Raw genomic sequence first — 56,044 nt, 5'->3', positions numbered from 1 at the left:
CATTCGTTCATGACAATCAAGTGAAAATCGTCGATAATCTCGTGATTCACGGGCTCTTGCATTGGATTGCCCATCGCAACGGACAATAAAAAGGAAAACGCATCATGAAATGGCTGTTTGCGGTCTTGGTCGCACTCAACATCATTGTTTTTGGCAGCATGGTTGCCTATCGGACACAACATAAAACCGCCAAACCCGAATCTTCCTTGGAAGGCGGTACGCACGAATTATTGCGCCCGTCTTCTTTGGACGCGCCTAAAGCCGAGCCTCGGCAGGCATCGCAACCCGATTGGGTGGTGGTTGAATCAGACGGCCTGATTATGGCCGAACCTGAATCCGAAGAAGCAGAAGCCTTGCGTAAAAAGCAAGAAGCGCAGCAGTTAAAAGAGAAAAAAGAAAAAATGCGCCGCGAGAAAGAAGCGCAAGAACGCCGCGCCGCTGAAGAAGAGATGGGCGCGGCCGGCGTGGAACGCTTGTGTACCAGCAGCGCCACCGTAGTGATGGATGAAGACGATTACCACCGCATCAAAGGCCTATTGGGCAAATGGCCTCATGCAGCCAGCCGCAGTATCGAAAAACGCAACGGCGCATCCGGTGGCGAGACTGCTTCCAAAACCTTCCGCGTGGTCTTACCTGCCGACGGCGACACTTCCGCCCAGCTGGATGCCTTGGGCAGCCGCGGCTTTAGCGGCAGCATTCACAACGGCGAAATCAGCATTGACGTAACACGCAGCCGTTCTTCCGCCCAAGTATTGATTTCACGCTTGTCCAGCGCAGGTTTCGGCGGCGCGCGCATTGTCGAACAGGAAGACAGAAGCGCACCCGATACCGGTTTGAGCGTGGCGCGCATGACCGTGGTCTTTATGGCGGTCGACGAGCGCGATGCCCAAGACATCAGAAACATTGTCGGCCGTTATGGCAAATTGAACATGAAAACCTGCCGATAATCAGATTTATTCGGTTTCAGACGGCCTGAACAGCAGTGCCAAACCTGATAAACCGAACGCCACAAAACACGAAACCCACTGTATCGGCAGTGGGTTTCATGTTTTTCGGTTTTGAGTATCTGATATAAAGGGGAACAGGTATGTTTCGTATATGCGCACTCCGAGTATCAAGAGATAATGGGGAAGAGGGGGATAAAATCTGTTGTTTAATGGCTCGGATTAGGACGTCTTCCGAGTGGTTTTGATTATACGCTAATAATAACTATTATCAATAGCAAAATTGAAAAAATAAGGGGTTTTGCTGTAATATTTTGTTTTTTATGGAAATTAAATTGCGGTATCGGCTTTGCCATGATTGAAAAGGCCGTCTAAACGTCAAACGAACAGGCCGATTGAAATAGGGTAAGGCAAACATTTCAACCCTATATTTCAGACGGCCTTTTGATTTGTTTCAATCACTCATAAACCCAAGCAATCAACATATCCAAAGCCATATAAAATACCGTATAATCAAGACCAAATTAACTTTGCCTGCTTGTCGGGCCGTCTGAAAAATCATGCAACAAACCTACGCCGCCGTACAGCGAGATTTGCTCGAAGCCAACCATCTTTCCCCCGATTTGCTCGCCCAAAGCCTGAGCATTATCGGCGCCAACCATGTCGATTATGCCGACATCTATTGTCAGCGCACTGCCTATGAAAGTTGGCATTTGGAAGAAGGCATCGTCAAATCGGGCAGCTTCCAAATTGATCAGGGCGTGGGCGTGCGTGCCGTTTCGGGCGATAAAACCGCTTTTGCCTACGCCGACAGCCTGTGTATCGATTCGATCAACCGCTCTGCCAAAGCCGTGCGCGTGATTGGTGCGGCCGGCAACGAGGCCAGCGTCAAAGTGCCGACACCTGCCTACGGCAAGCCTGTCCACATGGCGATTGACCCTATTGCCAGCCTTGATTCCGCTGCCAAAGTCGCGCTGTTGAACAAAGTTGAAACGCTGGCCAAAGCCGCCGATCCGCGTATCGTGCAAGTGATGGCCGGTTTGACCTGCGAATACGACATGGTGTACATCGCCCGTCTGGACGGCAAACACGCTGCCGACATCCGCCCGATGGTACGCATGAACGTAACCGTCATTGCCAAGCAAGGCGAGCGTCGCGAGCAGGGCAGCGCGGGTGGTGGCGGACGTTATGATTTGGCGTATTTCGATGAAAACTTGGTGCATCGGTTTGTCGATTCCGCCGTCAAACAAGCCCTGACCAATCTCGAATCCCGTCCTGCGCCTGCCGGCGAGATGACCGTCGTTTTGGGCAACGGCTGGCCGGGCGTGTTGCTGCACGAAGCGGTCGGACATGGTTTGGAAGGCGATTTCAACCGCAAAGAAACCAGCGTTTTCTCCGGCAGAATCGGCGAGCGCGTGGCCGCCAAAGGCGTGACCGTTGTGGATCAAGGCGATATTGCCGACAGACGCGGTTCGCTCAATATCGACGACGAAGGCAACGAAACCCGCCGCACCGTATTGATTGAAGACGGTATTTTGGTCGGCTATATGCAGGACGAAACCAACGCCCGCTTGATGGGTACGCAATCGACCGGCAACGGTCGCCGCGAAAGTTACGCTTCTGCGCCTATGCCGCGCATGACCAATACCTTTATGGAAAACGGCGGCTATGAGCCGGAAGAAATCATCGCGTCCATCGACAAGGGCATTTATGCCGTCAATTTCGGCGGCGGACAAGTGGACATTACCAGCGGCAAGTTCGTGTTCAGCGCATCCGAAGCGTGGTGGGTGGAAGGCGGCAAGCTGCAATATCCTGTCAAAGGCGCGACCATCATCGGCAACGGCCCCGAAGTGCTGAAACATGTTTCCATGATAGGCAACGACACTGCGCTCGACAGCGGTATCGGCGTCTGCGGCAAAGAAGGGCAGAGTGTTCCTGTCGGCGTCGGACAACCGACCCTGAGGATTGATGCCGGACTGACCGTCGGCGGTAGCGAAATTTAAACGGCAGGCCGTCTGAAAGGTTTCAGACGGCCTTTTACATTAGGATAAAACCATGCAGGAACAGAATCGGAAATCAAGTTTTCTCATAGTGATGTTGCTGGTGTCGGTTGCCCTGTGGATCGCGTCTTTGTCCAATGTTGCATTTTATTTGGGCAATCATGAAAGCATGAAGGGTTTGACCGTTTTGATTTTGGGGTCGATATTTGCTTCTTTGGACATCAGATATTGTGCGGCCTATGCTAATTATGTTTGGTTGGCGGCCATTGTTTTGTTGGCGTTGCGGAAGAAGGTCGTGCCTGTCCATGCGGCACTTTGGGGCTTGGCGCTGGTGGCTTTCAGTGTGAAAGCCGTACACGTTGATGAAGCAGGGAATACATCGGATATTGTGCGCTACGGTGCAGGATTTTATTTGTGGTATGCCGCATTTGCGGTTGCCACCATCGGCACGTTTGCCGGAAAGAATAAGGAAAGAAAAGCAACAATGCTGGCAGATGGGACGAAAAATGACGCTTGATGAATGGCTGCGCCAATCGGCGCTGCCCAAAAATGAAGCGCGGATGTTGTTGCAATATGCACTGGGTTACACGCGCGCGCAACTGGTTACACGCGGTACGGACGATTTGGCAGACTCTGCCCTGCAAACCTTGGAGGCTTTGGCTCAACGCCGTCTGAAAGGCGAGCCGATGGCCTATCTGTTGGGCGAACGCGAGTTTTACGGGAGACGTTTTGCCGTCAATCCCCATGTGCTGATTCCACGCCCTGAAACCGAGCATTTGGTGGAAGCCGTGCTCAAACGCTTGCCGCCGCAAGGCCGTGTGTGGGACTTGGGGACGGGCAGCGGCGCCATTGCCGTGACCGTCGCGCTTGAACGCGTTGATGCTGATGTTCGCGCATCCGACATCAGCGTTGGTGCTTTGGATACTGCCCGTCAAAATGCGGCCGAATTGGGCGCAAAAGTCGAGTTTGCGCAGGGTTCGTGGTTTGATACCGACAGGCCGTCTGAAGGCCGATACGATGTGATTGTTTCCAATCCGCCGTACATCGAGGACGGCGATGAACATTTGTCGCAAGGCGATTTGAGGTTTGAACCGCAAAATGCGTTGACCGACTTTTCAGACGGCCTCAGCCATATCCGCCACATTACCCAAGAAGCCCCCAAATACTTGAAAGCCAACGGCTGGCTGCTGTTTGAACACGGCTACGACCAAGGCGAAGCAGTGCGGAACATTATGCTTGAGAACGGTTTTGCCGAAGTGGCAACCGAACAGGATTTGGCTGGATTGGATAGGGTAACGCTGGGGCGTTTGCCTGCTTAATGGGCATGATTTGTCGAAATATAAAAAAGGGCGTGTCGATCACGCCCTTTTGGTTTTCTGGTTTGTCTGTTCAGACGGCCTGGTTTAACGCCAAGCAGCGACGAACTCCGCCCAATGTTGTTTTTCTTCGGCTTGTGCGGCCAGATAATGTTTGATGCGTTTAATTTCGACTTCGTATTCGTCGGCATCGAGCGCGCCGCTCATCATGCGAAAGCGCATGTACATCAGGTAGGTATTGGCGGCATCGGTTTCACAATAATCGCGGATGTCTTTCAGACGGCCTGCATGATAAGCGTCCCAAACTTTGCTGCCGTCCATACCCAGTTTGCCGGGGAAGCCGCAGAGTTTGGCCATATCGTCCAAAGGCACGCTGGCACGCGGTTGGTAGAGGGCGAGCAAATCCATCAGGTCGCAATGGCGGGTGTGGTAGCGGCTGATGTAGTTGTTCCACTTAAAGTCGCGGCTGTCGCCAAAATCGCCGTCGCCCATGTCCCAATAGCGGGCGGCGCTGATGCCGTGTATCAGGGCGCGGTAGTGGAGGACGGGCAGATCGAAACCGCCGCCGTTCCAGCTGACAAGTTGCGGCGTATAGTTTTCGATGACCTCGAAGAACTTGGCAATCATGACTTCTTCGCTGTCTTCGGGATCGCCGATGGTACTGACGCGGATTTTGTCTTGCCCCCAGCGCATACAGCAGGAGATGGCGACGACTTGGTGCAGATGGTGTTGCATAAAGTCGCTGCCGGTTTTGGCACGGCGTTGCTGCTGGGCAAACAGGACGACTTCGTTGTCGGGCAAATCGGCTGGCAAATCGTAAAGCTGGCGGATGCCGTGTACGTCGGGAATGGTTTCAATGTCGAAGGCGAGTATCGGAGTCATGGCGTGATCGGGTTGGATAAGGGATGATGTCATTGTGGCATGACGGCGCAGATAAAAAAAGAGGCAATCCCCCACAGGATTGCCCCAATACCTCAAATCAGAGATTTACGCTTCACAAACAATACAGGCTTTCACCTGCGGCTTTACAGATGCAGCTCAACTCTGCATCAGTAAACTTTCATTTCGGGCATTGCACCGAAATCCTCTAAAATACCGCAATTTCTTGCAATATCAGAAAACTGTTTACAAAAGTATCTAAAACCGGCGAGGCCGTTTGAACATTTTGTAATTTAATGTAGTGAAATTTACGCGAATTTTTACAGTTTGCCAAGTATTTTTTTCTGAAGACTTGTTTCGGTATAAATTTCAGATTTTGTCATATTTTTGCAATTATATTTCATAATTATTCAAAAGTTAGATATTTATTTTATTTTTTTAAATTATAATTTAATTTTATTTCATATTTTGGATGATTAAAATGTATTTTTTCAGATGAACTATTTTGTAACATATTGTTTTTAAAATAAATTAAATTTAATATATAAATGAAAAAGTGTATTAAACTGGACGTTTTTCGTTTGAGAAAAAATATAGGGTTGTTTGAAAGTTTCAATTGCACTGAAAAAATCTGTTTTTAAAGCGGAATATTATTTGATTGTTTGGATTCGAACATGAATTTTGGTTTGATTCAATTAAAATGAGAAAGCGGAGAAAGAAGGATTTTGCCGCTTTTGCATATTTAAATTGTAATTCGATGTAGTCAATAAAAGCTGCTTTCGCCTTCGGGACGGGTTTTGAAGCGTTTGTGCAGCCAGAAATATTGTTCGGGATGCTCGCGTACCCGCTCTTCGATGAAGTCGTTCATGCGCTGGGTGTCGGCTTCGACATCTTCGGTCGGGAAATTGTCCCAAGCCGGATAGAAGCGCAGGGTTACGGTATTGTCGGCTTCGCGCGTGGGGATGGCGGGAATGATTTTGGCTTTGGTCATGCCGGCGATACGGCTGAGGCCGGTAATCGTGGCCGTCTGAATGCCGAAGAAATTGACGAAAATGGAATCGTTGCGGCCGAAGTCTTGGTCGGGCAGATAAAGAAAGGGCGCATCGCTTTTGCGCAGGTGTTTGATGATGGCGCGCAGGCCTTCTGTGCGGCCGATCAGGAACACATTGTTGTAGCGATGGCGGCCTTTCAGGATTTGCTCGTCCAGGGCTTTGTTTTTTTGGTGCGAATACATGCTGGTCAGCGGCACATCCTGATTGAGCGTGTAAACCGCCATTTCAAATGCGGTAAAGTGCGGATAGAGGATGATGACTTTTTCGCCGGCGGCGAGGGCTTCATCGAGATGGTGTTTGTCTTGATAGCGTACCAACGAGCGCAGCTTGTCCGCAGGCGCGTACCAGTAGAGGCCGTATTCGAGCATCAGCTTGGCCATGTGTTGGAAATGGCGTTTGAGCAGGGCAGTGCGCTGGCTGTCGCTCAGCTCGGGAAAGCATTTTTTGAGGTTGACCTCGCCGACTTTGCGGCGCGGTTTGACCGCGTAATAAGCGAGAATGCCGATCGCGTCGGCAATCTTGTGCAACACGCAAAAAGGCAGCAGGCGGATGAGGTAGAGAAAAAGGAAGGCGGCTTTCATGAAGGCTCGCTGTATGTGGGCAAAGGGTTATTATAACCGAAAGGCCGTCTGAAAACGGGCTGGAACACTATTTCAGACGGCCTGAATGTCGGCTTACCATTGGAAACGGCCGCGCTTGACCTGTAGGCCGTCAGGGTTGAGTTGCGAAGCCAATCCGTGATTGCGCAGGGCGTGGGTAAGGGCGACGGCGAGTCCGTCGGCGGCATCGGCTTGAGGCGTGCCTGAAAGTGCAAGCATTTGGACCACCATATGCTGCACCTGCTCTTTGGCGGCCTTGCCCTTGCCGACCACAGCCTGCTTGACCTGAAGCGCGGTGTATTCAAATACGGGCAAATCGTGCATGACTAAAGCGGCAATCGCCGCACCGCGTGCCTGACCGAGCATCAAAGTCGCGGCCGGGTTGACGTTGACGAACACTTGCTCGATGGCCGCCTGATGAGGCTGATAGTGGCGGATGATTTCGTCGATATGGCGGACAATCACGGCGATGCGTTCGGAAAGCGACGCGCCGGTCGGCGTTTTGATACAGCCGGAAGCAACATAATGATGCTCGCGGCCGTGGACATCAATCACGCCGAAGCCGGTCACGCGACTGCCGGGATCAATGCCGAGAATGCGTGTGGGTTGGAGCTGGGACATAGTGCGTGTTTAAAGTAATCGGTGTTTCAGGGCTGGCAGGCGCGTGCGCACGCTTTGCAGGCGCGCGGTATCCAAATCGGCACAAATCACGCCTTCGCCTTCCGGCAACGTCGCCAACACATCGCCCCAAGGGTCGATAATCATACTGTGGCCGAATGTGCGGCGGCCGCTTTCATGCAGTCCGCCTTGTGCCGACGCAATGACGTAGCATTGGTTTTCCACCGCACGGGCGCGCAGCAGCAATTCCCAATGCGCCTTGCCGGTCGTGTAGGTAAATGCAGCCGGCAACAGCAAAACATCAAACGGCTGCTGGGCGCGGAAAAACTCAGGAAAGCGCAAATCGTAGCAGACACCGGCCGCCAGCGGAACATCGTCCACGCTCAGTTTCGGCACATCGCTTCCCGCCAGTATCGTATCGGCTTCGGCGTAGCGTTCGCCCAAACCGGAAAAGCCGAAAAGGTGCATTTTGTGGTAAAGCCCGACTCGGTTGCCGTCGCGGTCATACACCAGCATCGTGTTCATCACTTTGCCAGCGTCTGGGCCTTGCAGCGGAACCGTACCGCCAAACAACACCACGCCGCATTCCCTTGCCGTTTCGCTTAAGGCCGTCTGAAAACGGGTGTGGCAGGTTTCGCCAACGCGTCCATCGTCCAAAGGCTCGGCAAATGCCAGCTTGTCCGTATCGCTTTTGCCCATCAGCGGCCAATATTCGGGCAGCAACACCCAATCCGCCCCTTGTTCGGCCGCCTCGCGGACAAGTCGCCTCATGGTGGCAATATTGGTTTCGGGGTCGGTAGACGACACCATTTGCACAGCGGCGGCGCGTAAAGAGCGCATCATCAAAACTCCTGTCAGATTTTGCAAGAATTGTAACTTGTTTACGCACAAGGCCGATACAATCGTCACACAATTCCTCTCCAAAAAAGGATAAACCATGAACTTGAAACTTCTCCTCACTGCCGCACTTTCCACCGCCGCACTTGCCGCACACGCCGACGTACAGCTTTACGGCAACATCAAAAGCGGCATCGAAACCTCGCAAACCCGTTTCGGCGGCCAAACATATAGCCGAACCGCCGTTGCCGATCAAGGCAGCCACATCGGCTTGCGCGGTTCGCATCCGATTGGTGGCGGAACGAATTTTATTTGGGAAGTCGAACAAGATACTCCGGTCGGCAAAAGCGGCTCCATCCGCCAAGACTGGCGCGAACGCCGCGAGAATTTTGGCCGTTAAAGGAAAGATTGGATAGTAAAGGCCGTCTGAAAGATTTTCAGACGGCCTGTTTTTTATAGTGAGGTCGATTGATTTAAAGAATACACTTAAAAGGCGGTAATCAATAATATCTTAATATTTTCAAAATTTAACAATTTTATATAACTTATTGATTATTTATGAAATTAATAAAATATTGGGTAGCTGATTAAAAAATCAGCATTGGCATTGCTTGCAAATTAAAAAATTATCAAGTAAGGTTAAATGCAAGCGGTTTTATCCGTGAGTTAAATATTAATCAATAAGATAGGATGGTATAACCATGAATGAAGATATTATCAAAGGAAAATGGGAGCAACTCAAAGGTAAAGCCAAAGAAAAATGGGGCGAGTTGACAAACGATGATTTAGAAATCATCGAAGGCAAGCGCGATCAGTTGGCTGGTAAAATCCAAGAGCGTTACGGTCGCACTAAAGATGAAGCTGAAAAAGAAATTGATGATTGGTTGAACAGCTAAGACCGTTGAATTTCCCAATAAACGGTCGTGTCTCACTCGACTGTTTTTATATAAACCGAAAGGAAAAAATCATGCTTCATTATTCGATCGTTTTCTTTATAATCGCTATTATTGCGGCTGTATTAGGTTTCGGTGGTATTGCAGGTAGTGCGGCAGGCATAGCCAAAATTTTATTTGCCGGTTTTTTGATCTTGTCGGTAATATCATTGATTTTTGGCAGGAAGAAATAATACCTGTAGACCAATAAGGTTGTATCAAGCCACCATTCCGTCAAATAGGCCGTCTGAAAAATCAGGATAACTGGTTTTCAGACGGCCTTTGTTCTTATAATAGCGGTTTATTTTTTTACACACCCAGCAACGGAGTTTCCATGCAGTTTTCAGCATTCGGCGAAAAATTCACACAACACAGCGGTATTTTGCAGTTGATGGACGATTTGGGCGACGCGCTCAAAAGCGACAAGCCCGTCAACATGCTCGGCGGCGGCAATCCGGCGCGGATCGCTGAAGTCAATGCGGTGTTCGCCGATGTGTTTTCCAAGTTGGCAGCGGAACACGCTGTTGAGAATATCGGCAATTATTCCAATCCGCAGGGCGATGCGGCGCTGATTGCGGCTTTGACTGAGTTTCTCAACCGCGAATACGGCTGGAATCTGACGGCGGACAATATCGCGTTGACCAATGGTTCGCAAAACGCGTTTTTCTATTTGTTCAACCTGTTTGGCGGCAAATTCAATCTTTCAAACAGCCAAACGGCTGAAAAAGCGATTTTGTTGCCGCTTGCGCCTGAATATATCGGTTATGCCGACGTGCATGTCGAAGGGCAGCATTTTATTTCGGTGAAGCCGAAAATCGAAAATGTCGAACACGAAGGCAAAGCGGGCTTCTTCAAATACCGCGTGGACTTTGACGCGCTGGAGAGCCTGCCTGAATTGAAAGAGGGCAAAATCGGTGCGATTTGCTGTTCGCGCCCGACCAACCCGACCGGTAATGTGCTGACCGACGGCGAGATGGCGCGTTTGGAAGCTTTGGCGCAGGAACACGGGATTCCGCTGATTATCGACAACGCTTACGGAATGCCGTTCCCGAATATTATTTACAGCGATGTGACGCTCAACTGGCACGAAAACATTATCCTCTGCTTCAGCCTTTCTAAAATCGGCCTGCCCGGTGTGCGTACCGGCATTATTGTCGCCGCGCCGGAAGTGGTCAAAGCCGTCAGCAGTTTGAATGCGATTGTGAACTTGTCGCCTACGCGTTTCGGCGCGGCGATTGCGGCTCCGCTGTTAAACGACGGCCGTCTGAAACAGCTGGCCGACCAAGTGATTCAGCCGTTTTACCGTCGGCAGGCGCAAACGGCGGTCTCCCTGCTCAAGCGTGAGTTGGGTGCGTATCCGTTGAAAATTCATAAGCCTGAAGGTGCGATTTTCTTGTGGCTTTGGTTTGAAAACCTGCCTGTTTCGTCGCAAACCTTGTACGAAATGCTCAAGGCTGAAGGCACGCTGATTATTCCGGGCGAGCATTTCTTTGTCGGCATTGATAGGCAAGACTATCCGCACGCACACGAGTGTATCCGTATGAGCATTGCGCAGGATGCGGAAACGCTGGAAAAAGGCATTGCCGCGATCGGTCGCGTGGTGCGCGGTTTGTACGATAAAAAATAAATGCTGTGAATAGACAAAGGCCGTCTGAAACCTGAACAATCGGGTTTCAGACGGCCTTTTTGTCGGATTTAGATATGGTGGATAACCAGTTTTTTGCCTTCGTAATCGAGGACGTTGACGTCCATATCGAATAAGGTTTTGATGTTTTCGGCGGTGAAAATATCGTTGGGCTTGCCCTGCATGGCGACTTGGCCGTTTTTCATGGCGACGACGTAATCGGCGTAGGCGGCGGCCTGGTTGATATCGTGCAGGACGACGACGGTGGTGCGTTTGTGTTCGTCGGTCAGCCGGCGCAGGATCTGCATGAGGGAGCGGGCATGATACATGTCGAGGTTGTTCAGCGGTTCGTCGAGTAAAACGTAGTCGGTGCGCTGGCAGAATACCATGGCAATCATGGCGCGTTGGCGTTGGCCGCCGGAAAGCTCGGTCAGGTAACGGTCGGCAAAGTCTTGCAGGTGGAACTCGGCAAGCGCTTCTTCGACGATGGTTTTGTCGTTTTCAGACGGCCTGCCTTGGTGGTAGGGATAACGGCCGAACATGAGCAGGTCGCGCACGGTAATGCGGCTCATGATGCTGTTTTCTTGGGTGAGGATGGAGAGCGTGCGGGCGAGTTCGGCGGTGGGGGTGGTTTTGATGTCTTTGCCTGCGTAGCTGATGTTGCCGTGTATCAAGGGCTGCAGGCGCGCCATAAAGGAGAGGAGGGTGGACTTGCCTGCGCCGTTCGGGCCGATCAGCGCGGTAATGCCGCCTTCGGGAATGTCGAGGCTGACGTCGTTGAGGATGGGGTTGCTGCCGATGGTGTGGCTGACGTTGCGGATGGTAATCATAGGCGGGTCCGAAAATGGGAAGTTGGGGTTTCAGACAGCCTTTCAGCATGAGGCCGTCTGAATTTTATTCCTGTATGGTGTTTTTAGATTTCACTGACGGTGACAAATTCGGGATTGTCGGCTTGGTCAATCAGGAAGGCGCGAACGCGTTCTTGCCAAAGCTCGCCGAATTGTTTGAGTTCGTCGGCACTTGCGCTGCCACTGACGGCTTTGGGCATGATGTCGCGCATTTGCGGCGCAAAGGGTTGGAGCGCGGCGTTGAGGCTGACGGCAACGGTTTTGCCGGTATCGCGGCGGCGGAGCGCGAGTGTGCCGTTGATTTCGCCTGCACCAAAGGACAAGAGGTGGCGGCGGGCAAAGCGCCCGGCTGGGCCTACGCCGCCAAAGCCGGTTTCAGGTGCCGCACCGGTAAGGAGTTGGACGACGGAAGCGGTCACGCCGGTCGTGCCTTCGTCACGCTCGCCCTGCATAAAGGCTTCGATGTCGCCGCGTTGCGGCAGCTCTACGCCGTAAAGGGCTTTCAGGCCTTTGACCACCATCAGGTAGGCACCGGCGACAGTCGGGCAGGAGTGGCCGCACAGGCGCACGGCATCGGCGTAGCGGTAAGTGAGGGTGCCGTTTTCGGCTGCGCCGAGGAAGTCGGCCAATGCGTCTTGGACGGTAATGGTCGGGGCATTATCGAAGAATGAAGGGAGGCGTTCTTGTGTCATGAGGGTTGTCCTTTATGGGTTTGCTTAGGCCGTCTGAAGGTTTCAGACGGCCTGAGTTTATTTTTGCGAGCGGTTGGGCACGTTTAATTTATTTCTTTTTCAACACCAAATATAAAAATACCAATCCGCCTGCAAATTCGACGACCACGCTCAATACAGCCTGCATGCCGAGGAAGTGTTCGAAGATGGTTTGCCCGCCGACCAACAGGATGCCGCCGACACAAAAAGTCATGGGCAGGCGGACGGAATGTTTTACCGACGGGGAAAAATGGTTGGCCAGCGCGGCAACCAGCAGGCCGAAAAAGCTCACTGGGCCGACAACGGCAGTGGCGGTCGCAACCAGCGCGGCGATCCACAACAGCAGCCATAAGGTGTTGCGCGTGTAGTTGATGCCCAAATTGACGGCTTGATTGCGGCCGAGTAGGTAAACATCGAGGCGATGGCGTTCGCGCCAGATCACGGCGGCGCTGATGAGCAACACGATTGCGCCGATGCCCAACAATTCTGAATGGACAGTATTGAAGGTGGCAAACATATTCGCCTGCGCGGCGGTAAATTCTTCGGGATCAATCATGCGCGAAAGCAGCGATGACAGGCTGCGGAACAAAATCCCGAAAATCACGCCGATTAAAATCATGCGCGACAAATCGCGTCCGCCCTGTTTGATAAGCGTGTAGAACAGCAGCAGCGAGCCGCCCATCATGACGACCAGTTCAAAGCCGAATTTTCCCGTCAACGGCAGGGAAGCATAGCCCACGCCGCCGAGCGTAAACACCAGCAAGGTCTGCAAAAACACATACAGCGAATCGAAACCCAAAATCGAAGGGGTCAGAATCGGGTTGTTGGTCAGCGTTTGGAAGAGTTGAGTGGACACGCCGACCGCATAGGCGACCATCAGCAGCGCGGCAAGCTTGGTCAGGCGCAGGTGCAAGACAAAGTCCCAATCGCCTTTGACGTTGAGCGTCATAAACAGAACACAGGAAACCAGCAACAGCGCAAAGGCCACCCACAACGGACGGCTGCTTCCTGCCATAAAACCGATATTTTTTTCAGACGGCATGAGCAGGTTTCCTTAATAAAAGCCACAAAAACAAAGCCGTCCCCATCACACCAAAAACCGTAGAGACCGGAATTTCAAACGGAAACACAATCACGCGTCCGACAATATCGCACAGCAACACCAAAGACGCGCCCAGCAAGGCCACCGCAGGCAGGCTTTGACGCAGTTTGTCGCCCATCAGGCGGCTGATGATGTTCGGCACGACCAAGCCGATAAACGGAATATTGCCGACTGTCACGACCACCAAAGACGTAATCAGCGCCACAATAATCAGCCCCGACCACAGAATCGCCGTCCGGTTCAGCCCCAAGTTCACGCTCACCGTTTCGCCCAAACCCAAAATTGTCAGCTGGTCAGCAATCAAATAGGCAAACAAAGCCAAAATCCCCGTTGCCCACAACAATTCATACCGCCCGAGCAATACGCCGGAAAAATCGCCCTGTTGCCACACGCCGAGCATTTGCAACATTTCGTTTTCATACGCGATAAAGGTGGCCACCGCTTCAATCACACCGCCGAAAATAATCCCGACTAAAGGCACCATCAGTTGCGCGGTCGGCGGCAGGCGGCGGATCAGCAGCATAAAGACCAACATCCCGATCAGCGCGGCAACGGCGGCAACCGACATTTTTGCCAGCAGCGGCGCGGCCGGAAGCAGCAGGGTCATCAACAGCAAACCCAAAGCCGCGCTTTGGCTTGCGCCCACCATCGACGGTTCGACAAAACGGTTGCGCATCAAAATCTGCATAATCATACCGGCCACCGACATCGACGCACCCGTCAGCACAATCGCAAACGTGCGCGGCAGGCGGCTGATGAACATGACCTGTTGACTGTCGGATAGCGAAAACAGGGCGGACCATTTGAATTCGGCCACGCCGACCGACAGGCTGACGGCAAACAATATCAGCAGCGCCACACCGTTGACCGCATTTAAAAATGAAGGTTTGTGAAACATAAAATGGTTCGGAAAAAATAAGGCCGTCTGAAAGAAGGGTTAAGGTATTTGGCAAAAAAGGCAGGTTTGCCCATCATAAAAACAGATGCAAACAGGCAAAAATTGTCCATTTGCACCATGTATTTTCAGACGGCCCAAATCCAATGACTTCAGGTCAAGCAGCTTGATCCTGTGCATCATCAAACCTTTCAGGCCGTCTGAAAGAAGCGGGCGGCTATGCCCGCACCGAATTATTTGGCTGCATTAAACGCATCGCTTACCTGTTTGGAAGCATTCAGCAATTCTTGCGCGCCGCCGGCTGCCAAATAAGTTTCAGGAACAAGGTAAACCACCTGTCCTTTTTTCCAAGCGGTTGTTTCGGCAACCAGTGGATTGTTCAACACATCTTTCGCAGCCTGACCTTCTTCGCCGATGGCCGCGCTGCGGTCCAAAACAAACAGCCAATCAGGGTTTTTCTCTTTCAGGTATTCAAAGCTGATAGGCTGGCCGTGGCTGCCTTCTTTAATCGATTCATCAACAGCGGGAACGCCGATGTCTTTATGCAACCAACCGCCCAAACGTGAGGAAGGGCCGAAAGCCGACATCTTACCGCCGTTGACCAATACCACCAAACCCTTGCCTTTGCCTTGCGCAGCAGTTTTCGCCGCTTCAAACGAAGCATCGATTTCCGCTTTCAGCTTGTCCGCTTCGGCCTGTTTGCCGAAGATTTGACCCAGTGCGTCGATGCGCTCTTTTGAGCTTTCTTTCAGATTGGCGGTTTCGGCGGTCATCTCGATGGTCGGTGCGATCTCGTTCAACTTGTCAAACGCTTTGGCTGCACGGCTGCCGATGATGATGAGCTGCGGTTTGTAAGCGTTGAGTGCTTCGTAGTCAGGCTCAAACTGCGTGCCGGCAGGTTTCGTGGTTTTGAAATATTCGTCCAAGTAGGGCAGGCGGTTTTTGTCGACGGACAAACCGGTTTTCACGCCCAGTTTGTTTAAAGTATCGAGCATGCCCAAATCGTAAACGGCGATACGCTCTGGATTTTGCGGCACTTTCGCATCGCCGCGAGCCGTTTTAATGGTCAGGCTTGCACCTTCGGTTTGTGCGGCAGAAGCGGAAGCAGTTTGCGCCTGATTGGAAGCAGAATCTTTTGGTGAACACGCACCCAAAGCGAGGGTGCAGCATACGGCTAAAGCGGTCAAACGTAACATAGAGTTTCTCCGTAGTCGGAAATAAAGTAAATCGAAATGATAACTTGTATCGGATTATAAAGCTAGATGCCGTCTGAAAACTTTTGTTTTCAGACGGCTTTTTCAAGCTGATTGCTTAGAAGCGGTAGTTCACGCCCAAGCGTACATCACGTCCGGTACCTGGTAGGGTATTGGTCCAGCGTTGGCTGTGCGGATAGTAGAACTTGTTAAACACGTTGTTGACTGAAAGATTGACATTGAGCGTGTCTTTGCCCAGCGGTTTCCAGTTGGCGAAGACATCGTTCACACCGAAACCTTGGCGTACAACGTTTTCCAGTTTGCCGTCGCGACCTTTTTGACCTGCCACCAATATCGAACCCACGGCTTTTTGAACATAGCGTCCGCGCCAGCCGATTTCCAGATTCGGATTTTGGAAGCGGTAGGCAAGGGAGGCCGTCCAAGTGCGGCCGGTTTGTGCGCCAAACTCGGGGTTCGCGCTTAACAATTTATCTTTGTGCGTATCGTAAAAACGCGGTTTGCTGTGGCTTACGCCGACTTTGGCAGTCAGGCCGCCTGTACGGTAGGACGCGCCTAATTCGTAACCGTGGTTTTTGACGTAGCCGGCGTTGACGGCTTCACGGATGGCGACAGAGTCGTGGCGGTTTTGCGGATTGGCAAGCGCGTCTTTGATGGTCTGCCAGAAGTAGCTGCCGTTTGCGGCAAACGTGCCGTCGTTGTAGTTGAAGCCGATTTCGGTATTGCGCGCGCGTTCAGCTTTAGTGCCGTCGGCAATCGAGATGATGCCGCGTTTGCCGTGGGTTTGCAGCGCGTCATACAGGCGCGGGCTGCGGCTGGCGTAGTTGTGGCTTACGCTGAAGCTCAAGTTTTCGACAGGTTGGTAAATTACGCCCAGACTCGGGTTGACTTTGCCGTCTGAAACCGATTTGCCGTCATGGGTTTTGATATCGAAATGGTCGTAACGCAGACCGCCGGTCAGGGTAACATCGCCGATATCTTGGATGGCTTCGACATACACGCCGTAATCGGTTTTGGTCGGGTTGGTCAGGCTGTATCCGCGTACCAGACTTTGCAGGGCGGCATTGGTGCTGGTGTATTGCGAATTCAGGAAGGTATGAGGTTTGATTTCCTGATGGCGGTAGTTGACACCGTATTTCAACAGGGTTTTTTCGGCAAGGCGGCTGTCGAAGTTGATATTTGCACCTTTGGTGGTGATTTTGGTTGTGGTCGGACCTGCCACATTGCCTGCGTAACCGCTGCCGCTGTCATCGGCGGAATAGCGTTCGTTTTCCAACACATAGGCGTTGGCGTTCAGTTTTTCGACAAAGCCCAGGTTTTTACCCGTGTACTCCAAGTTGGTGTTGGATTGGGTAGTTTCACGGTATGAGGGTTTCTGCCTGTCTTTTGCAGGGTTGGACTCGAAGATTGTAAACTCTTCACGCACAGTACGGATGCCCCGGTGCTGGTCTTTCATGTGGCTCAACACGATGCGGTGGTCGCCGTCGCCGAAGGTTGTTCCGATTTTGGCCAGGTAGCTGCGTTTGTCCAGTGCGCTGTAAGGTACGGTTTTGCCGCCGTTGGGACTTTTGTAGCCTTTACCTGCTTCGTAATCTTTTTCATCGTTGCGGTTGTAAGAGAATAAGCCGTCGAAGTTGCCGGCTTTTCCGAACACGCTGGCGCCGTAGTTTACGCCGTCATTGCTGGCATAGCCGCTGCTGAGGCGCACGCCCCAGTTTTTGTCCAAACCTTTTAGCAAGTCTTCGGCATCGACTGTTTTAGTAATAATCGCGCCGTTGGTCGCACCAATACCGGCAGATGCCGAGCCCGCGCCTTTCTGTACGGAGACGATTTTGACCAGCGCAGGGTCGATGATGAAACGGCCTTGGTGATACAGTATTTGGCTGTCGGAATAGGCGTTGTCCACCTTGATGTCGACAGAGTTCTGACCCATGCCGCGCAAGGTCATGTGTTGGGATGTGCCGTTACCGCCGCCGAAATCGATGGCAGGTTCTTCTTTTAATAATTCGCGCAAATCGGTTGATGTGCTTTCGTCTTTTTGACGAAGGGTGACGATATTGGTTTTGATTTTGCTGCCTTGGCGGTCACCTTTAACGGTAACGGTATCAAGCACAACATTGTCTTTGGCTTCATTTTCTGCGTGTGCAAAACCGGCCGCCAGTGTCAGTGACAGCAGGCTCAGTCGAAACAGGGGCGTATTCATTGAGAAATGTCCTTAATAAAATGACAGTAATAAAAAATAAAAGCAAATAAAGAGAAATTATCTTTAAAATATGCAATTAAGAATAATCATCATTTATAATAATGCATTAAAAAGAAATAGTTGTAAAGAGTTGTGTTGCATTTGTAAAGAAATTGTGTTGTTTTTAAACGAATTTTGCAGTTTGTATGTCAGGCCGTCTGAAAAATAAGTGATCGGGCATTTTTGCGTATGAAAATATTTGGAAAGACTACATAGAAATTTTTACTTTTTCCCTTGAATTTGTCGCAAACAACCCAAATCTACCCGCCATTACGGCAGGCTTTCTACTAAGTGTGCCGCTATTTTCAAGCAAACCGTGTCTGTCATGTCCGACAGACAATTGTTTTCAATCTATTTATTTATCGGAGCATTAAGACATGACCATCCGCCCTTTACACGACCGCGTAGTCGTCAAACGCTTAGAAGCTGAAGAAAAAACCGCCTCCGGCATCGTTTTGCCGGGTGCGGCTGCTGAAAAACCCGACATGGGCGAAGTAATCGCCGTGGGTGCGGGCAAAATCGGTAAAGACGGTGAGCGCCGTCCGCTGGATGTCAAAGTCGGCGACAAAGTGATCTTCGGCAAATACAGCGGCCAAACTGTAAAAGCCGACGGCGAAGAGCTGTTGGTAATGCGTGAAGAAGACATCTTCGGTATCGTTGAATAATTATTGAATTAAGTTTCAGAACCAAAGGCCGTCTGAATCAAACATGAAGTTTTCAGACGGCCTCGAACAGATTTTTAATATTGATTTGGAGAATTTAAATGGCAGCAAAAGACGTACAATTCGGCAATGAAGTTCGCCAAAAAATGGTAAACGGCGTCAATGTATTGGCAAACGCCGTACGCGTAACTTTGGGCCCTAAAGGCCGCAACGTGGTACTTGACCGCGCTTTCGGCGGCCCGCACATCACTAAAGACGGTGTGTCTGTTGCAAAAGAAATCGAATTGAAAGACAAATTCGAAAACATGGGCGCGCAAATGGTGAAAGAAGTGGCGTCTAAAACCAACGACGTAGCAGGCGACGGTACCACTACTGCAACCGTATTGGCGCAATCCATCGTTGCCGAAGGCATGAAATACGTGACCGCCGGCATGAACCCGACCGACCTGAAACGCGGTATCGATAAAGCCGTTGCCGCTTTGGTTGACGAGCTGAAAAACATCGCCAAACCTTGCGATACTTCTAAAGAAATTGCCCAAGTCGGCTCTATTTCCGCCAACTCTGACGAACAAGTCGGCGCGATTATCGCCGAAGCGATGGAAAAAGTCGGCAAAGAAGGCGTGATTACCGTTGAAGACGGCAAATCTTTGGAAAACGAGCTGGACGTGGTTGAAGGTATGCAGTTCGACCGCGGCTATCTGTCCCCTTACTTCATTAACGACGCTGAAAAACAAATCGCTGCTTTGGACAATCCGTTTGTATTGTTGTTCGACAAAAAAATCAGCAACATTCGCGATTTGTTGCCTGTTTTGGAACAAGTGGCCAAAGCCAGCCGTCCGCTCTTGATTATCGCTGAAGACGTAGAAGGCGAAGCCTTGGCGACTTTGGTGGTGAACAACATCCGCGGTATTCTGAAAACCGTTGCCGTTAAAGCCCCTGGCTTCGGCGACCGCCGCAAAGCCATGTTGCAAGACATCGCTATCCTGACCGGCGGCGTGGTAATTTCCGAAGAAGTCGGCCTGTCTCTGGAAAAAGCGACTTTGGACGACTTGGGTCAAGCCAAACGCATCGAAATCGGTAAAGAAAACACCACCATCATCGACGGCTTCGGCGACGCAGCCCAAATCGAAGCGCGTGTTGCTGAAATCCGCCAACAAATTGAAACCGCAACCAGCGAATACGACAAAGAAAAACTGCAAGAGCGCGTGGCTAAATTGGCCGGCGGTGTGGCAGTGATCAAAGTCGGTGCCGCTACCGAAGTGGAAATGAAAGAGAAAAAAGATCGCGTGGAAGACGCGCTGCACGCTACCCGCGCAGCCGTTGAAGAAGGCGTGGTTGCAGGCGGCGGCGTAGCCCTGTTGCGCGCACGTGCCGCTTTGGAAAACCTGCACACCGGCAATGCCGACCAAGACGCAGGCGTACAAATCGTCTTGCGCGCCGTTGAGTCTCCTCTGCGTCAAATCGTTGCCAACGCAGGCGGCGAACCTAGCGTGGTCGTGAACAAAGTGCTGGAAGGCAAAGGCAACTACGGTTACAACGCAGGCTCCGGCGAATACGGCGACATGATCGAAATGGGCGTACTCGACCCAGCCAAAGTAACCCGTTCTGCGTTGCAACACGCCGCATCTATCGCCGGCCTGATGCTGACCACAGACTGCATGATCGCTGAAATCCCTGAAGAAAAACCTGCTATGCCTGACATGGGCGGCATGGGTGGTATGGGCGGCATGATGTAAGGCCGTCTGAAACCTTCAGACAAAAAGCAAAACCGCACGGCAAGCAGCCGTGCGGTTTTTTATTTGCCAGAAAGAAGCGTGAGATGGTGAGGGGTATGCCATGATTTACGGAGAAATAAGGGCAGCCAGTCCATTGAATCAGAAGCAATCAAATAAACTTCATCATAAAAAAGGCCGTCTGAAACTTTATTTTGCATTTCAGACGGCCTGATTAATGATCTAAACCGTTACTTTTTATCCGAACGGCTGTATCGGACAGCTTGAAACAAGATTTCTTCAATTTCTATCCACATAATGCCTCCTTACAGTAAACCAGGTTGACCTAAAGCCGGGTCATTGGCTCGTGCCGCTTGGGCATTTTCGACAGTCAGTCCAAGGGCTTTGGCTACGCCTTCGCCGTATGCCGGATCGCAACAGTAGCAGTTGCGGATGTGGCGGTATTTGATGAAGTCGGGCGCGTCGCCCATGGCTGCGGCGGTATTGTCGAACAAAGCCTGTTTCTGCGCGTCGTTCATCAGCTTGAACAAGGCGCGCGGTTGGCTGAAATAGTCGTCATCGTCTTGGCGGTAGTCCCAGTGCGCCGCGTCGCCGTTGATTTTCAGAGGCGGTTCGGCGAAGTCGGGCTGTTGCTGCCATTGGCCGAAGCTGTTGGGTTCGTAGTGCGGCAGGCTGCCGTAGTTGCCGTCGGCGCGGCCTTGCCCGTCGCGCTGGTTGCTGTGGACGGGGCAACGCGGGCGGTTGACGGGGATTTGGCGGAAGTTCACCCCCAGACGGTAGCGTTGCGCGTCGGCGTAATTGAACAAACGGGCTTGCAGCATTTTGTCGGGGCTGGCGCCGATGCCGGGCACAAGATTGCTCGGGGCGAAGGCGGATTGTTCCACATCGGCGAAGAAGTTTTCGGGATTGCGGTTCAACTCGAATTCGCCCACTTCAATCAGCGGATAGTCTTTTTTCGGCCAAACTTTGGTCAGGTCGAAAGGATGATACGGCACTTTTTCCGCATCGGCTTCAGGCATGACTTGGATGTACATCGTCCATTTCGGAAACTCGCCGCGCTCGATGGCTTCGTACAGGTCGCGCTGGTGGCTTTCGCGGTCGTCGGCGATGATTTTTGCGGCTTCTTCGTTGGTCAGGTTTTTAATGCCTTGCCGGCTGCGGAAATGGAATTTCACCCAAAAACGCTCGCCCGCTTCGTTCCAGAAGCTGTATGTATGCGAACCGAAGCCGTGCATATGGCGGTAGCTGGCGGGGATGCCGCGGTCGCTCATGACGATGGTGACTTGGTGCAGGGCTTCGGGCAGCAGCGTCCAGAAGTCCCAGTTGTTCGTGGCGGAGCGCATATTGGTGCGCGGGTCGCGTTTGACCGCCTTGTTCAAGTCGGGGAATTTGCGCGGGTCGCGCAGGAAGAACACAGGCGTGTTGTTCCCAACCATATCCCAGTTGCCTTCTTCGGTATAAAACTTCAACGCAAAGCCGCGGATGTCGCGTTCCGCATCGGCTGCGCCGCGCTCGCCTGCCACGGTGGTGAAACGGGCGAACATCTCGGTTTTTTTGCCGACTTCGCTGAAGATTTTGGCGCGGGTGTATTTCGTGATGTCGTGTGTCACGGTGAACGTACCGAACGCGCCCGAACCTTTGGCGTGCATACGGCGTTCGGGGATGACTTCGCGCACGAAGTCGGCGAGTTTTTCATTCAGCCACAAATCCTGCGCCAGCAACGGGCCGCGCGCGCCTGCGGTCAGGCTGTTTTGATTGTCGGCAACAGGTGCGCCGTTGTTCATGGTCAGGTGGGTAACTGGGCATTTGGAGGTAGTCATGATGATTTCCTTTGCAAAATGGTCAGTGGTTTATAAAACGATTTGCCGGAAGGCATATTCGTAGCCGGTTTCTTGATTCTCATAAATTTCTTGTATCGACATTTTATTTCCTTTTGCTGTTAACTATTAAAACAACTATACAGAAAGGTTTTAACTATTGGAACTATGAAACCGATTTAGAATAGATATAACAAATCAATTATTAAATATCATTAGTTTTAATAAATAATTTAATTGTGAAAAAAGGCCGTCTGAAACTTTATTTTATGTTTCAGACGGCCTTATTTTTAGTCAAAACAAAGGATTATTTATCCAGTTTGGCTTTGCGTTCTTCCAACCAATGTTCCAAGTAGTGGATGCTGACGCCACCTTTTTGGAAGCCTGGATCACTGAACAAGTCGCGATGCAGCGGCGTGTTGGTTTTGATGCCGGTAATCGCCAGCTCGGCAAGGGCTACGCGCATTTTTGCCATGGCTTGGTCGCGGTCTTTACCGACGACGCAGATTTTGCCGATCAGGCTGTCGTAGTAAGGAGGGATGCGGTAGCCTTGGTAGATATGGCTGTCGACGCGGATGCCGAAGCCGCCGGGCAGGTGGCAGCTTTCAATCAGGCCCGGACTTGGAATGAAGTTGTACGGGTCTTCGGCGTTGATACGGCACTCAAACGCGTGGCCTTCGACTTGAATGTCTTCCTGTTTGTATTGCAAAGGCAGGCCGGATGCGATGCGTAATTGCTCTTGGACGATGTCCACGCCGGTGATGAGCTCGGTAACCGGATGCTCAACCTGAACGCGTGTGTTCATCTCGATAAAGAAGAATTCGCCGTCTTCGTACAGGAATTCAAACGTACCTGCGCCACGATAGCCGATGCGTTTGCAAGCGTCGGCACAGGCTTTGCCAATTTTGGCGCGTTCTTCTTCAGTGATGAACGGAGCCGGTGCTTCTTCGATGACTTTTTGGTGGCGGCGCTGCATGGAGCAGTCGCGCTCGGCGAGGTAGATGGCGTTGCCGTGTTCGTCGGCAATCACTTGGATTTCAACGTGGCGCGGACGCTGTAAGTAGCGCTCCATGTAAACCATCGGGTTGCCGAATGCCGCGCCTGCTTCGGCTTTGGTCATTTCAACAGACTGGAGGAGGTCTTCTTTTTTCTCGACGACGCGCATACCGCGACCGCCGCCGCCGCCGGAGGCTTTGATAATGACGGGATAACCGACTTTATCGGCAATTTTGAGGATTTCGTCGCCGTCGTCTGGCAATGCGCCTTCAGAGCCGGGAACGCAAGGCACGCCGGCTTCAATCATGGCGTGTTTGGCGGATACTTTGTCGCCCATCAGACGGATGGTGTCGGCTTTAGGGCCGATGAAGACAAAGCCGGATTGTTCGACTTGCTCGGCAAAATTGGCGTTTTCGGCGAGGAAGCCGTAGCCGGGGTGGATACCGTCGGCTTCGGTGACTTCGGCAGCAGCAATGAGGGCGGGAATGTTGAGGTAGCTTTGTGCGGATGTGGCAGGGCCGATGCACACGGATTCGTCGGCGAGTTTGACGTGAAGGCTGTCTTTGTCGGCTTCGGAATGGACGGCGACGGTGGCGATGCCCATTTCACGGCAGGCACGCAGGACGCGCAGGGCGATTTCGCCCCGGTTGGCGATCAATACTTTTTTCAGCATGATAATCTTTCCGGATGGTTCAGACGGCCTATTGGCGGCCGCCTAATGCGTTGCGGATTTTTTGGTCGGTTTTGTATTGGCTCAAGGCGTAAACCGACCACATGGCTGCCGGTATCCAGCCAACCAGCGTACATTGCAGAATCAGACAGATGATGCCTGCAAATGGACGGCCGATGGTGAAAAACTGAAGCCATGGCAAGAAAATAGCCAAAATCAGACGCATGGTTTGTCCTTAATGAACAGAAAAAGGAATTTCAGACGGCCTTAAAGATAAAGGCCGTCTGAAAAAACGGATTATTCAATGATGAAGAGCGGCTCGCCGTATTCGACCGGAGTACCGTTTTCAACCAGAATTTCTTTAACGACACCGGATTTCTCGGCTTCGATTTCGTTCATCAGCTTCATGGCTTCGATGATGCACAAAGTATCGCCGGCTTTGACTTGTTGGCCGACTTCGACGAAAGCAGCGGCGTTAGGGCCGGGAGCGCGATAGAAAGTACCGACCATAGGCGATTTTTGCGCGTTGGACAAATCGCGAGCGGCAGGGGCGGCTGCTGGAGCGGCTGCCGGAGCAGCAGGGGCGGCAACCGGAGCGGCTGCGGCAGGTGCCGGAGCAGCATAAATAGGAGCTGCGGCGGCAGTGGTACGCGTAATGCGGACTTTTTCTTCGCCTTCGGTAACTTCAATTTCTGCAATGCCTGATTCTTCGACCAAATCAATCAGTTTTTTTAATTTACGCAAATCCATTGCTTTTCCTTTTTAGCGCGGCATAAAGTGCATATTGGGTATGCGCCGCTGTGGTTTTAGATGATTTCCTGAGACGTTGGAAGGCAGGTTTGCCATCCGGCGTTTAAATAATGTCGGAACAGGGCGGAGCCTGAGAAATGAATCTGGTTATTTTCCCGAACTTGTCGGTAAATGTCCAGTAAAAGATAGAAAAAAGGCGTTTTTCGGCGAAAAAAGAAAGGAACGCTGATTTTCGTTAAAAGGTGATTTTTTCAAGAGCGTTTATTCTAATTTATTGGTTTTTCGACAAAACATGCCGTCTGAAAACCAACTTTGCGCGTATAATGGCGCCTGTTTTTTTAAAGTATGCGCGACAATGGATATTTCCGATTTTGATTTTGAATTGCCCGAAAAACTGATTGCCCAGCATCCTCCGGAAGTGCGCGGCAGCAGCAGGCTTCTGGTTGCCTTGCCTACATTGCCGATTGAAGACCAATATTTCGGCGATTTACCCGATTATGTCGCACCGGGCGATGTGCTGGTGTTTAACAATACCAAAGTGATGAAGGCGCGCCTATTCGGCCAAAAAGCCAGCGGTGGCAAAATCGAAGCCCTGATTGAACGGGTATTGGACGCGCATACCGCATTGGCGCATATCCGCTCGTCCAAATCGCCGAAACCGGGTACAGAATTGATTTTTGAAGGCGATATCTGTGCCGTCATGATGGAGCGTGCGGAAGAATTGTTTTGCCTGAAATTTGAAGGCGAGCAAACCGTTTACGAACTTTTAGAGCAAAACGGCCATCTGCCCTTGCCGCCTTATATCGAACGCGCGGCCGATGATGAAGACGACAGCCGCTATCAGACCGTGTACGCCAAATATCAAGGCGCAGTGGCCGCGCCGACGGCAGGTTTGCACTTTACCGATGAATTGTTGGGCCGTCTGAAAGCCAAAGGCGTAGAAACCGCGGAAGTGACCCTGCACGTCGGTGCCGGCACATTCCAACCTGTGCGCGTCGATAAAATTGAAGAACACAAAATGCACAGCGAGTGGTTTGATGTACCGGCCGAGACCGTTGCCGCCGTTGAAGCCGCCAAAGCGCGCGGCAATAAAGTGTGGGCAGTGGGCACAACCTCCATGCGCGCCTTGGAATCCGCCGCACGCGAAACAGGCCGTCTGAAAACCGGTCGCGGCGATACCGATATTTTCATTACGCCGGGCTACCGCTTCAATGTTGCCGACCGATTGATTACCAACTTCCACCTGCCCAAATCAACCTTGCTGATGCTTGTCAGCGCGTTTTCGGGCATGGAGCATATCCGCAGCGTTTACCGTCATGCGGTGGAACAGGAATACCGCTTTTTCAGCTATGGCGATGCGATGATTTTGGGGAAAGCGGAATAAATTTGAAGCGGATTGGAGCGTTTCAAACTGGTTATTTGGGTTGTCCCGACTCCGAATCAGTTGGAACGCTCTACTAGAATACGCGGCTTAAGTAAGTTGCCTAAGGGTCAAATTAATGGATGAGAAAAAAATAGATTTTTTGCTGTATAGCGTACCTGAAAATGTGGACTATACGACGATTCCAGAAGAGCTTGACTTGGAGGATGTGCCGCAAGAGAGGATAGATGGATTAATTGAATTGCTATCCAATGAAAATGAGGTATTGCAATTTGATTCAGCACGCCTGCTTGCTCACTGGGGTATTGATGAAGGCTTTGATACTTTGGTTTTGATGTTTGAGAAAGGGGAGACAGAGGGAATGATTGATCATCGTTTACATGGTTATGATGATACAGATCGGCATATCTTGTCTGCTTTTATCAGTTACTGGGCATCTAAAGCAGATCAGAGTCAGCAAAAAGGTGATGATGCACGTCAGAAAATCTTTCCTCCTGTGGTTAGAATTATTCGTAAAGCATCATCGGCAGATTTTTCTATCAGTGAGTTGTTTTGGCTGGTTACGAAAATGCAGTTTATGGAGTATGTGCCGCTCGTTAAAGAATATCTACAGCATATTATTGACTATCCAAGTAAACGGTATTGGGAAATCCATGATACTGTAAAATCATTATTAGAAATAGAACCACAATTTATTCATGATTTACTTGAAAGTAAACACAAAAAGTTATCGGACTTTGGATTATAAAAAGAATATTGTGAATAAAATAAAAAAACAAAAAGGTCGTCTGAAAATCGTTTTTCAGACGGCCTTTTATCTTTCCATGCTTAGGCGTCGATGTTTTGTGCCAGCAGGGCGTTGTTTTCGATGAAGGCACGGCGCGGTTCGACTTCGTCGCCCATCAGGGTAACGAACACTTCGTCGGCGGCGATGGCGTCTTCGATGCGCACTTTCAGAAGGCGACGGACGGTAGGATCCATCGTGGTTTCCCAAAGTTGTTCCGGGTTCATCTCGCCCAAGCCTTTGTATCGTTGGATGGACATGCCTTTTTGGGCAACGCTCATCAAAATGTCCAAAGCGGCTTCAAAGCTGTCGATGTCGTATTCGTTGTCGCCTTTGTAGAGCTTCGCCCCTTTGCCGACCATGCCTTTGAGTGCGGCGGCGGTTTGGGTAAGGGTTTGGTAGGCTTTGCTGTTGAGGAACTTAGGCTCAAGGTAGCTCACCATCACATTGCCGTGCAGCTTGCGTGTGATTTTGATGAACTGGTGTCCTTCGTGGCCTTCGATGCGTTCGAGTGCAACTTCTTTTTCGTCCAAGAGGCCGCTCAATTCGGCAACGGCGCGGTCTGCGCTTTCTGCTGTGCTGAGGTCGACCGGCGAAGCGTGCAGCATGGCATGCAGGACGAGTTCGTCAATGATGCGGCTTTCTTGCTCGATGACGGTTTTGGCCAACAGGAATTGTTTGGCGGTGTTGGCAAGTTCTTCGCCTTCGATGGTACGGCCGTCTGAAACGATTTTGGCTTTTTCCAAGGCCAAACCGAGCAGCCATTGGTCTTTTTCCAATTCGTCTTTGAGATAGCGCTCTTGTTTGCCGTATTTGGCTTTGTACAAAGGCGGTTGGGCAATGTAGATGTAGCCGCGTTCGACCAGCTCGGGCATTTGGCGGTAGAAGAAGGTCAGGAGCAGGGTGCGGATGTGCGCGCCGTCTACGTCGGCATCGGTCATGATGATGATGCGGTGGTAGCGCAGTTTTTCGGCATTGAATTCTTCTTTGCCGATGCCTGCGCCCAAAGCGGTAATCAGCGTGGCGACTTCTTGGCTGGCCAGCATTTTTTCAAAACGTGCTTTTTCGACGTTCAAAATCTTACCTTTGAGCGGCAAAATCGCTTGGAATTTGCGGTCGCGGCCCTGCATGGCGGAGCCGCCTGCGGAGTCGCCCTCGACGAGGTAGAGTTCGGACAGGGCAGGGTCTTTTTCTTGGCAGTCGGCAAGTTTACCCGGCAGGCCCAAGCCGTCCATCACGCCTTTGCGGCGGGTAATTTCGCGTGCTTTGCGGGCGGCTTCGCGTGCGCGCGCGGCATCGACGATTTTGCTGGTGATGATTTTGGCTTCGGTCGGGTTTTCTTCAAGGAAGTCGGTCAAGGCTTGGTTGATGACTTCGTTGACGACGGGGCCGATTTCGCTGGAAACCAGTTTGTCTTTGGTTTGCGATGAGAATTTCGGATCGGGCAGTTTGACGGACAAAACGCAGGTCAGGCCTTCACGCATATCGTCGCCGGCAGTTTCGACTTTGGCTTTTTTGGCTACTTCGTTGGCTTCGATATAGTTGTTGATGGTGCGGGTCATCACTTGGCGCAGTGCAGTCAAGTGGGTGCCGCCGTCGCGTTGCGGAATGTTGTTGGTAAAACATTGCACGCTTTCTTGGTAGCTGTCGTTCCATTGCATCGCGCATTCGACGCTCATGCCGTCTTTTTCGCCGAACGCGTAGAAGATTTTTTCGTGCAACGGCGTTTTTTTGCGGTTCATGTATTGCACGAAGCCAGCCACGCCGCCGGAGAGGGCGAAGCTTTCGTGTTTGCCGTCGCGTTCGTCAATCAATTCGATGTCCACGCCGTTGTTCAGGAAGGAAAGTTCGCGGATGCGTTTGGCGAGGATGTCGAAGCTGTATTCGACGTTGCCGAAGGTTTCTGCGCTGGCGAGGAAACGCACGGTCGTGCCTTTTTTGTCGGAATCACCGACTACTCGCAACGGCTCTTCGGTTTCGCCGCGCACGAAGCGGACAAAGTGTTCTTTGCCGTCGCGGTAAATAGTCAGCGTTACCCAGTCGGACAGCGCGTTGACGACGGATACGCCCACGCCATGCAGACCGCCGGAGATTTTGTAGCTGTTGTTGTCGAATTTGCCGCCTGCGTGCAGGACGGTCATGATGACTTCGGCGGCGGAGCGGCCTTCTTTCGGGTGGATGCCGGTCGGCATGCCGCGGCCGTTGTCGGCCACGCTGACGGAATTGTCGGCATGGATGGTTACGGTGATTTTGTCGCAATGTCCGGCGAGCGCTTCGTCAATGGCGTTGTCGAGCACCTCGAACACCATGTGGTGCAGGCCGCTGCCGTCCTGCGTGTCGCCGATATACATACCGGGGCGTTTGCGTACCGCTTCCAAGCCTTCCAGCACTTGTATGCTGTCGGCGCCGTATTCTTCGTGTTTTTGGTCAGTCATGGTCTTTTCTTGCTGAATTTCAAGGAATTTTTCCGTGCGCGCAATGAAATGTCAAACGGGCGCGGCGGATGTGTTCCGAAAGGTCAAAATAATAGGCAATTATACCTGATTTTGCTGGAATATTCAGCGTTTTAAGTGCAAAAAGGCCGTCTGAAAGATTAAATTTCAGACGGCCTTTGTATCGGAAAACAGGTTTAGCGTTTGACGCCGCTCAATCGCGCCCAGCCTTCTTCGATTTCGGCAGGCTCGATGTCGAACCATTGGCTGTAAATGCCGCTGAGTTCTTCGACTTGTTCGTCCAAAAGACCGGACAAGACAATGCGGCCGCCTTGTTTGGTACGCGCGGCAAGCATTTCGCCGAGCATACGCAACGGGTTGGCCAGAATGTTGGCGACAACGACATCAAATTGGCCTTGCGGTAGGCCGTCCGGCAGGTAGAACTGCGCATCGACGTTGTTTTGCGCGGCATTGTCTTTGCTGGCGCGGATGGCTTGTTCGTCAATATCTACACCGATGGCGGAGCCTGCGCCGAGTTTGAGGGCGGCAATGGCCAAAATGCCTGAGCCGCAGCCGTAGTCCAACACGCTTTCGCCGCCTTTGAGCTGCGTGTCCAGCCATTTGAGGCAGAGGCGGGTGGTCGGATGGCTGCCGGTGCCGAAGGCAAGGCCCGGGTCGAGTTGCAGGTTGACGGCGTTGCCGTTGGGCGCTTCGTGCCAAGACGGGGTAATCCACAGGCGGTCGGAAATTTGAATCGGGTCGAATTGCGCTTGGGTCAGACGCACCCAGTCTTGATCTTCAAGGATTTCGCCGGTGTATTTCAAATCGTTCAAACCGCATTCCTGCGCGGCGACTTCGATAATGGAAGCGGCATCGTCGCTTTCGCCGAAAAGGGCGATGACTTTGCTTTGTTGCCAGATTTGCTCGGTCGGCATGCCCGGCTCGCCGAAAATGGCCTGCTCGTTTTCTGTACCGGCGTAGGCATCTTCAATGGCGGCGGACAATGCGCCGTGTTCCATCAGCGCGTCGGCAAGGCGTTCGGCGACGGCATCGTTGACGTTGATGGTGATTTGTTGATAGGACATGGTGGGGCTTTCTTTGTTAATAAGGCCGTCTGAAAATCGACGTTGTGCTTTCAGACGGCCTTGTAAGGTATGAAACCTGATGATGCAGGTTTATTGGTTTTTCAAACCCAGTACGTCTTGCATATCGTACAGGCCTTTTTTGCCGTTTGCCCAAACTGCGGCGCGTACGGCACCGGCGGCAAAGGTCATGCGGCTGCTGGCTTTGTGGGTGATTTCCACGCGCTCGCCGTCAGTGGCGAAGAGGGCGGTGTGGTCGCCGACGATGTCGCCTGCGCGGATGGTGGCAAAACCGATGGTGGACGGATCGCGCGGGCCAGTGTGGCCTTCGCGGCAGTAAACGGCGCATTCTTTGAGGTCGCGGCCGAGGGCGTTTGCAATGACTTCACCCATGCGCAACGCGGTGCCGCTTGGGGCATCGACTTTGTGGCGGTGGTGGCCTTCGATGATTTCGATGTCGTAGCCTTCGTTTAACACGCGGGCGACGGTGTCGAGGATGTGGAAGGTCAGGTTGACGCCGACGCTGAAGTTGGCTGCGAAGACAACGCCTGTTTTTTCGCCTGCGGCTTGGATGGCGGCTTTGCCTGCGTCGTCAAAACCGGTCGTGCCGATGATGATGTTGACGCCTTTTTCCACGCATTTTTGCAGGTGTTTCAGGGTTGGCTCGGGACGGGTAAAGTCGATGAGGACATCGCTTTGATCCAGTACGGCATCCACGTCGTCTGAAATAGTAACGCCGGTTTTGAGGCCGGAGGCGAAGCCTGCATCCAAACCCAATACTTCCGAACCGGAATGTTCGAGTGCGCCGGAGAGGACGGCATCGGGATGGTTGTTGACTGCTTCAACCAAGACGCGGCCCATGCGACCGTTGACGCCGGCAATGGCGATTTTCAATGCGCTCATGAGGCTTCCTTATTGCGGCTTGGTTTCGGTGGTCGGAACGACGTTTTGTCCGGCTTGAACCGCTTCGATGGATTTTTGAATGGCATCGCCTTCGGCGCGTGCGAGGACGTCGTTTTCAAAGTACAGGGTCAGGTTGCTTTGTTCTTTGATGATGCCGTTGCGGCTGGTGTTGAAAGTGTAATCCCAGCGGTCGGCATGGAAGGCGTCGCGCAGGAGCGGCGTACCGAGCAGCAGTTGGACTTGGTCGCGGGTCATACCTTGGCGCAGGGAAACAACGGCGCGGGGATTGAGCTCGTTACCTTGAATGATTTTGAGTTTGTAGGATGGAAAGTTGGATACGCGCTCGGCACTGCATGAGGCCAGACCTAAAATAGCGGCGATGGCAAGGCATAAGGCTTTATTCACGGGCTTACCTTTCTGTGTCATTTCGGGAAAGATGTTTATCATCGCTTGAATATTTTCAAAAAGCAAACGATAATCATCTTCTTAATTTTTCTTTTCGCCGATTTTCAATTGCAAGACCGGCGGCAGATTGCCGCCCTTTAACGGCCCAATAGTGGGCAAACGGGCGGAAAGTGCGTATTATAACGGTTATTACCTTACAGGGATATTGAATATTATGGAAAAATTCAGCAACATTGCGCAATTGAAAGACAGCGGTTTGAAAGTTACTGGTCCACGTTTGAAAATTTTGGACTTGTTCGAGACTCATGCCGAGGAGCATTTGAGTGCGGAAGATGTGTACCGTATCCTGTTGGAAGAGGGTGTGGAAATCGGCGTGGCGACGATTTACCGTGTGCTGACCCAGTTTGAACAGGCCGGCATTTTGCAACGCCACCATTTTGAAACCGGCAAAGCGGTTTACGAATTGGACAAAGGCGATCACCACGACCACATCGTCTGCGTGAAATGCGGCGAAGTAACCGAATTCCACAATCCGGAAATCGAAGCGCTGCAGGACAAAATCGCCGAAGAAAACGGCTACCGCATCGTCGATCACGCGCTGTATATGTATGGCGTATGCGGCGAATGCCAAACCAAAACCAAACGTTAAGCAGTTTGTATGTTGATTTTTCAGACGGCCTTGGGCATTTTCAGCCTGAGGCCGTCTGAAACTTTATGGGCTTTACGATGAAGATTCCTTTTCTTGCGCCACGGGATTATCGTTTCCCCGACCCGTCTTACGCTTTGGCAGAATGCGACGGCTTGGTCGGCGTCAGCGGCGATTTGGATACGGGGCGGCTGTTGTCGGCGTATGGGCAGGGGATTTTTCCGTGGTTTAGCCGCGATGGTTGGTTTTTCTGGTATGCGGTTGCGCCGCGAGCCGTGATTGTGCCGGAAAGCCTGCATATAGGCCGTTCGCTCGCCAAAACTTTGCGCCACAAGCCGTATCGGGTAACGGTCAACCGCTGTTTTGAAAAAGTAATTGCCCATTGCGCCAATGTGCCGCGTCCAGAACAGGACGGAACGTGGATAGAACCTGCGTTTCAGACGGCCTATTTGAAGCTACACCATCAGGGGCATGCGCATTCGTTTGAATGCTGGCTGCCGGATGAGCAAGGCGAAATGCAGTTGGCAGGCGGGTTTTACGGCGTGCAAATCGGCTGCGTGTTTTATGGCGAATCGATGTTTGCTTTGCGTCCCGATGCGTCAAAGATTGCGTTTGCCTGCGCCGTACCGTTTTTGGCGGATTTGGGCGTTGCGCTGATAGACTGTCAGCAGGATACGGAACATATGCGCCGTTTCGGTTCGCAGTTGATGGATTTCGCCGACTTTCAGACGGCCTTGAAAGATTTGAACGCGAAACCGTTAAAGCGGAATATCGAATGCGGCGTGGTGGCTGAAAATCTTCTGCAAAAGATTGGCGGCGAAGATTGATTTATCGGCACGGTGTGTCGGCAGAATCGACAGTCTGCATATTGTGATTGGGAAACCGGTTGGAAAATAAATACGATTCAACTCTCTTGAACAGGCCGTCTGAAAATCTTGGCTTAACCAAAATCCGGCCGTGTAACGCTCGGCGCTAATCATGTTAATAGCTGACGAAATCGCTTTTACATGGCAAAATAACGAGTTAAATATTTGTAATAGGGCGGCCTGAATAGGTTTCAGACGGCCCTGATCTCTTGAAGGAATCAACATGTCTTTGCAAAACATCATTGAAACGGCTTTTGAAAACCGTGCCGAAATCAATCCGCATACCGTTACCCCCGAAGTGCGTGAAGCGGTTTTGGAAACCATCCGCCAACTCGACTCCGGCAAACTGCGCGTTGCCGAGCGTTTGGGTGTGGGCGAATGGAAAGTCAACGAATGGGCGAAAAAAGCCGTATTGCTGTCTTTCCGCATTCAGGACAATGAAATCCTCAACGACGGTGTGAACAAATACTTCGACAAAGTGCCGACTAAATTTGCCGATTGGTCTGAAGACGAATTCCGCAGCGCAGGCTTCCGCGCAGTTCCGGGTGCGGTTGCCCGCCGTGGCAGCTTTGTGGCGAAAAATGTCGTGTTGATGCCTTCTTATGTCAATATCGGCGCATACGTTGACGAAGGTGCGATGGTCGATACTTGGGCGACTGTCGGTTCTTGCGCGCAAATCGGTAAAAACGTGCACTTGAGCGGCGGTGTCGGTATCGGCGGAGTCCTCGAGCCTCTGCAAGCCAGCCCTACCATTATTGAAGACAACTGCTTTATTGGTGCGCGTTCTGAAATCGTTGAGGGCGTGATTGTCGAAGAAGGCAGCGTGATTTCTATGGGCGTATTCATCGGTCAATCCACAAAAATCTTTGACCGTACTACCGGCGAAATCTATCAAGGCCGCGTACCGGCTGGTTCGGTTGTCGTATCCGGCAGCATGCCTTCCAAAGACGGCAGCCACAGCCTCTACTGCGCAGTTATCGTCAAACGCGTGGACGTGCAAACCCGTGCGAAAACCAGCGTGAATGAATTGTTGCGCGGTATCTAATCGGATAACGATAACGCTGATTGAAGGTGGTATGCTCACTCTATGGTTAGTTTTGAACAAAAAAACAGGCAGAATGTTCTGCCTGTTTTTTTATGGCTTAAAGGCCGTCTGAAACGATTTCAGACGGCCTTTTGTTTTTGATGATGGGTTGTTTTAAGGTCAATTGAGGCAAGGGAAGGGTATTCCCTTTCTGGGACTACGCTTCCGGCCAGTCGGCGCAATAGTATTGCCAATAGATTTCTTCAAAAGGAATCTTGCCGTAATCGCACAACCACGGTTTGGCGCGTGTGGTGTAGTGGATAACGGGCGGGACGGTGTCAGGTTTGGGGAATATTTCGCCGAGATTTCGTTTTTGGAAATATTGGACTGCGCCTGTTTGAAAATTCCAAGATTCTTCCAATTGCAGCCAATTTTTTTGAAATACGGTGTTTAGAAAGCATTGGTCGCCGTAGGGAACGGATTTGTCAATGGTGGCAGCAGTTTGCAGCAGTTGCGCCGCGATATTCTGTTCCCGCCATTGCGCCAGGTCGACCAACAACATACCGGAATTGAAATAGGGCGTAGTGTGCAGGCCGGTCGGGTGATTCCATTCGGTACGGGCAAGAAAGGAGTCTTGTACCGCCGCAACGGGATAACCGTGCATATCGAGGTTGAACAAATCGTGCAGGGATTGGGTAACCACCATATCGCTGTCGAGATACAGGGCGCGGTCGACAGGAAGGTGCTGCATCATCAGACGGAAAAATGCGGCATCCGAAATATGGGGTAGGCGGCGATATTGGCTGAAGTCCATCTCGATTTTGACATCATTCAGACGGCCGCCGCTGGCCGCGAGCTTTTGGTTGGTATAGTCGATCCATTCCCGTCTGAAGGTATTGTGCATGAGGTAGAAATTGACATTTGTGTTGTGTGTGCAGACGGACTTCATCAGTGTATGAACCTGCTCGGCATAACCGGTATCGGCGGCAAGGACGATGGTGATGTTGCTCATTGTTAAATTCCCTTTATTTGCAATGTCTTAAGTTTTATCAGTCATTTTCTTGGTCTTGTGCGGTCGGTAAAGCGGCGTGGTCTTCGTTTTCCGACATGGCTTTTTCTAATAAATCGCGTTGCAGTTGCTTACCGGCTTTGATGCCCAATTTGCGCAGTTTTTCGGTGCTGCTGATGAGGTTGCCCCTGCCGGAAACCAAGCGGCCATAGGCCGTCTGAAACTGAGATTGAGCCTGACCAAGCGCTTTGTTGATGCCGTCCATGCTTTCGACAAAGCCAACAAATTTGTCATAAAGTTTGCTGCCTGCCTCGGCAATGGCCAGTGCGTTTTGGTTTTGTTGCTCATTGCGCCAGATGTTGGCAACGGTGCGCAGGGTGGCGAGCAGGGTGCTGGGGCCGGTCAGCATGATGCGTTTGTCGAAACACTCTTGGAAGAGGTTTGGATCGTGTTGCAGGGCGAGGAGGTAGGCCGGTTCGACAGGGACGAACATAAAGACGAAGTCCAACGTTTTGACACCCTCAAGGTCGGTGTAATCCTTCGCTGCCAAGCTTTTGATGTGGGCGCGGATGCTGGCGACGTGGTTGGCAAGCTCGCGCTCTGCTTCTGCGCCGGTGCTTTGCGTATAGCGGACGTAGGCGGTCAGCGATACTTTGGAGTCGATGACGATTTGTTTGTTGTCGGGCAGATTGATGAGGACGTCGGGCTGGAGGCGGCGTTGGGTGCCGTCTGCTTCGTGGCGGATGCTGGAAGCTTGAACGATGTATTCGCGACCTTTTTGCAGGCCGGAATTTTCCAATACGCTTTCCAAAATCATCTCGCCCCAGTTGCCTTGGGTTTTGTTTTGCGTGCCGGTCAGTGCAGTGGTCAGCGCTTTGGCATCGTGGTGGAGCTGGGTATTGAGGGTTTGCAGGCGTTTGAGTTCGTTTTCGATGGTCAGGCGCTCTTTGGCTTCTTTTTCATAAGTCTGCTGAACCAGCTCGCTGAAGCCGTGGATGCGTTCGTTGAGCGGATTGAGCAGTTGCTGAAGATGGTCGTGGTTTTGTTCGGTAAAGCGGCGGCTTTTCTCTTCCAAAATAGTGTTGGCGAGGTTTTGGAACTGGTCGCTCAGGTTTTTACGCGCATCTGCCAACAGGGCCAATTTTTCTTCGGCAGCCTGACGGTCTTTTTCCGATTGGGTGTTGAGGCGCTCGTTTTGGACTTGAAGCGCGTGGTTTTGCTCTAAAAGGGCGGTGTATTCTTGTTTCAGACGGCCTTTTTCGGCTTCCTGTTGCTGTAAAAGGCTGTTTTTGTCGTCAATATTGGCTTTTTCTTGCGTCAGTTGTGTGGAGAGGCGTTCGTTTTGGACTTGCAGCGCATGGTTTTGCTCCAAAAGTGTGTCGTAGTCTTGTTTCAGACGGCCTTTTTCCGTTTCCTGCTGCTGTAAAAGCGTATTTTTATCCGCACTCAATGCCTGTTCTTGAGCTAGCTGCGTGTTTAGGCGTTCGTTGTTGATTTGCAGGTTTTGCGCGCTTTGCTGCCATTTTGCACATTCGTGTTTTAAAGCTTCGGCTTCGGCCTCGCAATCTTGCAGATAGGCAATCTGTTTTTCGGCTGCGGCAAAGCGGTTGCCTGTCTCCTGCAATTCGTCTTGCAATTCCTGCACGGTATGGCGGCTTTGCGCCAAGTCCGCCGCAGTTTGAGCCTGCACCTGTTCGGCAAACTCATGTAGGCGGCGACTTTCGGCCAATTCTTGCAAAACAATAAAGTGTCGGCTTTGGGCTTGGTAGCGTGTTATCAGCCAAGCAAACAGCGCGCCGATAAAAAATGCGGCCGCGCCGGTCAGGATTAGGGTGTTGTTCATGCTAGAAATAGTCAATATGCAGAATGTTTCACTATATCATATATTTGCAGCGCATTTTATGGTCGGATATGCGCTAGAAACGTATGTTTTCTTTAAAAGAAGCTATCAAAGGTATTGGTTTTGACTAAATGAATATTTGGTTTGCAAAAAATATAATTTTGTAACATTTTGAATTTAAAAATATATTTAATTTAGAGTGCGATTTTACAACAAAAAAGGAGGGATTTTATGGGCGCAACAAGATACGTTTGTAGTGTGTATGTAATTAAGACATCGGTGTCATTGAGAAAGACATCGGTGTCATTTTCAAAACAAAATATAAATTAACTAAAAGCTTTATTATGTATGTTTTTAGTATTTTATATTTACGGAAAAGTTGTATTAATTAACGATTAACACGGTATGATTCGTCCTGTCGGCAGCGAAGATGTCGGCGAAAAAATGTGTATGTTGTTAAATAACATTTTGTATCTATGAAAAAGGACTACTTAAAATGGGATATTTAATAACGTTTGCCACCGCTTCTTTAATTGGCATGTCGGCATACCGGCTTCCGTCCTCGGCATCGCCTACAATATCGAAACGGTAGTACACAAATAATTCAATCATAAACGAATTAATTACAATACTTCAGAAAACGCAACTTAGGCCGTTTTTCGGCCGACAGACAAGAAAGTGAGACAAACAATGAAAACTTTAATCAAACTGGCAGCCGCCTCTTTAATCGGTATGTCCGGCCTGACCGTCGGCGCAACCAATATCGCCCACAACATGGCTGATGCCGACAAATAAAAAAATACACAACACACCCTTAAATACACAGAAAAGAGTTAAAATGAAAACATTAATCAAATTGGCTGCGGCTTCTTTGATCGGCATGTCCGGTTTGACAGTTGGCGCAACCAATATTGCAAAAAATATGGCAGAAGCTGCCAATAAATAAATGCAAGTGAAATTAAGCTTGTTTTGGTGATAAAAAAGGCCGTCTGAACATTCAGACGGCCTTTGTCTTTGACGGCAAACCGTTTTATTTGCCGATACAGAAGCGCGAGAAAATCACGCCCAGCAAATCGTCTGCGGTAAATTCACCAGTGATTTCGCTGCACGCGTTTTGGGCGAGGCGCAGGTGTTCGGCGAAAAGCTCGATTTGATTGTTGTTGCAGAGGGCGGCATTTTCCAGCTCGGTTTCGGCTTCGTGCAGGGCATTGAGGTGGCGGCTGCGGGCGAGGAACAGACTTTCACTTTCGCCCTGCCAGCCGACTTCCTGCAACAGCGCGTGTTGGAGCAAATCGAGGCCGACGCCGGTTTTGGCGGATAGGCTGATAACGCTTTCTGCGCCGGTTTGCGCAAGGCCGTCTGAACGGACGGCGACGGGCTCGCCGGTCAGGTCGGCTTTGTTGTGGATTTCGATTTTTTTCAAACCTTCGGGCAGGCTGTTCAAAATGGCTTGGGTTTTGGCGTTCACGCCTTCGCGCGGGTCAATCAGGATCAGGGCGACATCGGCTTCGGAGACGGCTTTGCGGCTGCGCTCGATACCGATTTGTTCGACCACGTCGTCGGTTTCGCGCAGGCCTGCGGTGTCGATAATGTGGACAGGCACGCCGTCGAGGGTGATTTGTTCGCGCACGGTGTCGCGAGTGGTGCCTGCGATGTCGGTTACGATGGCGATGTCGTCGCCAGCCAAGGCGTTGAGCAGACTGGATTTGCCGACGTTGGGCGCGCCGACGAGGACAACGTTCATGCCTTCGCGCAAAATTGCGCCTTGTTCCGCGCTGGCGAGGACGGTTTTCAGACGGCCTTGCAGGGCTTGGAGCTTGCCGCGCGCGTCGGCGGCTTCGAGAAAGTCGATGTCTTCTTCGGGAAAGTCCAGCGTGGCTTCAACCAGCATCCGCAAAGTAATAAGGTCGTCCACCAGCTCGTGTATGTGTTGGGAGAACGCGCCTTTGAGTGAACGCAACGCCATGCGTGCGGCGGACTTGCTGGAGGCGTCGATGAGGTCGGCGACGCTTTCGGCTTGGGCAAGGTCGAGTTTGTTGTTGAGGAAGGCGCGTTTGGTAAATTCGCCCGGCTCCGCCATGCGTGCGCCCAGTTCGAGGCAGCGTGAAAGCAGCATGTCCATCACGACGGGGCCGCCGTGTCCCTGCAATTCAATCACGTCTTCGCCGGTGAAGCTGGCGGGGGCGGCGAAATAGAGCAGGATGCCGTTGTCTATCGGCTGCCCGTCGTCGCCGAGAAAGTCGGTGTAAAGCGCGGTGCGCGGTTTGGGTGTTTTGCCGCCGCTGAGGGTTTGCGCCAAAGGCAGCAGGTTTTTGCCGGAAAGACGGATCACGCCGACGCCGCCGCGTCCGGGTGCGGTGGCGATGGCGGCGATGGTGGGTTGGGTTGCGGACATGAGAACTCGCGTATATATAAATTTAATGTGCCTATTATAGCAAAAGGCCGTCTGAAACTTTGGGTTTCAGACGGCCTTTAAATTAAGACGATTAAACGGCGACGGTAAAGCGCTCAAACAAATGCGCTTTGTTTTCCACATCGTCGGCGATGGCGACTGCCAAATCGGCCACGCTGATGCCTGCCGGAATTTCACCCTCCATCAGCAAATCGTCTTTGCCCAAACGGTATTTGCCGGTTTTGTCTTCGCTGAAACCGCCGGTCGCACCCAGTCGTGCAGGAGGGGAAACGAAAGACCAGTTCACGTCGCGGCGCGGCAGGAGTTCTGCCAAGAGATGGCGTGCGGCATTGGCACCGTCGAAAATTTCTTTTGGGAAGTCAGGCGTATCGATAACTTGCAAACCGGGTGCCACATACAGGCTGCCCGCGCCGCCGACGACCAACAAATAAGGCACTTGCGCTGCTTTTGCCGCTTCGACGATGCTGTTTGCGCCGCGTGTGAAATCCGCGCCGATGTTCGGATTGGTCCAGCCCGGGTTGAACGCGCTGACCACGGCATCAAAACCGGCCAGTTTGTCGGCAAAATCTGCTGCGTTGACATCTGCGGAGACTGCGGCAACATTTTGCGCTTGGAATACTTTGTCCGTATTGCGGGCGAAAGCGGTCACTTCATGACCGCGGCCTGCCAATTCTTGAACGACTGCGTTGCCGACATAACCTGTTGCACCGATAACTGCGATTTTCATGTTTGACTCCTTGTGGGGATGTGATTGATTAGATGAGTGCATTGTAAGGCCGTCTGAAACGCTTGATAATCCCTGTTTTGCTGTTATGATTGTGAAGTTGAACTACATAATCAGTCGAAATGCAAGACATCAAACCCCTGCTCGTTTTCGCCGCTGTCCTCGAACACGGCAGCATGAACGCCGCCGCTGCCGCGCTGGGCATGACGCCGTCGGCGGTCAGTCAGCACATCAACCGCCTCGAAACCCTGCACGGCATCAAGCTGTTAAACCGCAGTACGCGCAGTCTTGCGCCGACCGATGCCGGCCGCGCCTTGGGCGAATACTGCCGCCGCCTCGCCGCCACGCTTGCCGATACGCGTACCGTTATCGACAATCTGAAAACCGAGCCCGTCGGCGAATTGCGGATTTCCCTGACGTCTACGGTCATCGAATCCCGCGCTTTTCAGACGGCCTTTTCGCGCTTGCAAACCGAGTTCCCTAAAATCCGTCCTATCCTTAATTTCAGCGATACCTTGGACGACCTGCAACACAATCAGACCGACATCGCCATACGCGGCGGCGACCGTGCTTTGGACGATCCCAATCTGGTCGCGCACCATCTCGTGACTTGGCCGTACATCATTTGCGCCGCGCCGGATTATCTTGACCGGCATCCGCCCATTACCCATCCCTCTCAGCTTCATGCACACCGCTGGCTGCATCTTTTACCTGTCCGCACGACCTTGCAAAATGGTGAAGAAAGCTATTTCCTCGACATCGCCGACAGCATTGCCTGTACGCATCTTGCCGCCGTGTGTAACCTGACCGAAAGCGGATTTGGTTTGTCTTTGCAGGTGGGCGGCGAAGTGAGGGAGAAAATTGCACAAGGCCGTCTGAAAGCGGTTTTGCCTGAATGGACATTGCCGCCGGTCAGCCTTTATTTGGTAACGCCTTATCGTGTGCAGTCTGCCAAAACCGAGGTTGCCGTGCGCATTTTTACCGAGAGTTTTGCCAAGGAAGGGGATTTATGAACGCGGAAAATTGGAGCGTTTACCTGATTTTGTGCGAAAACGGCGCGTTTTATTGCGGCATCAGCAACCATCCGCAAGAGCGGTTTACGGCGCACTTGTCAGGAAAAGGTGCGAAATACACGCGTTTGAACAAGCCTGTCGAGATGCGCATCGTTTCAGACGGCCTGAACAAGAGTGAAGCGCTAAAACGGGAAATCGGGATTAAGAAATTGACGGTAGAGCAGAAGCGGGGATTGTGGGCTGAAGCTGAAACAATGATAAAAGACTAATGGCGGCAATGGATTAAATTGTAGTCGGGATATGAATAACCACATAAATAGGTAAGCCTGCTGGTGTCTTTTGGCATGGCCAAGCAGCAAATGTTTATTAACATGATTCAAAAAGGCCGTCTGAAATCTGATTGGGGTTCAGACGGCCTTTTTTAGGACAAGAGTCGGTTTAATGCTCATGGTATTATATGGAAATCTTGTAAAAAGTTGAATTTAAAAAGAAACTTTACAAAATTAAGAGGATAACTGTTTGAACAATAAAATGAAAATTATTACGCTAAATGACAAATGGGCGTAAATTTCTATCTGAGTAGAGGTGTGGTGTCAATATGTTTTTCCTGTTTTTGTGACAAAATCTGATTTATGCCAATATTTATTATAGTGTAGGTCGAACGGATTAGTTTATATGCTAGAATTTTTAAGCTGTTTATATAAAACAGTGATTTAAACTAAAACTAAGGAAAGACAGAACATGAACAAATTACTGATTGCCGTAATGATGATGGCTGGTTTGACAGCTTGTTCCCAAGAGGCTAAACAGGAGACTCAAGAGGCTGCTCAAGCCGTTGCATCTGATGTTAAAAACGAAGTTGCTTCTGCTGCCGATGCTGTTGCGTCTGCCGCTCAAGAAGCTGCCGATAAAGTCGAAGCCGCTGCCAGCAAAGCAGAGGAAGCCGCTAAACCTGAAGAAGCTGCCAAGCCTGAAGAGAAAACCGAAGCGCCTGCCGCTGACGCCAAGCCTGCCGAATCCGCCAAAGTGGACGGCAAAGCTGTTTTTGAAGCGAACTGTAAAGCATGCCACAGCGGCTTGATTCCCGGCGCTCCGGCCGTAGGCAAAAAAGAAGACTGGGCGCCTCGCATTAAACAAGGCAAAGACACCTTGCACAAACACGCCCTCGAAGGCTTCCAAGCCATGCCTGCCAAAGGCGGCAACGGCAGCTTAAGCGACGACGAAGTGAAAGCCGCAGTTGATTACATGGCCAACGAATCCGGCGCTAAATTCTAAATCATGCAGATTGAAACGCACCTTGCTACAAGGTGCGTTTTTTATGGGCAGACGGATGAAAGTTGAAATAGGGCCGATAAACAGGCAAAGGCCGTCTGAAACATTTTATTTTGAAGCACAATCGGCTAAAATCAGGAGAATGATTTTATGCAGGAGCAAACCATGAGCAATCAACACGACAACGTAGATGCCGGCGAAATCGCCAAGTTCAGCCAAATCGCCGACAAATGGTGGGATAAAAACGGCGAATTCAAGCCCCTGCATGACATCAATCCCTTGCGCCTCGACTATATCGACGGCTATGCCGGATTGGCAGGCAAACGCGTGCTGGATGTAGGTTGCGGCGGCGGTATTTTGTCGGAAAGCATGGCCAAACGCGGCGCAGAACACGTTACCGGCATCGATATGGCGGAAAAATCCCTGCAAACCGCCGCTGCCCATGCGGCCAGCCAACACGTTGCCAATATTGATTACCGCTGCATCCGCGTCGAAGACCTCGCCGCCGAGCAGCCGCACAGCTTCGACGTGGTAACGTGTATGGAAATGATGGAACACGTTCCCGATCCGTCCGCCATCGTTCAAGCCTGCGCGAAACTGGTCAAACCCGACGGCATGGTGTTTTTCTCTACCATCAACCGCAATCCCAAATCTTATCTGCATCTGATTGTCGGCGCGGAATATCTGTTGAAATTCGTCCCCAAAGGCACGCACGACTGGAAAAAATTCATCACGCCGGCAGAACTCGCGCGCATGTGCCGCCAAGCCGGATTGGATACCGTCGGCAGCAAGGGCATGACCTATAATTTGTTGAGCGGCCGTTATTCCTTGTGCGACTCGACCGAGGTTAACTATATGGTGACCTGTCGTCCGGCGTAAGGTTACACGGATAAAGCACACGGGCTTGCCCGATATTTGGAACACTATGTCGAAAGCAGCTTGATTCAAATATCGGTAAGGCAAATCAGGCCGTCTGAAAAGAAAAAAGGCATGTGCGATACATGCCTTTTTTGTATGTGCAGAGAGGTTGTCACTCTTATTCCGTCCAAGACGAATACGGATGTTTGCTCAAATACGCATTGGTGAATTTACCGTCTGCCGTGATTTCCTTGCCCAGCCAAGACGGTTTGGGAAACTCGGTATCTTCAGACGGCAATTCGATTTCCGCCACAATCAATGGTGCATTGTCGCCGAAATATTCGTCGATTTCATACACAAAGCCTTTAAATTCGACCCGATAGCGGTATTTTTCCATTTTAAACGGGCACATGTCCGCCATCATCGCCTGCGCGTGAGCCAGCGGAATTTCGTATTCAAACTCGCTGCGCGTCATGTCGGAAATATAGCCTTTCAGGGTCAGCCAGGCTTGCGAACCGATAATCCGCACGCGGATGGTGCACTCTTTTTCCACGCTCAGATAGCCCTGTTGCAACACCAGCGGCTCGCTTGCCGCTTCGCGCCAACTGTCATCCGCCAGCAAAAAGCGGCGTTCGATTTCGACCGTCATGAATTCTTTCCTTATTTACCAAACAGGCCGTCTGAAGATTAAAACGGCTTGAAAACCACCATATAAAGCGCGGCCACCATCATCAATACGGGGAGTTCGTTGAATACCCGATACCAGCGGTGCGAATACACATTGCTGCCGTTCTGGAAACGGCGCAGCAGCAGGCCGCAATAAAGCTGGTAGGCCAAGAGCAGCAGGCCGCACAATAATTTAACCGCCAGCCAGCCGTTGCCCCACCAATTGTTTACAAACCCGATGGCCGCGCCAAATATCAGTGTTCCCCAGCCCAAAGGCGACATAAAGCGGTACAGCCGCCGCGACATATCCGTCAGCCGTACATATTCCACGCTGCCGGGTTCCAATTGTGCCAGATTCACATAAATCCGCGGCAGATAAAACAGTCCCGCAAACCAAGAAATCACAAAAAACGCATGCAGCAGCTTAAACCACAAATACATTTCAGACGGCCTCAACACCTAAAACCGTTATTTTATCCGCAATGTGGCCTGAGCCAAAACAAAATAGTCAAAACAATCCGACAGGGTGCGTCGCAACAATGTGTTGTAGGCATGATTTTACCCAAAAACCAAATTGTAAATTTCGCAATAATATGCAAGTTGGGATATGCACGATGCAAAAAACTTGTTAAAATCCTATGCTATTTAATTATAAAAACATTATGGACGGAAAACATGAAACAATTCGAAATCAGCAACAGCGTCAGGAAAGCGCTTAGCAACTACCTAAATACGCACAATCTAAACCTCAAAGCCGCCATGGACAACGAAACAACCAATGGCGAAGTCGCGGCCATCGTTCACGCAGGATTGCCGGCGATGATTCGGAAAATCTATTCTTTGGAAAAAATGAAAACCTTTTTCTGGACGAAAAAAGATTTGATGATGGAATTTATCAATATGCGCTTGGACGCCGGCGATAAAAAGGGTAAAAACTAATTTTAGCGATGGGAGGGGGAGATAGAAGTTTGAAATCTGGACTTCTGTTTTCTCGAAAATCTTGTTAGGGACAGGGTGTACTTATTGTTCCTAATAAGTTTTGACAACCGAAAGGCCGTCTGAAATTCAAATGATAGGGCATGGGAACATGCCCTGTTTTTATGGGCGGCTTGTCCGCATTGGGAAAATATTGAGCTTGGCAATCGTTGCGGCGTTCTGCGCTGAGTGGTTTTATCGGCTGAATATTTTTATTATTTGTTTTGCTGAACATATTGAATGGATTATAAAAAGGCCGTCTGAAACATTTCAGACGGCCTTTGGTGTTGAATCAGCAATTAAAACGGCGGATTTTCAAATCAAGCTGCGTTGTCGAAACCGCTGTGGCGGAGCAGGGCATCCAGGCTTGGTTCGCGGCCGCGGAAGGCTTTGAAGGATTCGGCTGCACTGCGCGAACCGCCGACGGCCAGTATTTCTTTCCAGAAGCGGCGGCCGGTTTCGGCCACATCGTCGCTTTCTTCAAACGCTGCGTAAGCGTCTGCACTCAAAACTTCCGCCCATGCGTAGCTGTAATAGCCTGCGGAGTAGCCGCCGGCGAAGATGTGGCTGAAGCTCAAGGCAAAGCGGTTGTATGCCGGCGGTTGGGTCACGGCGACTTCTTGACGCACTTTGTCCAAGATTTGCGGCCATTCTTTCAGACGGCCTTCATCTTCCTGATGATAGATTTCCATGTCGAAGAGGGCAAATTCCATTTGACGGACGAGGAACATACCGCGTTGGAAGTTTTTGGCCGCGTGCATTTTGTTGAACAGCTCTTTCGGCAATACCGCGCCGGTTTCTTCGTGCGAGGACATTTGCGCCAATACGTCGTATTCCCAAACGAAGTTTTCCATGAATTGGCTAGGCAGCTCGACCGCGTCCCATTCGACGCCGTTGATGCCGGATACGCCCACTTCGTCAACTTGGGTCAACAAGTGGTGCAGGCCGTGGCCGGTTTCGTGGAAGAGGGTGATGATTTCGTCGTGGCTCAAACGCGCCTCTTTGTCGCCGACCGGCGGGGTAAAGTTGCAGACGAGGTAGGCAGTCGGCAGTTGCAGCGTACCGTCGGCGAAACGGCGGCGGCTTTTGTAGCCGTCCATCCATGCGCCGCCGCGTTTGCCTTCGCGTGCGTACAAGTCCATGTAAATGCCGCCGATGGTTTGGCCGTCTTGTTTCAGCTCGAAATAGCGCACGTCTTTGTGCCAAACGGGGACGGTTTTTTCAGCCAGCTCGATGCCGTAGAGTTTTTTGATTTGGGCAAACAGGCCTGCCAATACTTTGCTGATAGGGAAGTATTTTTTCACTTCGGTTTCGCTGAAGGCGTATTTGGCTTGGCGCAGTTTTTCGGCGGCGTAGCTCAAATCCCAAGATTGCGGATCTTCGATATTCAGGCTCTCGCGTGCAAAGGCTTTGATTTCGGCAAAGTCTTTTTCGGCAAATGGTTTTGCGCGGCGGGCAAGGTCGTGCAGGAAGTTTAGAACCTGTTCGGGCGTATCCGCCATTTTGGTTGCCAGTGACAGCTCGGCGTAGGTTTTGAAGCCGAGCAGTTTGGCGGTTTTCAGCGCGTTTGCAAGCGTTTGTTCGACGTTGGCCGTGTTGTCGAATTTGCCTTCGTCAGACAATTCGCTGGCACGGGTAACGTAGGCGCGGTAGATTTGTTCGCGCAATTCGCGGTTGTCGGCGTATTGGATAACGGCGAGGTAGTGCGGAATCTGCAGGCCGATTTTGTAGCCTGTTTTGCCTTCGCTTTGCGCGGCGGCGGCAAACATGGCGATGGAGTCTTCAGGAATGCCGGCAAGCGGCGCGGCATCGTCAAAGTAAATGCCGAAAGCGTCGGTCGCGTCTTGGACGTTTTGTGCGAATTTGGCACCCAGTTGCGCGCCTTCGGTTTGCAGTTGCGCCAGTTCTGCCTGCTGTTCGGGCGGTAATTCGGCACCGCTGAGGACGAAATCGCGCAAGTCGTGGTTGAGCTTGGTTTGCTGCGCAGGGGAGAGGGTGTCGAATTCGGCAGAATTTTTGATGATTTTGAAGCGGTTGTACAACTCGATGTCTTGACCGATTTCGGTAAAGAAAATGGTGATTTCAGGCATCAATTCGTTGTATACGGCACGCAGCTCGGGCGTATCGACCACGGAATTGAGATGGGAAACCACGCTCCAAATGCGGCCGACGCGTTCGGTAATGTCAGTCAGTTTTTCGACGGTGTTGGCCCAGTCGGTGTGCGTTTGCGCTTTGATGGCGGCGATTTGTTCGCGTGCTTCGGCAATGGCGGTTTGCAGGGCGGGTTTGATGTCTTCGGTTTTGATTTGGTCGAAACGGGGTTCTTCGCCCAAGTGGAGCAGGACGTTGTCGCTCATATGGTTTCTCCTGAATAAGATGGATTCAGACGGCCTTGTGGCCGTCTGAAAAGAAAACGATAGGCGTTATATGGTGGCAGACAGATAGAATTAAAGTGTCTTGTCTGCCTGTCGGCCAATTTTATTCTGCGCCGCGCGGATTGGCGTGCAATGGCGCAGCCAGTTCGAGGCGCATTGGTGTGCCTTTCGGGGCAAATACGGCATTGGCAACATTGGTTTGCAGGGATTCGGCAAACGAGCCGCGATACACTTTTGCACCTTGGTGGGTCAGGTTGGATTGTACATCGACGTACACTTCGCCGCCGATTTGACGCCAGAGGTGGCAGAAGGTGTAATCTTCGGACAGGTAGCGTTTGCTTTTCGGATCAACCATGCAGTCGAAGAAGCGGTAGTGTAGGCCTTTGTCTTCTCTGTTGTAGTCACTGTCGGAGATGTAGTTCAACTCGGGGTAGGCTGCCATCATTTTTTCAAATACGCTGCGCTTGATAACCATAAAGCCGGTTGGCGCGTCATGGACTTTCATAAAACCGTCTTCATCGACTTTCAGTACGATTTCACCGTTTTCATTTTTTTCGCTGGTGTTGACGGTATAAGAAGTGTACATGCGCTCGAAGTCGGCTTGAGTCGTGCCGGCCGGAACACCTTCTTCAGGCCAGTTGTCGCGTTTGAGCGGGTAAATGCCTGCCACAACGTCTTTGTCGGCCAAAAGCAGACGGTAGAATGAATCGGGAGAGAAGCCGATGTCGGAGTCAATCCAAAATAAATGCGTCCATTCTTTGTTTTCTAAGAATGTGGCCACGCAGTTGTTGCGCGCGCGCGTAATCAGGCTTTCGCCGCGCTGCATCATCACTTGAAGCGGTAGGCCGTGTGCGGCATTGGTGTGGACGATGTTCAGAAGTGAGAGGGTGTAGTTGTGGAAATATTTGCCGTCATGGCTGGGGGTCATGATTACAGGGTACATTTCGGCAAGGGCTGATTCGGGCAACATGAGTTTTCCTTATTGTTGATTATAAATTTGGGTATTGTAAGTGATTTGATAGTATATATAAACTGGACTATTTTAATTTATTGATTAATTGGCATTGCGTGCGTAAGAATTCGTCCAAAACCGCCTGTTGGATTTCCAAGCGTTTGGCTACGGGCGAGGCAAAGCGCACGATGATGTTATACACCTTGTCATCATGTGGCACACGGGATACACGCGGCTGGGCGGCGGGCGTGATAAACAATTTTTGGGTTTGCACGTTTTCCAAATGCTGCTTGATGGCAGGGACATAAGGCTCGCACAATGGCTCAAGAACATCTTTCAGACGGCCGATGATTTCGTCCGAATCCAAATGAATCGGTACGGGAATTTCCACCGTATGAATTACATAATCGCCCAAAATATTGTCGCGGCGCACGGTGTGGCTCAGAAGCAGGCTGTTGGGAAACGAGAGTGTTTTGCCGGAAAGCTGGCCAATCAACGGATTGGGGCCGATTTGCATCATCAGCGTGTTCAGCTTGATATCGACCACCCGTCCGCGCAGGCCGTTGATTTCGATGTAGTCGCCGATGGAATATTGTTTGGTTACCGAGCGCAGGATGCTGCCGGACAAACACATAATCAATTCTTTGGTCGCCACCACAATTGCCGCAGCTACCGCAAACATCGACAACGCCAAAGTTTGAATCTGCGCCGCCCAAATCATCGCCAGCCCGAACAAGAGCAGCAGCATGGTGATGTTGCGACTGACCACCAGCGAACGGCGTTTGTTTTCGATGCTCAAATCCGGATGGCTGCGAAAATGAGCCGAGAGCAAAATGCTGCGCCCGGCAATGACGGCCACAATCATCACCATCGACATCAAAGCCGATTTGATGATTTCTTCACTGACAGGCAAAGCGTTCAGCCATTCCTGTATGGTGTTCCACATAATGCTGTTTCCTTTCCCTTTTTAGGCCGTCTGAAAACCCACGCGTTCAAAAATTTCTGCCGCACACACTTCCGATACTGCAAACAAAGTTGCCACGCTACCCAAAGCCCGTTGTGCTGCCACGCTCAAATCATCACGGCATACTTCGCCCAGCCACTCAACAGGCCGCACCAGCGACATTTTCTCATCGTCCCATTGCGGACAATGTACTGCGCCGCCTGTAATCCTGCCGATCCGATAACGGCGCAGGGCAGGCGAGTAGGTCAGTACGGCATCTCCATCGGCCAACTCGTTGGAAAACCGCCACATCTGAGCCGCACCCGATTGCGCTGTTCTCAATTTCACATCCGGCACGGCCGAACGGTAAATATCCGTCAGTTTCTCACGGCCAAAACCCTTGGCCGCCGCTTCGGCCAGCATGGGCCAGGCCAACGCCGCCACACCGCGTTCAAAAAATACATCATAAAGCGCACCTTGCGTGCTGCGAACCATATAAAGTCTGGCTTGTTTTCCCATTGCAGTACCTGTTTGTTTGAAGAACCCATCCCTTTGTTTCCATGTTACCTGTTACGGCTGAAAAATTCGATATTTTACATTGCCGGAAGGGTTTGAAGTTCTCGCTGAAAATAAATGAATTATAGATGAAAGGCCGTCTGAAAAATAAAATAGGCTTATATATCAACAGATGATATATCGTAACAATATATTAATAACTGTAAAATTTTTTACGTTTGTATCAAAAAAAGATAAAATGAAAGAATCAATCGCGAAAGATTGCTATTCACTGAACATTAGGAGAGAAAAAATGACCTGCAAAACCCACGAACATCATGACCACGTTCACGGCGCAAACTGCGGCCACACTGCCATCCAACACGAAGGCCACGTCGATTATCTGCACGACGGCCACCTGCACCATGAGCACAACGGCCACTACGACGAGCATGCTCTGAGTGTCAATAAAACCAACCCTGACGGCTGCCATCCGGTTGACACCTGCCACGGCCACATTCACGGCGAAGGTTGCGGCCACGAAGCTGTACCGCACGGCGATCACGTCGACTACATCGTCAACGGCCGTCTGCATCACCAACACGGCGATCACTGCGACGACCACGGCCCGGTTGAAATCGTTAAATAAAACTGTTTTTCAGACGGCCTTTGATATGGGGCTTCTATAGAAAAAGGGGGTGTATTTTCCCCCCCCCCCTTTTTTTGTGGGCTATCTTTTCCTATTAGCCAAAGTCTCTTGCAATAAACTTTTCAGATAATCTCTCTATACAATAAGGTCGTCTGAAAGCCTCAATCCGTATTTGATTTATGTTTTTAAAGCGCTTTTTAAATTAAAGGCCGTCTGAACGTGTAGTTTCAGACGGCCTTTAGTCTTACCAATTCACACGAACTGCCCTGCTGCCGAGCAATGTTTCCAGTTCGTCAAACAAGGCGGTGCTTGGCGTTACAATCCATTTGGGCGCAATTTTCAATTTACCCGATGCTTTGCCGTTGCTGTACGATAGTTGCAGCGGGATGTGCGACGTGTCGGGCAGGCGGTGTGTAGTGAGGATGGCGGCGAGGCGCGTGATGTCGTGGCCGGGGGCGAGGGCGAGGCTGAGGCTGCGGGCGTAGCGTTCGCGCGCCATTTGCAGGGTCATGACTTGGTTTGCCATGATGCGCAGTCCGTCGCCGCCGCCGTAGTCGTCGCGGCTGACTTTGGATTCGATAATCAGCACTTGGTCGGATTTGAGGTAGTCTGCGCAGTTTTCCAGCGTGTGGCCGCTGACCATGATTTCAATCTGTCCGCTCAAATCTTCGAGGCTGACGAAGGCGATTTTGCCGCGTTTGCCCATCATGGTGCGCACGGCGGTAACGAACCCGGCGAGGCGCACGCTGTCTTGCGGTTTCAGACGGCCTAATTTGGTCGGGGCGATTTGGCGGACTTCTTGGGCATAAGGGCCGAACGGGTGGCCGGAGAGGTAGAAGCCGATGACGGTTTTTTCTTCGGCGAGTTTTTCCGATTCGCTCCACATGGGGGCATCGACGAGCTGCACCGGTTCGATGGCGTCTTCCATCATGTCGAAAAGCCCGCCCTGATTGGCGTTGGCGGCTTTTTGGTCGGCGTTGTTCATGGCAAGGTCGATGTTCGCCAAGAGCATGGCGCGGTTGGGTTCGATGCTGTCGAACGCGCCGCCGCGTATCAGGGCTTCGAGGGTGCGGCGGTTCATGTGTTCTTTGCCGACGCGCTCGCAGAAGTTCAAGAGGCCGGTAAACTTGCCGCCGCTTTGCCGCGCGGCGATGATGGATTCGACGGCGGCTTCGCCCGTGCCTTTAATCGCGCCGAGTGCGTAGCGGATTTTCATGTTCGGATACGGCGTGAAGCGGTAGTCGGATTCGTTGATGTCGGGCGGCAGGAACTCGATGCCGTTGGCGCGGCAGTCGTCGTAGAAATGTTTGAGCTGGTCGGTATTGTCCAATTCAGACGACATGGTTGCCGCCATAAATTCGGCGGGATAGTGGGCTTTGAGCCATGCGGTCTGATAGGAAATCAGGGCGTAGGCGGCGGCGTGGGATTTGTTGAAACCGTAGCCGGCGAATTTTTCCATGTAGTTGAAGATTTCGTCGGATTTTTCGCGCGAAATACCTTGTTTTGCCGCGCCTTCGGCGAAGATTTCGCGGTGTTTCACCATTTCTTCAGGCTTTTTCTTACCCATGGCGCGGCGCAGCAAGTCCGCGCCGCCGAGCGAGTAACCGCCGATAATCTGCGCCGCCTGCATCACTTGTTCCTGATACACCATAATGCCGTAGGTCGGCGCGAGGATGCCTTCGAGCAGCGGATGGATGTATTGGAATTCTTGGCCTTTCATACGCGCGACGAAGTCGGGAATGTTGTCCATCGGGCCGGGACGGTAGAGCGATACGAAGGCGATGAGTTCTTCAAACTTGGTCGTATGCGCCGTTTTCAGCATTTTTTTCATGCCGGTCGACTCAAACTGGAAGACGGCGGTGGTGTTCGCATCGCGGAAGATTTGGTAGGCGGCCTGGTCGTCAAGCGGAATCTTGCCGACATCGACGATATCGCCGGTGGTGCTTTTGATGTTGTTCTGCGCCATTTCGATAATGGTCAGGTTGCGCAGACCCAAAAAGTCGAATTTCACCAAACCCACGTCTTCCACGTCGCCCTTGTCGTACATGGATACGGGCGAGGCGGATTCGTCCGCCTGATACACGGGGCTGTAATCGGAAATCTTGCCCGGCGCAATTAACACGCCACCCGCGTGCATACCCAGACCGCGCGTCAGGTCTTCCAGCTTTTTCGCCAGCGTAATCAGTTCGTCCGCTTCTTCTGCTTCAATTAATTCCTGAATTTGCGGCTCGGCCTCCATGGCTTTTTCCAAACTCAGGGGTTTGTTGGCTTCCAACGGAATCAGCTTGGACAGTTTGTCGCACAGCATAAACGGCAGTTCCAGCACGCGTCCCACGTCGCGGATGACCGCTTTGGACGACATCGTGCCGAAGGTAACAATCTGGCTGACCGCTTCCGCGCCGTATTTTTCGCGCACATATTCAATCACGCGGCCACGGTTTGCCTGACAGAAGTCAACGTCAAAGTCAGGCATGGAGACGCGTTCAGGGTTTAAGAAACGTTCAAACAGTAGCGCGTATTTGAGCGGATCAAGGTCGGTAATCTTCAATGAATACGCCACCAGCGAGCCTGCACCCGAACCACGGCCCGGCCCGACCGGACAGCCGTGCGTTTTCGCCCAGTTGATAAAGTCTTGTACAATAAGGAAATAGCCGGGGAATTCCATCTGGATGATGATGTTCAGCTCAAAATCCAAACGTTCTTGATATTCCGGCATTTTTGCCGCACGCTCCGCCTCGTCGGGATAAAGCTGAACCATGCGTTCCTGCAAACCCTCGTTGGACAGCTTCACCAAATAATCGTCCAGCGACAGACCGTCCGGAGTAGGGAAGAGCGGTAGGAAGTTTTTGCCCAATGTGATGTGCAGATTGCAGCATTTGGCAATTTCCACCGTGTTTTCCAAGGCTTCGGGCAAGTCGGCGAAACGTTCCAGCATCGTTTCCGGCGGAATGAAAAACTGGCTCGGCGTAAAATCGCGCGGACGTTTCTTGTCCGTCAGCACCCAGCCGCCTGCGATGCACACCCGCGCCTCGTGCGCGTTGAAATCGTCGCGGCTCATAAACTGAGTCGGATGCGTCGCTACCACCGGCAAATCCAATTCCTCTGCCAGTTTCACGCTGCCGGAAACGCAAGCCTCCCATTCGGGTCGTTCGGGTAGGCGTTGCAGCTCTAAATAAAACGCATCGGGAAACCATGCCGCATATTTCAACGCCGCCGCACGCGCTGCGTCTTCGTTGCTGTTCAAAAGATTCACGCCCACTTCGCCGTAATGTGCGCCACTCAAGCAAATCAAGCCGCTGTTGTCGCCGTTTTCCAGCCATTCGGGATTAAGTTCCGCATGATGGATATTGCGGTCTTTGCCGACATAGGCCTCCGTCAAAAGTTCGCTCAAGCGCAGATAGCCCGCATCGTTGCGGATAATCAGCATGGCACGAAACGGCTTGTCGGACGCATTCGGATTGCCTATCCACACATCTGCCGCGCCGATGGGCTTAATCCCTGCACCGCGGCAGGCTTTATAGAATTTCACCAAGCCGAATTCGTTCATCAAATCGCTGATGCCCAAAGCAGGTAAACCGTATTCCTGCGCTTTGGCAATCAGTTTTTTAATCCGCACCATACCGTCGGTAATCGAGAATTCGGTATGCAGGCGCAGGGGGATGTAGGTCGGCTCGGTCATGGCAAAATCGGCGTGAACAATAAAAGGCGTATTGTAGCAGGGTTGGCAGCGAAAGGCCGTCTGAAAACCAAATGTAATGAGGTTGGATAAAGCAAATAAAACAGAAGGGGGCTTTCTTTCAGACGGCCATGTTAAAATATCGCCATTATTGAAAAGGATTGAATGATGGAAGCAACCGTCTATCTTGAAGACAACGAATACATCGCTTTATGCGACCTGTTGAAATTGGCCGGTCTTGCCGAAAGCGGCGGACAGGCAAAAGCGTTTATCGCCGAAGGGCTGGTGTTGCGCAACGGCGAAACCGAAATACGTAAAACTGCCAAAATACGCGGCGGCGAAGTGATTGAGTTTGACGGTGCGCGCTTGGAAATCGCTGATGGATACGACCCTGAAGAATAAAGCCGAAGCCATCTTGGGCGAGCCGTTGTTAGACGAACCCGTCCTCCCCGAGTCATGGGAATGTTGCGGCAGCGAGTGCGGCGATGCCTGTATTCAGACAATGTATTGGGCGGAAAAAGCACGTTATGACGCGCAACGGCGGAAATTGAAAGAAGCAGGGTGGGTAGACGGCGAAGATGAGACAAAGGCCGTCTGAAAACGATTGGCTTGATGTAAATCGTGTTTTAAATAATGCTGCATTAAAGCCAATGCCGTCTGAAAGTTTCAGACAGCATTGGCTTTTTTAAAGTTTAAATTAAGATTTTGTTACCTCGGAAGTGGTTGCATTTTCAGGTGTGCCAGGTGCAGCATCGGCAGGAGCCTGATAATCTGTATTTTGCGATGAAGAGGGCTCAGCATTGTCATGTTTATGATGCTTATCATGTTTACCAAAGTGTCGTTTGTCTTGATCGTCATCTTGTGCTACTGCCAATACTTTGCCGTTTTGAGCATCAACCAAAGCTTCGTATTCAACGCCGTCTTTCAAGATTTCTACTTTGTAACGGCCGCCCAAATGTTGTTTGTATTTGTAATCGACATCTTTAACGACGCCGCCCACTTCTGCTACCGCTGCTGCGGCTGCTTGCTGGCCGGAAACCTTTGCAAACATACCTTCTTTGAAAGCCATGGTACCTGCCGCACCGGCAACGCCCAAACTTGAAGCAATAATACCGGCAATGATGAGTTTTTTTGAAATAAAAGCGTTAATGCGTTTCATGATTTTCTTTCCTACTGTGTTGTTGAACGATGAATGCATTCTATGCCTCAACAATTAGCTGAACATGAGCAAAACGCTAAGATGTGTAATGGGTTGCAATACTAAAATTAACACTTTAATAATGGAGATCGAAGCCGCGTTTTCAGACGGCCTTGCTGATATGTTGTGATGGCATATTTGGCGCAGATTGTGGTTTGCGTGTGAAAACAAAAAAAGCGTGATGAAAAAAAGGGCATGTGTGAGACATGCCCCCGGATTAAATGGTAAATGCGATGGTGAGAAACCAAATGACAGAATAAGATTTGCGGTTGGTCAACTTATCTCATTCCGCCTTGTTTTACAATCACTCAGGCGATGTTTCGCCTGCAAGATTTTCTATTTCTTCGCGATGCGCGTCAAACCATGAGCCGACCACTTGATTGACTTCGTCCATGCCTTGTTTTTTCAGGCTGGAGAACAGTTGAACGCTAATTTTTTGACGTTCGGTGTAGGGTTTGAGTGATTTTTTTACCGCCGCCAAAGTTTTAATCTGGTCGTTTTTAGACAGCTTGTCTGCTTTTGACAGCAGGATATGCACAGGACGGCCGGTGATGTGGAAAAAGTCCAGCATTTGGATGTCTAAAGCTTTGAGCGGATGGCGCGAGTCCATAATCAAAATCAGGCCGATCAGTTGGCGGCGTTGTTGCAGGTAGTCGCCCAAGAGTTTGACCCAGTGCGCACGGATGGCCTCCGGTACTTGCGCGTAGCCGTAGCCGGGCAAGTCGACCATGAAATTGCCGTTTTCCAGTTCAAAGAAATTGATGTGTTGGGTGCGGCCCGGTGTTTTGGAAACGTAGGCAAGGCGCACATGATTGGTTAAAGTATTGATGGCGCTGGATTTGCCGGCATTGCTTCGGCCGACAAAGGCAATCTCGGCTGGCGTGTCGGGCAGGTCTTTCAGATGGTTGACCGTTGTAAAGAATTTGGCGTTTTGAAAAAGGTTCATCAGGATTTCCTTACATGGAAACAAAACTGCAACATCATAATTTGTATCGGGCATTTATGTTGCAGCAGTTTGGTAATTTG

General features: G+C 51.4%; 55 protein-coding genes (1 of these 55 cut by a window edge). 24 read left to right on the top strand and 31 right to left on the bottom strand.

The features are described from left to right. The 5 genes from ACTHSW_RS04895 to prmC all read left to right on the top strand — a co-directional run. Positions 1-89: the 3' end of a bifunctional biotin--[acetyl-CoA-carboxylase] ligase/type III pantothenate kinase gene (locus ACTHSW_RS04895; protein ID WP_440373775.1), read on the top strand. The gene continues 1,675 nt to the left of window position 1, outside the view; 89 of the gene's 1,764 nt are visible here — the last part of the coding sequence; the start codon falls outside the window, past its left edge; the stop codon is at positions 87-89. 15 nt (positions 90-104) lie between these two features. Next, entirely contained in the window at positions 105-947 is an 843-nt protein-coding gene (locus ACTHSW_RS04890; RefSeq protein ID WP_070647240.1) for a cell division protein, read from the top strand. Positions 948-1,504: 557 nt separating this feature from the next. Further along, entirely contained in the window at positions 1,505-2,947 is a 1,443-nt protein-coding gene (gene tldD / locus ACTHSW_RS04885) for a metalloprotease TldD (RefSeq protein ID WP_070460573.1), read from the top strand. 52 nt (positions 2,948-2,999) lie between these two features. Next, positions 3,000-3,461 (top strand): hypothetical protein, encoded by a 462-nt coding sequence (locus ACTHSW_RS04880; protein WP_070460571.1) that lies wholly within the window; start codon positions 3,000-3,002, stop codon positions 3,459-3,461. Beyond that, a complete protein-coding gene (prmC, locus tag ACTHSW_RS04875) occupies positions 3,451-4,263 on the top strand; it encodes a peptide chain release factor N(5)-glutamine methyltransferase (protein ID WP_070460570.1) in 813 nt (270 codons plus the stop codon). The genes ACTHSW_RS04880 and prmC overlap by 11 nt, the downstream gene beginning before the upstream one ends. Before the next feature lie 84 nt (positions 4,264-4,347). On the opposite strand, the gene ACTHSW_RS04870 is transcribed toward prmC, so the two are convergent. The 4 genes from ACTHSW_RS04870 to ACTHSW_RS04855 all read right to left on the bottom strand — a co-directional run bounded on the left by ACTHSW_RS04870 (position 4,348) and on the right by ACTHSW_RS04855 (position 8,251). Next, positions 4,348-5,142, bottom strand: coding sequence for a 3'-5' exonuclease (locus ACTHSW_RS04870; protein WP_070460568.1), 795 nt, complete (start codon positions 5,140-5,142; stop codon positions 4,348-4,350). A 760-nt stretch (positions 5,143-5,902) separates the two neighbouring features. Continuing rightward, positions 5,903-6,787: a lipid A biosynthesis lauroyl acyltransferase gene (locus ACTHSW_RS04865; RefSeq protein WP_256388722.1), complete on the bottom strand. Its 885-nt coding sequence runs from the start codon at positions 6,785-6,787 to the stop codon at positions 5,903-5,905. Positions 6,788-6,865: 78 nt separating this feature from the next. Next, positions 6,866-7,411, bottom strand: coding sequence for a crossover junction endodeoxyribonuclease RuvC (gene ruvC / locus ACTHSW_RS04860; protein WP_070625240.1), 546 nt, complete (start codon positions 7,409-7,411; stop codon positions 6,866-6,868). Positions 7,412-7,420: 9 nt separating this feature from the next. Next, entirely contained in the window at positions 7,421-8,251 is an 831-nt protein-coding gene (locus ACTHSW_RS04855) for a carbon-nitrogen hydrolase family protein (RefSeq protein ID WP_070625238.1), read from the bottom strand. Positions 8,252-8,345: 94 nt separating this feature from the next. Between ACTHSW_RS04855 and ACTHSW_RS04850 the strand changes: the two genes are divergently transcribed. The 4 genes from ACTHSW_RS04850 (at position 8,346) to ACTHSW_RS04835 (ending at position 10,804) form a co-directional block, all read left to right on the top strand. Then, on the top strand, positions 8,346-8,645 hold the full coding sequence (locus ACTHSW_RS04850) for a porin (protein ID WP_070460562.1): 300 nt from the start codon (positions 8,346-8,348) through the stop codon (positions 8,643-8,645). Between the two features lie 301 nt (positions 8,646-8,946). Then, a complete protein-coding gene (locus tag ACTHSW_RS04845) occupies positions 8,947-9,141 on the top strand; it encodes a CsbD family protein (protein ID WP_070460560.1) in 195 nt (64 codons plus the stop codon). Positions 9,142-9,212: 71 nt separating this feature from the next. Beyond that, entirely contained in the window at positions 9,213-9,371 is a 159-nt protein-coding gene (locus ACTHSW_RS04840; protein WP_039862543.1) for a DUF1328 domain-containing protein, read from the top strand. A 140-nt stretch (positions 9,372-9,511) separates the two neighbouring features. Beyond that, positions 9,512-10,804, top strand: coding sequence for a valine--pyruvate transaminase (locus tag ACTHSW_RS04835; protein WP_070460558.1), 1,293 nt, complete (start codon positions 9,512-9,514; stop codon positions 10,802-10,804). Between the two features lie 68 nt (positions 10,805-10,872). Here the strand turns inward: ACTHSW_RS04835 and ACTHSW_RS04830 are convergent, their stop codons facing one another. The 6 genes from ACTHSW_RS04830 to ACTHSW_RS04805 form a co-directional block, all read right to left on the bottom strand. Beyond that, positions 10,873-11,631, bottom strand: a complete 759-nt coding sequence (locus ACTHSW_RS04830; protein ID WP_070460556.1) for an iron ABC transporter ATP-binding protein — start codon at positions 11,629-11,631, stop codon at positions 10,873-10,875. A gap of 83 nt (positions 11,632-11,714) precedes the next feature. After that, positions 11,715-12,341, bottom strand: a complete 627-nt coding sequence (locus ACTHSW_RS04825) for an FmdE family protein (RefSeq protein WP_070460554.1) — start codon at positions 12,339-12,341, stop codon at positions 11,715-11,717. Between the two features lie 88 nt (positions 12,342-12,429). Then, positions 12,430-13,401 carry an iron chelate uptake ABC transporter family permease subunit gene (locus tag ACTHSW_RS04820; RefSeq protein WP_070460552.1) on the bottom strand — a complete coding sequence of 324 codons (972 nt, stop codon included), beginning with the start codon at positions 13,399-13,401 and terminating at the stop codon, positions 12,430-12,432. Beyond that, positions 13,391-14,359: an ABC transporter permease gene (locus ACTHSW_RS04815; RefSeq protein ID WP_070460550.1), complete on the bottom strand. Its 969-nt coding sequence runs from the start codon at positions 14,357-14,359 to the stop codon at positions 13,391-13,393. Before ACTHSW_RS04815 ends, ACTHSW_RS04820 begins: the two co-directional genes overlap by 11 nt. 230 nt (positions 14,360-14,589) lie before the next feature. Continuing rightward, entirely contained in the window at positions 14,590-15,552 is a 963-nt protein-coding gene (locus ACTHSW_RS04810) for a siderophore ABC transporter substrate-binding protein (protein WP_070460548.1), read from the bottom strand. Positions 15,553-15,667: 115 nt separating this feature from the next. Next, positions 15,668-17,770, bottom strand: coding sequence for a TonB-dependent siderophore receptor (locus ACTHSW_RS04805; RefSeq protein WP_070460546.1), 2,103 nt, complete (start codon positions 17,768-17,770; stop codon positions 15,668-15,670). 416 nt (positions 17,771-18,186) lie between these two features. On the opposite strand from ACTHSW_RS04805, the gene groES reads away from it, so the two are divergent. Both groES and groL read left to right on the top strand, forming a co-directional pair. After that, positions 18,187-18,474: a co-chaperone GroES gene (gene groES, locus ACTHSW_RS04800; RefSeq protein ID WP_003684150.1), complete on the top strand. Its 288-nt coding sequence runs from the start codon at positions 18,187-18,189 to the stop codon at positions 18,472-18,474. 98 nt (positions 18,475-18,572) lie between these two features. Then, entirely contained in the window at positions 18,573-20,207 is a 1,635-nt protein-coding gene (groL, locus tag ACTHSW_RS04795; RefSeq protein ID WP_049322649.1) for a chaperonin GroEL, read from the top strand. A 302-nt stretch (positions 20,208-20,509) separates the two neighbouring features. Here groL and katA read toward each other — a convergent pair whose 3' ends face one another. The 4 genes from katA to accB all read right to left on the bottom strand — a co-directional run bounded on the left by katA (position 20,510) and on the right by accB (position 24,437). Next, positions 20,510-22,024, bottom strand: coding sequence for a catalase KatA (gene katA, locus ACTHSW_RS04790; protein ID WP_070607277.1), 1,515 nt, complete (start codon positions 22,022-22,024; stop codon positions 20,510-20,512). Between the two features lie 304 nt (positions 22,025-22,328). After that, complete coding sequence (gene accC, locus ACTHSW_RS04785) at positions 22,329-23,690, bottom strand: acetyl-CoA carboxylase biotin carboxylase subunit (RefSeq protein ID WP_440373774.1); 1,362 nt, start codon at positions 23,688-23,690, stop codon at positions 22,329-22,331. 28 nt (positions 23,691-23,718) lie between these two features. Then, positions 23,719-23,913 (bottom strand): YqaE/Pmp3 family membrane protein, encoded by a 195-nt coding sequence (locus ACTHSW_RS04780; protein WP_039862547.1) that lies wholly within the window; start codon positions 23,911-23,913, stop codon positions 23,719-23,721. A 71-nt stretch (positions 23,914-23,984) separates the two neighbouring features. Further along, on the bottom strand, positions 23,985-24,437 hold the full coding sequence (gene accB / locus ACTHSW_RS04775) for an acetyl-CoA carboxylase biotin carboxyl carrier protein (RefSeq protein WP_101756189.1): 453 nt from the start codon (positions 24,435-24,437) through the stop codon (positions 23,985-23,987). A 355-nt stretch (positions 24,438-24,792) separates the two neighbouring features. Here accB and queA point away from each other — a divergent pair, with 355 nt between their 5' ends. Beyond that, positions 24,793-25,821 (top strand): tRNA preQ1(34) S-adenosylmethionine ribosyltransferase-isomerase QueA, encoded by a 1,029-nt coding sequence (gene queA, locus ACTHSW_RS04770; protein ID WP_101756188.1) that lies wholly within the window; start codon positions 24,793-24,795, stop codon positions 25,819-25,821. A gap of 115 nt (positions 25,822-25,936) precedes the next feature. Next, complete coding sequence (locus ACTHSW_RS04765) at positions 25,937-26,566, top strand: hypothetical protein (RefSeq protein ID WP_101756187.1); 630 nt, start codon at positions 25,937-25,939, stop codon at positions 26,564-26,566. A gap of 80 nt (positions 26,567-26,646) precedes the next feature. Here ACTHSW_RS04765 and gyrB read toward each other — a convergent pair whose 3' ends face one another. The 4 genes from gyrB to ACTHSW_RS04745 all read right to left on the bottom strand — a co-directional run bounded on the left by gyrB (position 26,647) and on the right by ACTHSW_RS04745 (position 31,424). Continuing rightward, the gene (gene gyrB / locus ACTHSW_RS04760) at positions 26,647-29,037 is read right to left on the bottom strand and encodes a DNA topoisomerase (ATP-hydrolyzing) subunit B (RefSeq protein WP_101756186.1); all 2,391 of its coding nucleotides are present in this window, start codon (positions 29,035-29,037) and stop codon (positions 26,647-26,649) included. 194 nt (positions 29,038-29,231) lie between these two features. Beyond that, positions 29,232-30,119: a 50S ribosomal protein L11 methyltransferase gene (gene prmA, locus ACTHSW_RS04755; protein ID WP_101756185.1), complete on the bottom strand. Its 888-nt coding sequence runs from the start codon at positions 30,117-30,119 to the stop codon at positions 29,232-29,234. 90 nt (positions 30,120-30,209) lie between these two features. Next, a complete protein-coding gene (gene dapB / locus ACTHSW_RS04750) occupies positions 30,210-31,019 on the bottom strand; it encodes a 4-hydroxy-tetrahydrodipicolinate reductase (protein ID WP_070460532.1) in 810 nt (269 codons plus the stop codon). Between the two features lie 9 nt (positions 31,020-31,028). Next, positions 31,029-31,424, bottom strand: coding sequence for an outer membrane protein assembly factor BamE (locus ACTHSW_RS04745; RefSeq protein WP_003682810.1), 396 nt, complete (start codon positions 31,422-31,424; stop codon positions 31,029-31,031). Positions 31,425-31,575: 151 nt separating this feature from the next. Between ACTHSW_RS04745 and fur the strand changes: the two genes are divergently transcribed. The 3 genes from fur to dapD all read left to right on the top strand — a co-directional run bounded on the left by fur (position 31,576) and on the right by dapD (position 33,981). Continuing rightward, a complete protein-coding gene (gene fur / locus ACTHSW_RS04740) occupies positions 31,576-32,073 on the top strand; it encodes a ferric iron uptake transcriptional regulator (protein WP_003682812.1) in 498 nt (165 codons plus the stop codon). Between the two features lie 77 nt (positions 32,074-32,150). Continuing rightward, positions 32,151-32,897 carry a leucyl/phenylalanyl-tRNA--protein transferase gene (gene aat / locus ACTHSW_RS04735; protein WP_440373773.1) on the top strand — a complete coding sequence of 249 codons (747 nt, stop codon included), beginning with the start codon at positions 32,151-32,153 and terminating at the stop codon, positions 32,895-32,897. Positions 32,898-33,159: 262 nt separating this feature from the next. Continuing rightward, entirely contained in the window at positions 33,160-33,981 is an 822-nt protein-coding gene (gene dapD, locus ACTHSW_RS04730; RefSeq protein WP_107792234.1) for a 2,3,4,5-tetrahydropyridine-2,6-dicarboxylate N-succinyltransferase, read from the top strand. A gap of 196 nt (positions 33,982-34,177) precedes the next feature. Here the strand turns inward: dapD and ACTHSW_RS04725 are convergent, their stop codons facing one another. The 4 genes from ACTHSW_RS04725 to ACTHSW_RS04710 form a co-directional block, all read right to left on the bottom strand. Further along, complete coding sequence (locus ACTHSW_RS04725; protein WP_107810426.1) at positions 34,178-34,972, bottom strand: glycosyltransferase family 8 protein; 795 nt, start codon at positions 34,970-34,972, stop codon at positions 34,178-34,180. Between the two features lie 37 nt (positions 34,973-35,009). Beyond that, positions 35,010-36,812 (bottom strand): DNA recombination protein RmuC, encoded by a 1,803-nt coding sequence (gene rmuC / locus ACTHSW_RS04720; protein WP_440373772.1) that lies wholly within the window; start codon positions 36,810-36,812, stop codon positions 35,010-35,012. A 1,027-nt stretch (positions 36,813-37,839) separates the two neighbouring features. After that, entirely contained in the window at positions 37,840-39,204 is a 1,365-nt protein-coding gene (gene mnmE, locus ACTHSW_RS04715) for a tRNA uridine-5-carboxymethylaminomethyl(34) synthesis GTPase MnmE (protein ID WP_107810922.1), read from the bottom strand. 91 nt (positions 39,205-39,295) lie between these two features. Then, on the bottom strand, positions 39,296-39,949 hold the full coding sequence (locus ACTHSW_RS04710; protein WP_070460524.1) for an NAD(P)-dependent oxidoreductase: 654 nt from the start codon (positions 39,947-39,949) through the stop codon (positions 39,296-39,298). A 119-nt stretch (positions 39,950-40,068) separates the two neighbouring features. Between ACTHSW_RS04710 and ACTHSW_RS04705 the strand changes: the two genes are divergently transcribed. From ACTHSW_RS04705 to ubiG, 4 genes are all read left to right on the top strand, one after another. Further along, on the top strand, positions 40,069-40,959 hold the full coding sequence (locus ACTHSW_RS04705; RefSeq protein ID WP_070460521.1) for a LysR family transcriptional regulator: 891 nt from the start codon (positions 40,069-40,071) through the stop codon (positions 40,957-40,959). Beyond that, positions 40,956-41,228, top strand: coding sequence for a GIY-YIG nuclease family protein (locus tag ACTHSW_RS04700; RefSeq protein WP_070460519.1), 273 nt, complete (start codon positions 40,956-40,958; stop codon positions 41,226-41,228). Before ACTHSW_RS04705 ends, ACTHSW_RS04700 begins: the two co-directional genes overlap by 4 nt. Before the next feature lie 472 nt (positions 41,229-41,700). Continuing rightward, complete coding sequence (locus ACTHSW_RS04695) at positions 41,701-42,234, top strand: c-type cytochrome (RefSeq protein ID WP_070460517.1); 534 nt, start codon at positions 41,701-41,703, stop codon at positions 42,232-42,234. A 162-nt stretch (positions 42,235-42,396) separates the two neighbouring features. Then, positions 42,397-43,110, top strand: a complete 714-nt coding sequence (ubiG, locus tag ACTHSW_RS04690) for a bifunctional 2-polyprenyl-6-hydroxyphenol methylase/3-demethylubiquinol 3-O-methyltransferase UbiG (protein WP_199900385.1) — start codon at positions 42,397-42,399, stop codon at positions 43,108-43,110. Positions 43,111-43,267: 157 nt separating this feature from the next. Here the strand turns inward: ubiG and ACTHSW_RS04685 are convergent, their stop codons facing one another. After that, positions 43,268-43,738, bottom strand: coding sequence for a CYTH domain-containing protein (locus ACTHSW_RS04685; RefSeq protein WP_070460513.1), 471 nt, complete (start codon positions 43,736-43,738; stop codon positions 43,268-43,270). 38 nt (positions 43,739-43,776) lie between these two features. Then, on the bottom strand, positions 43,777-44,196 hold the full coding sequence (locus ACTHSW_RS04680; protein ID WP_070460511.1) for a CopD family protein: 420 nt from the start codon (positions 44,194-44,196) through the stop codon (positions 43,777-43,779). 234 nt (positions 44,197-44,430) lie between these two features. Here ACTHSW_RS04680 and ACTHSW_RS04675 point away from each other — a divergent pair, with 234 nt between their 5' ends. Next, positions 44,431-44,694, top strand: coding sequence for a hypothetical protein (locus ACTHSW_RS04675; protein ID WP_070460509.1), 264 nt, complete (start codon positions 44,431-44,433; stop codon positions 44,692-44,694). Between the two features lie 356 nt (positions 44,695-45,050). Here ACTHSW_RS04675 and ACTHSW_RS04670 read toward each other — a convergent pair whose 3' ends face one another. The 4 genes from ACTHSW_RS04670 to ACTHSW_RS04655 all read right to left on the bottom strand — a co-directional run bounded on the left by ACTHSW_RS04670 (position 45,051) and on the right by ACTHSW_RS04655 (position 49,519). Beyond that, a complete protein-coding gene (locus tag ACTHSW_RS04670; protein WP_107792231.1) occupies positions 45,051-47,087 on the bottom strand; it encodes a M3 family metallopeptidase in 2,037 nt (678 codons plus the stop codon). Between the two features lie 121 nt (positions 47,088-47,208). Further along, positions 47,209-48,075, bottom strand: a complete 867-nt coding sequence (locus tag ACTHSW_RS04665) for a hypothetical protein (protein ID WP_219088989.1) — start codon at positions 48,073-48,075, stop codon at positions 47,209-47,211. Between the two features lie 67 nt (positions 48,076-48,142). Continuing rightward, complete coding sequence (locus tag ACTHSW_RS04660; RefSeq protein WP_440373771.1) at positions 48,143-49,003, bottom strand: mechanosensitive ion channel domain-containing protein; 861 nt, start codon at positions 49,001-49,003, stop codon at positions 48,143-48,145. A gap of 21 nt (positions 49,004-49,024) precedes the next feature. Continuing rightward, on the bottom strand, positions 49,025-49,519 hold the full coding sequence (locus tag ACTHSW_RS04655; protein WP_070460502.1) for a restriction endonuclease: 495 nt from the start codon (positions 49,517-49,519) through the stop codon (positions 49,025-49,027). A gap of 289 nt (positions 49,520-49,808) precedes the next feature. On the opposite strand from ACTHSW_RS04655, the gene ACTHSW_RS04650 reads away from it, so the two are divergent. Beyond that, entirely contained in the window at positions 49,809-50,144 is a 336-nt protein-coding gene (locus tag ACTHSW_RS04650) for a hypothetical protein (RefSeq protein ID WP_070460500.1), read from the top strand. A gap of 244 nt (positions 50,145-50,388) precedes the next feature. Here ACTHSW_RS04650 and dnaE read toward each other — a convergent pair whose 3' ends face one another. After that, the gene (dnaE, locus tag ACTHSW_RS04645; RefSeq protein WP_107810924.1) at positions 50,389-53,823 is read right to left on the bottom strand and encodes a DNA polymerase III subunit alpha; all 3,435 of its coding nucleotides are present in this window, start codon (positions 53,821-53,823) and stop codon (positions 50,389-50,391) included. A gap of 165 nt (positions 53,824-53,988) precedes the next feature. Here dnaE and ACTHSW_RS04640 point away from each other — a divergent pair, with 165 nt between their 5' ends. Both ACTHSW_RS04640 and ACTHSW_RS04635 read left to right on the top strand, forming a co-directional pair. Further along, positions 53,989-54,222, top strand: a complete 234-nt coding sequence (locus ACTHSW_RS04640) for an RNA-binding S4 domain-containing protein (RefSeq protein ID WP_025458008.1) — start codon at positions 53,989-53,991, stop codon at positions 54,220-54,222. Beyond that, positions 54,200-54,418 carry a hypothetical protein gene (locus tag ACTHSW_RS04635; protein WP_107769117.1) on the top strand — a complete coding sequence of 73 codons (219 nt, stop codon included), beginning with the start codon at positions 54,200-54,202 and terminating at the stop codon, positions 54,416-54,418. The genes ACTHSW_RS04640 and ACTHSW_RS04635 overlap by 23 nt, the downstream gene beginning before the upstream one ends. A gap of 99 nt (positions 54,419-54,517) precedes the next feature. Here the strand turns inward: ACTHSW_RS04635 and ACTHSW_RS04630 are convergent, their stop codons facing one another. Continuing rightward, entirely contained in the window at positions 54,518-54,979 is a 462-nt protein-coding gene (locus ACTHSW_RS04630) for a PepSY domain-containing protein (RefSeq protein WP_225905463.1), read from the bottom strand. A 343-nt stretch (positions 54,980-55,322) separates the two neighbouring features. After that, complete coding sequence (gene yihA, locus ACTHSW_RS04625) at positions 55,323-55,964, bottom strand: ribosome biogenesis GTP-binding protein YihA/YsxC (protein WP_049336942.1); 642 nt, start codon at positions 55,962-55,964, stop codon at positions 55,323-55,325. Positions 55,965-56,044 lie beyond the last annotated feature (80 nt).

Origin of the sequence: Neisseria sp. P0008.S004 (assembly GCF_051962755.1) — a bacterium.
Taxonomy (GTDB): Bacteria; Pseudomonadota; Gammaproteobacteria; order Burkholderiales; family Neisseriaceae; genus Neisseria; species Neisseria subflava_A.
The sequence above is the reverse complement of the archived record's forward strand: the minus strand, read 5'-3'. Positions and strand labels throughout refer to the sequence as shown.

What these genes read in the sequence shown, in the direction of transcription:
- prmA (WP_101756185.1), bottom strand. Translation starts at nt 30,119, where the DNA reads ATGTCCTATCAACAAATCACCATCAACGTCAACGATGCCGTCGCCGAA.
- yihA (WP_049336942.1), bottom strand. Translation starts at nt 55,964, where the DNA reads ATGAACCTTTTTCAAAACGCCAAATTCTTTACAACGGTCAACCATCTG.
- mnmE (WP_107810922.1), bottom strand. Translation starts at nt 39,204, where the DNA reads ATGTCCGCAACCCAACCCACCATCGCCGCCATCGCCACCGCACCCGGA.
- aat (WP_440373773.1), top strand. Translation starts at nt 32,151, where the DNA reads ATGAAGATTCCTTTTCTTGCGCCACGGGATTATCGTTTCCCCGACCCG.
- ACTHSW_RS04660 (WP_440373771.1), bottom strand. Translation starts at nt 49,003, where the DNA reads ATGTGGAACACCATACAGGAATGGCTGAACGCTTTGCCTGTCAGTGAA.
- prmC (WP_070460570.1), top strand. Translation starts at nt 3,451, where the DNA reads ATGACGCTTGATGAATGGCTGCGCCAATCGGCGCTGCCCAAAAATGAA.
- ACTHSW_RS04850 (WP_070460562.1), top strand. Translation starts at nt 8,346, where the DNA reads ATGAACTTGAAACTTCTCCTCACTGCCGCACTTTCCACCGCCGCACTT.
- ACTHSW_RS04780 (WP_039862547.1), bottom strand. Translation starts at nt 23,913, where the DNA reads ATGCGTCTGATTTTGGCTATTTTCTTGCCATGGCTTCAGTTTTTCACC.
- ACTHSW_RS04700 (WP_070460519.1), top strand. Translation starts at nt 40,956, where the DNA reads ATGAACGCGGAAAATTGGAGCGTTTACCTGATTTTGTGCGAAAACGGC.
- ACTHSW_RS04845 (WP_070460560.1), top strand. Translation starts at nt 8,947, where the DNA reads ATGAATGAAGATATTATCAAAGGAAAATGGGAGCAACTCAAAGGTAAA.
- ACTHSW_RS04765 (WP_101756187.1), top strand. Translation starts at nt 25,937, where the DNA reads ATGGATGAGAAAAAAATAGATTTTTTGCTGTATAGCGTACCTGAAAAT.
- ACTHSW_RS04710 (WP_070460524.1), bottom strand. Translation starts at nt 39,949, where the DNA reads ATGAAAATCGCAGTTATCGGTGCAACAGGTTATGTCGGCAACGCAGTC.
- ubiG (WP_199900385.1), top strand. Translation starts at nt 42,397, where the DNA reads ATGAGCAATCAACACGACAACGTAGATGCCGGCGAAATCGCCAAGTTC.
- accB (WP_101756189.1), bottom strand. Translation starts at nt 24,437, where the DNA reads ATGGATTTGCGTAAATTAAAAAAACTGATTGATTTGGTCGAAGAATCA.
- ACTHSW_RS04815 (WP_070460550.1), bottom strand. Translation starts at nt 14,359, where the DNA reads ATGTTTCACAAACCTTCATTTTTAAATGCGGTCAACGGTGTGGCGCTG.
- ACTHSW_RS04810 (WP_070460548.1), bottom strand. Translation starts at nt 15,552, where the DNA reads ATGTTACGTTTGACCGCTTTAGCCGTATGCTGCACCCTCGCTTTGGGT.
- katA (WP_070607277.1), bottom strand. Translation starts at nt 22,024, where the DNA reads ATGACTACCTCCAAATGCCCAGTTACCCACCTGACCATGAACAACGGC.
- ACTHSW_RS04680 (WP_070460511.1), bottom strand. Translation starts at nt 44,196, where the DNA reads ATGTATTTGTGGTTTAAGCTGCTGCATGCGTTTTTTGTGATTTCTTGG.
- ACTHSW_RS04685 (WP_070460513.1), bottom strand. Translation starts at nt 43,738, where the DNA reads ATGACGGTCGAAATCGAACGCCGCTTTTTGCTGGCGGATGACAGTTGG.
- ACTHSW_RS04835 (WP_070460558.1), top strand. Translation starts at nt 9,512, where the DNA reads ATGCAGTTTTCAGCATTCGGCGAAAAATTCACACAACACAGCGGTATT.
- ACTHSW_RS04890 (WP_070647240.1), top strand. Translation starts at nt 105, where the DNA reads ATGAAATGGCTGTTTGCGGTCTTGGTCGCACTCAACATCATTGTTTTT.
- ACTHSW_RS04870 (WP_070460568.1), bottom strand. Translation starts at nt 5,142, where the DNA reads ATGACTCCGATACTCGCCTTCGACATTGAAACCATTCCCGACGTACAC.
- groL (WP_049322649.1), top strand. Translation starts at nt 18,573, where the DNA reads ATGGCAGCAAAAGACGTACAATTCGGCAATGAAGTTCGCCAAAAAATG.
- ACTHSW_RS04695 (WP_070460517.1), top strand. Translation starts at nt 41,701, where the DNA reads ATGAACAAATTACTGATTGCCGTAATGATGATGGCTGGTTTGACAGCT.
- ACTHSW_RS04825 (WP_070460554.1), bottom strand. Translation starts at nt 12,341, where the DNA reads ATGACACAAGAACGCCTCCCTTCATTCTTCGATAATGCCCCGACCATT.
- ACTHSW_RS04725 (WP_107810426.1), bottom strand. Translation starts at nt 34,972, where the DNA reads ATGAGCAACATCACCATCGTCCTTGCCGCCGATACCGGTTATGCCGAG.
- ACTHSW_RS04640 (WP_025458008.1), top strand. Translation starts at nt 53,989, where the DNA reads ATGGAAGCAACCGTCTATCTTGAAGACAACGAATACATCGCTTTATGC.
- dnaE (WP_107810924.1), bottom strand. Translation starts at nt 53,823, where the DNA reads ATGACCGAGCCGACCTACATCCCCCTGCGCCTGCATACCGAATTCTCG.
- ACTHSW_RS04705 (WP_070460521.1), top strand. Translation starts at nt 40,069, where the DNA reads ATGCAAGACATCAAACCCCTGCTCGTTTTCGCCGCTGTCCTCGAACAC.
- ACTHSW_RS04670 (WP_107792231.1), bottom strand. Translation starts at nt 47,087, where the DNA reads ATGAGCGACAACGTCCTGCTCCACTTGGGCGAAGAACCCCGTTTCGAC.
- ACTHSW_RS04820 (WP_070460552.1), bottom strand. Translation starts at nt 13,401, where the DNA reads ATGCCGTCTGAAAAAAATATCGGTTTTATGGCAGGAAGCAGCCGTCCG.
- ACTHSW_RS04880 (WP_070460571.1), top strand. Translation starts at nt 3,000, where the DNA reads ATGCAGGAACAGAATCGGAAATCAAGTTTTCTCATAGTGATGTTGCTG.
- ruvC (WP_070625240.1), bottom strand. Translation starts at nt 7,411, where the DNA reads ATGTCCCAGCTCCAACCCACACGCATTCTCGGCATTGATCCCGGCAGT.
- ACTHSW_RS04840 (WP_039862543.1), top strand. Translation starts at nt 9,213, where the DNA reads ATGCTTCATTATTCGATCGTTTTCTTTATAATCGCTATTATTGCGGCT.
- accC (WP_440373774.1), bottom strand. Translation starts at nt 23,690, where the DNA reads ATGCTGAAAAAAGTATTGATCGCCAACCGGGGCGAAATCGCCCTGCGC.
- ACTHSW_RS04830 (WP_070460556.1), bottom strand. Translation starts at nt 11,631, where the DNA reads ATGATTACCATCCGCAACGTCAGCCACACCATCGGCAGCAACCCCATC.
- rmuC (WP_440373772.1), bottom strand. Translation starts at nt 36,812, where the DNA reads ATGAACAACACCCTAATCCTGACCGGCGCGGCCGCATTTTTTATCGGC.
- ACTHSW_RS04630 (WP_225905463.1), bottom strand. Translation starts at nt 54,979, where the DNA reads ATGAAACGCATTAACGCTTTTATTTCAAAAAAACTCATCATTGCCGGT.
- ACTHSW_RS04675 (WP_070460509.1), top strand. Translation starts at nt 44,431, where the DNA reads ATGAAACAATTCGAAATCAGCAACAGCGTCAGGAAAGCGCTTAGCAAC.
- groES (WP_003684150.1), top strand. Translation starts at nt 18,187, where the DNA reads ATGACCATCCGCCCTTTACACGACCGCGTAGTCGTCAAACGCTTAGAA.
- gyrB (WP_101756186.1), bottom strand. Translation starts at nt 29,037, where the DNA reads ATGACTGACCAAAAACACGAAGAATACGGCGCCGACAGCATACAAGTG.
- ACTHSW_RS04655 (WP_070460502.1), bottom strand. Translation starts at nt 49,519, where the DNA reads ATGGGAAAACAAGCCAGACTTTATATGGTTCGCAGCACGCAAGGTGCG.
- tldD (WP_070460573.1), top strand. Translation starts at nt 1,505, where the DNA reads ATGCAACAAACCTACGCCGCCGTACAGCGAGATTTGCTCGAAGCCAAC.
- ACTHSW_RS04855 (WP_070625238.1), bottom strand. Translation starts at nt 8,251, where the DNA reads ATGATGCGCTCTTTACGCGCCGCCGCTGTGCAAATGGTGTCGTCTACC.
- ACTHSW_RS04805 (WP_070460546.1), bottom strand. Translation starts at nt 17,770, where the DNA reads ATGAATACGCCCCTGTTTCGACTGAGCCTGCTGTCACTGACACTGGCG.
- ACTHSW_RS04650 (WP_070460500.1), top strand. Translation starts at nt 49,809, where the DNA reads ATGACCTGCAAAACCCACGAACATCATGACCACGTTCACGGCGCAAAC.
- ACTHSW_RS04635 (WP_107769117.1), top strand. Translation starts at nt 54,200, where the DNA reads ATGGATACGACCCTGAAGAATAAAGCCGAAGCCATCTTGGGCGAGCCG.
- queA (WP_101756188.1), top strand. Translation starts at nt 24,793, where the DNA reads ATGGATATTTCCGATTTTGATTTTGAATTGCCCGAAAAACTGATTGCC.
- dapB (WP_070460532.1), bottom strand. Translation starts at nt 31,019, where the DNA reads ATGAGCGCATTGAAAATCGCCATTGCCGGCGTCAACGGTCGCATGGGC.
- dapD (WP_107792234.1), top strand. Translation starts at nt 33,160, where the DNA reads ATGTCTTTGCAAAACATCATTGAAACGGCTTTTGAAAACCGTGCCGAA.
- ACTHSW_RS04665 (WP_219088989.1), bottom strand. Translation starts at nt 48,075, where the DNA reads ATGTTGCCCGAATCAGCCCTTGCCGAAATGTACCCTGTAATCATGACC.